The 57671-nt window shown below is 32.1% G+C and carries 48 protein-coding genes (2 of these 48 cut by a window edge); 21 read left to right on the top strand and 27 right to left on the bottom strand.

What is annotated here, in order from left to right:
- The 4 genes from pdhA to porU all read right to left on the bottom strand — a co-directional run.
- Nucleotides 1–509, bottom strand: partial view of a pyruvate dehydrogenase (acetyl-transferring) E1 component subunit alpha gene (gene pdhA / locus LPB87_RS16395; RefSeq protein WP_129540740.1) — the 5' portion only. 490 nt of this gene lie to the left of the window's left edge; only the first 509 of its 999 coding nucleotides appear in the window; it begins with the start codon at nt 507–509; its stop codon lies off the left edge, out of view.
- 156 nt (nt 510–665) lie between these two features.
- A complete protein-coding gene (cdd, locus tag LPB87_RS16390; protein WP_129540741.1) occupies nt 666–1148 on the bottom strand; it encodes a cytidine deaminase in 483 nt (160 codons plus the stop codon).
- 77 nt (nt 1149–1225) lie between these two features.
- Nucleotides 1226–2395, bottom strand: a complete 1170-nt coding sequence (gene porV / locus LPB87_RS16385; protein ID WP_129540742.1) for a type IX secretion system outer membrane channel protein PorV — start codon at nt 2393–2395, stop codon at nt 1226–1228.
- Nucleotides 2396–2430: 35 nt separating this feature from the next.
- Complete coding sequence (porU, locus tag LPB87_RS16380; protein WP_230728585.1) at nt 2431–6273, bottom strand: type IX secretion system sortase PorU; 3843 nt, start codon at nt 6271–6273, stop codon at nt 2431–2433.
- Nucleotides 6274–6495: 222 nt separating this feature from the next.
- Here porU and gldJ point away from each other — a divergent pair, with 222 nt between their 5' ends.
- Both gldJ and murF read left to right on the top strand, forming a co-directional pair.
- The gene (gene gldJ / locus LPB87_RS16375; RefSeq protein ID WP_129540744.1) at nt 6496–8181 is read left to right on the top strand and encodes a gliding motility lipoprotein GldJ; all 1686 of its coding nucleotides are present in this window, start codon (nt 6496–6498) and stop codon (nt 8179–8181) included.
- Between the two features lie 65 nt (nt 8182–8246).
- On the top strand, nt 8247–9530 hold the full coding sequence (murF, locus tag LPB87_RS16370) for a UDP-N-acetylmuramoyl-tripeptide--D-alanyl-D-alanine ligase (protein ID WP_129540745.1): 1284 nt from the start codon (nt 8247–8249) through the stop codon (nt 9528–9530).
- A gap of 51 nt (nt 9531–9581) precedes the next feature.
- On the opposite strand, the gene LPB87_RS16365 is transcribed toward murF, so the two are convergent.
- On the bottom strand, nt 9582–12452 hold the full coding sequence (locus LPB87_RS16365; RefSeq protein ID WP_230728584.1) for a triple tyrosine motif-containing protein: 2871 nt from the start codon (nt 12450–12452) through the stop codon (nt 9582–9584).
- Nucleotides 12453–12801: 349 nt separating this feature from the next.
- On the opposite strand from LPB87_RS16365, the gene LPB87_RS16360 reads away from it, so the two are divergent.
- The 8 genes from LPB87_RS16360 (at nt 12802) to LPB87_RS16325 (ending at nt 26574) form a co-directional block, all read left to right on the top strand.
- On the top strand, nt 12802–15960 hold the full coding sequence (locus LPB87_RS16360) for a TonB-dependent receptor (protein WP_230728583.1): 3159 nt from the start codon (nt 12802–12804) through the stop codon (nt 15958–15960).
- Between the two features lie 13 nt (nt 15961–15973).
- Nucleotides 15974–17494, top strand: coding sequence for a RagB/SusD family nutrient uptake outer membrane protein (locus LPB87_RS16355; protein ID WP_230728582.1), 1521 nt, complete (start codon nt 15974–15976; stop codon nt 17492–17494).
- Nucleotides 17495–17505: 11 nt separating this feature from the next.
- Nucleotides 17506–18390 carry a hypothetical protein gene (locus tag LPB87_RS16350; protein WP_230728581.1) on the top strand — a complete coding sequence of 295 codons (885 nt, stop codon included), beginning with the start codon at nt 17506–17508 and terminating at the stop codon, nt 18388–18390.
- A gap of 146 nt (nt 18391–18536) precedes the next feature.
- Entirely contained in the window at nt 18537–19991 is a 1455-nt protein-coding gene (locus LPB87_RS16345; protein ID WP_230728580.1) for a glycoside hydrolase family 30 protein, read from the top strand.
- Nucleotides 19992–20006: 15 nt separating this feature from the next.
- Nucleotides 20007–21476, top strand: a complete 1470-nt coding sequence (locus LPB87_RS16340) for a glycoside hydrolase family 30 beta sandwich domain-containing protein (RefSeq protein WP_230728579.1) — start codon at nt 20007–20009, stop codon at nt 21474–21476.
- Nucleotides 21477–21528: 52 nt separating this feature from the next.
- Nucleotides 21529–23271, top strand: coding sequence for a cellulase family glycosylhydrolase (locus LPB87_RS16335; RefSeq protein ID WP_230728578.1), 1743 nt, complete (start codon nt 21529–21531; stop codon nt 23269–23271).
- 126 nt (nt 23272–23397) lie between these two features.
- On the top strand, nt 23398–24234 hold the full coding sequence (locus tag LPB87_RS16330; protein WP_230728577.1) for an endonuclease/exonuclease/phosphatase family protein: 837 nt from the start codon (nt 23398–23400) through the stop codon (nt 24232–24234).
- A gap of 114 nt (nt 24235–24348) precedes the next feature.
- Nucleotides 24349–26574: a glycoside hydrolase family 3 N-terminal domain-containing protein gene (locus LPB87_RS16325; RefSeq protein ID WP_230728576.1), complete on the top strand. Its 2226-nt coding sequence runs from the start codon at nt 24349–24351 to the stop codon at nt 26572–26574.
- Between the two features lie 50 nt (nt 26575–26624).
- Here LPB87_RS16325 and LPB87_RS16320 read toward each other — a convergent pair whose 3' ends face one another.
- The 14 genes from LPB87_RS16320 to ahcY form a co-directional block, all read right to left on the bottom strand.
- Entirely contained in the window at nt 26625–28646 is a 2022-nt protein-coding gene (locus LPB87_RS16320) for a DUF3857 domain-containing protein (RefSeq protein ID WP_230728575.1), read from the bottom strand.
- A gap of 115 nt (nt 28647–28761) precedes the next feature.
- Nucleotides 28762–29370: an alpha-ketoglutarate-dependent dioxygenase AlkB gene (locus LPB87_RS16315; RefSeq protein WP_129540755.1), complete on the bottom strand. Its 609-nt coding sequence runs from the start codon at nt 29368–29370 to the stop codon at nt 28762–28764.
- Complete coding sequence (locus LPB87_RS16310; RefSeq protein WP_230728574.1) at nt 29357–29602, bottom strand: Ada metal-binding domain-containing protein; 246 nt, start codon at nt 29600–29602, stop codon at nt 29357–29359. Before LPB87_RS16310 ends, LPB87_RS16315 begins: the two co-directional genes overlap by 14 nt.
- A gap of 280 nt (nt 29603–29882) precedes the next feature.
- Nucleotides 29883–30737, bottom strand: coding sequence for a methylated-DNA--[protein]-cysteine S-methyltransferase (locus tag LPB87_RS16305; RefSeq protein WP_230728573.1), 855 nt, complete (start codon nt 30735–30737; stop codon nt 29883–29885).
- A gap of 202 nt (nt 30738–30939) precedes the next feature.
- On the bottom strand, nt 30940–31404 hold the full coding sequence (locus tag LPB87_RS16300; RefSeq protein ID WP_230728572.1) for a GNAT family N-acetyltransferase: 465 nt from the start codon (nt 31402–31404) through the stop codon (nt 30940–30942).
- A gap of 16 nt (nt 31405–31420) precedes the next feature.
- On the bottom strand, nt 31421–31753 hold the full coding sequence (locus LPB87_RS16295; RefSeq protein ID WP_230728571.1) for an SMR family transporter: 333 nt from the start codon (nt 31751–31753) through the stop codon (nt 31421–31423).
- 60 nt (nt 31754–31813) lie between these two features.
- Nucleotides 31814–32419, bottom strand: a complete 606-nt coding sequence (locus LPB87_RS16290; protein ID WP_230728570.1) for a hypothetical protein — start codon at nt 32417–32419, stop codon at nt 31814–31816.
- A 2-nt stretch (nt 32420–32421) separates the two neighbouring features.
- Complete coding sequence (locus LPB87_RS16285) at nt 32422–33036, bottom strand: SMI1/KNR4 family protein (RefSeq protein ID WP_230728569.1); 615 nt, start codon at nt 33034–33036, stop codon at nt 32422–32424.
- Nucleotides 33017–33475 carry a hypothetical protein gene (locus LPB87_RS16280; protein ID WP_230728568.1) on the bottom strand — a complete coding sequence of 153 codons (459 nt, stop codon included), beginning with the start codon at nt 33473–33475 and terminating at the stop codon, nt 33017–33019. The genes LPB87_RS16285 and LPB87_RS16280 overlap by 20 nt, the downstream gene beginning before the upstream one ends.
- A 32-nt stretch (nt 33476–33507) precedes the next feature.
- A complete protein-coding gene (locus LPB87_RS16275) occupies nt 33508–34605 on the bottom strand; it encodes a WG repeat-containing protein (RefSeq protein WP_230728567.1) in 1098 nt (365 codons plus the stop codon).
- A 10-nt stretch (nt 34606–34615) separates the two neighbouring features.
- Complete coding sequence (locus LPB87_RS16270) at nt 34616–35251, bottom strand: hypothetical protein (protein ID WP_230728566.1); 636 nt, start codon at nt 35249–35251, stop codon at nt 34616–34618.
- A gap of 6 nt (nt 35252–35257) precedes the next feature.
- Nucleotides 35258–35542, bottom strand: coding sequence for a hypothetical protein (locus tag LPB87_RS16265; RefSeq protein WP_230728565.1), 285 nt, complete (start codon nt 35540–35542; stop codon nt 35258–35260).
- A gap of 411 nt (nt 35543–35953) precedes the next feature.
- Nucleotides 35954–38272, bottom strand: coding sequence for a patatin-like phospholipase family protein (locus tag LPB87_RS16260; RefSeq protein ID WP_230728564.1), 2319 nt, complete (start codon nt 38270–38272; stop codon nt 35954–35956).
- A gap of 181 nt (nt 38273–38453) precedes the next feature.
- The gene (ahcY, locus tag LPB87_RS16255) at nt 38454–39770 is read right to left on the bottom strand and encodes an adenosylhomocysteinase (protein ID WP_129540764.1); all 1317 of its coding nucleotides are present in this window, start codon (nt 39768–39770) and stop codon (nt 38454–38456) included.
- A 326-nt stretch (nt 39771–40096) separates the two neighbouring features.
- Between ahcY and LPB87_RS16250 the strand changes: the two genes are divergently transcribed.
- On the top strand, nt 40097–40729 hold the full coding sequence (locus LPB87_RS16250; RefSeq protein WP_230728563.1) for a 4'-phosphopantetheinyl transferase superfamily protein: 633 nt from the start codon (nt 40097–40099) through the stop codon (nt 40727–40729).
- Nucleotides 40730–40949: 220 nt separating this feature from the next.
- Here LPB87_RS16250 and LPB87_RS16245 read toward each other — a convergent pair whose 3' ends face one another.
- From LPB87_RS16245 to LPB87_RS16235, 3 genes are all read right to left on the bottom strand, one after another.
- Nucleotides 40950–41339 carry a group III truncated hemoglobin gene (locus tag LPB87_RS16245; protein WP_230728562.1) on the bottom strand — a complete coding sequence of 130 codons (390 nt, stop codon included), beginning with the start codon at nt 41337–41339 and terminating at the stop codon, nt 40950–40952.
- A 2-nt stretch (nt 41340–41341) separates the two neighbouring features.
- Nucleotides 41342–41623, bottom strand: coding sequence for a hypothetical protein (locus LPB87_RS16240; protein ID WP_129541148.1), 282 nt, complete (start codon nt 41621–41623; stop codon nt 41342–41344).
- Between the two features lie 75 nt (nt 41624–41698).
- Nucleotides 41699–42295 (bottom strand): Crp/Fnr family transcriptional regulator, encoded by a 597-nt coding sequence (locus LPB87_RS16235; RefSeq protein ID WP_129540767.1) that lies wholly within the window; start codon nt 42293–42295, stop codon nt 41699–41701.
- 95 nt (nt 42296–42390) lie between these two features.
- Between LPB87_RS16235 and LPB87_RS16230 the strand changes: the two genes are divergently transcribed.
- The 5 genes from LPB87_RS16230 (at nt 42391) to LPB87_RS16210 (ending at nt 48700) form a co-directional block, all read left to right on the top strand.
- Nucleotides 42391–43119 carry a geranylgeranylglyceryl/heptaprenylglyceryl phosphate synthase gene (locus tag LPB87_RS16230; protein WP_129540768.1) on the top strand — a complete coding sequence of 243 codons (729 nt, stop codon included), beginning with the start codon at nt 42391–42393 and terminating at the stop codon, nt 43117–43119.
- 33 nt (nt 43120–43152) lie between these two features.
- On the top strand, nt 43153–43776 hold the full coding sequence (pnuC, locus tag LPB87_RS16225) for a nicotinamide riboside transporter PnuC (protein ID WP_230728561.1): 624 nt from the start codon (nt 43153–43155) through the stop codon (nt 43774–43776).
- A complete protein-coding gene (locus LPB87_RS16220) occupies nt 43737–45845 on the top strand; it encodes a DUF4301 family protein (RefSeq protein WP_230728560.1) in 2109 nt (702 codons plus the stop codon). The genes pnuC and LPB87_RS16220 overlap by 40 nt, the downstream gene beginning before the upstream one ends.
- Nucleotides 45845–46249, top strand: a complete 405-nt coding sequence (gene arfB, locus LPB87_RS16215; RefSeq protein ID WP_129540771.1) for an alternative ribosome rescue aminoacyl-tRNA hydrolase ArfB — start codon at nt 45845–45847, stop codon at nt 46247–46249. The genes LPB87_RS16220 and arfB overlap by 1 nt, the downstream gene beginning before the upstream one ends.
- Before the next feature lie 258 nt (nt 46250–46507).
- Nucleotides 46508–48700 (top strand): TonB-dependent receptor, encoded by a 2193-nt coding sequence (locus tag LPB87_RS16210; RefSeq protein ID WP_230728559.1) that lies wholly within the window; start codon nt 46508–46510, stop codon nt 48698–48700.
- 59 nt (nt 48701–48759) lie between these two features.
- On the opposite strand, the gene LPB87_RS16205 is transcribed toward LPB87_RS16210, so the two are convergent.
- Nucleotides 48760–49176, bottom strand: coding sequence for a hypothetical protein (locus LPB87_RS16205; RefSeq protein ID WP_129540773.1), 417 nt, complete (start codon nt 49174–49176; stop codon nt 48760–48762).
- A gap of 155 nt (nt 49177–49331) precedes the next feature.
- Between LPB87_RS16205 and greA the strand changes: the two genes are divergently transcribed.
- Both greA and LPB87_RS16195 read left to right on the top strand, forming a co-directional pair.
- Nucleotides 49332–49808, top strand: a complete 477-nt coding sequence (greA, locus tag LPB87_RS16200) for a transcription elongation factor GreA (RefSeq protein ID WP_129540774.1) — start codon at nt 49332–49334, stop codon at nt 49806–49808.
- Nucleotides 49809–49885: 77 nt separating this feature from the next.
- Nucleotides 49886–50275, top strand: a complete 390-nt coding sequence (locus LPB87_RS16195) for an HIT family protein (protein WP_129540775.1) — start codon at nt 49886–49888, stop codon at nt 50273–50275.
- 69 nt (nt 50276–50344) lie between these two features.
- Here the strand turns inward: LPB87_RS16195 and LPB87_RS16190 are convergent, their stop codons facing one another.
- The gene (locus LPB87_RS16190) at nt 50345–51499 is read right to left on the bottom strand and encodes a HAMP domain-containing sensor histidine kinase (protein ID WP_230728558.1); all 1155 of its coding nucleotides are present in this window, start codon (nt 51497–51499) and stop codon (nt 50345–50347) included.
- Between the two features lie 156 nt (nt 51500–51655).
- Between LPB87_RS16190 and LPB87_RS16185 the strand changes: the two genes are divergently transcribed.
- The 3 genes from LPB87_RS16185 to aat all read left to right on the top strand — a co-directional run bounded on the left by LPB87_RS16185 (nt 51656) and on the right by aat (nt 53640).
- On the top strand, nt 51656–52540 hold the full coding sequence (locus LPB87_RS16185; protein ID WP_230728557.1) for a flavin reductase family protein: 885 nt from the start codon (nt 51656–51658) through the stop codon (nt 52538–52540).
- 23 nt (nt 52541–52563) lie between these two features.
- Entirely contained in the window at nt 52564–52932 is a 369-nt protein-coding gene (locus LPB87_RS16180) for a DUF3127 domain-containing protein (RefSeq protein WP_129540778.1), read from the top strand.
- Nucleotides 52933–53007: 75 nt separating this feature from the next.
- The gene (gene aat / locus LPB87_RS16175) at nt 53008–53640 is read left to right on the top strand and encodes a leucyl/phenylalanyl-tRNA--protein transferase (RefSeq protein ID WP_230728556.1); all 633 of its coding nucleotides are present in this window, start codon (nt 53008–53010) and stop codon (nt 53638–53640) included.
- 47 nt (nt 53641–53687) lie between these two features.
- Here aat and LPB87_RS16170 read toward each other — a convergent pair whose 3' ends face one another.
- The 3 genes from LPB87_RS16170 to LPB87_RS16160 all read right to left on the bottom strand — a co-directional run.
- On the bottom strand, nt 53688–55580 hold the full coding sequence (locus tag LPB87_RS16170) for a DUF3857 domain-containing protein (RefSeq protein ID WP_230728555.1): 1893 nt from the start codon (nt 55578–55580) through the stop codon (nt 53688–53690).
- Nucleotides 55577–57463, bottom strand: a complete 1887-nt coding sequence (locus LPB87_RS16165) for a transglutaminase domain-containing protein (protein WP_230728554.1) — start codon at nt 57461–57463, stop codon at nt 55577–55579. The genes LPB87_RS16170 and LPB87_RS16165 overlap by 4 nt, the downstream gene beginning before the upstream one ends.
- A 107-nt stretch (nt 57464–57570) precedes the next feature.
- Nucleotides 57571–57671, bottom strand: the 3' end of a protein-coding gene (locus LPB87_RS16160; protein ID WP_129540782.1) for a HesA/MoeB/ThiF family protein. Its footprint extends 610 nt past the window's final position; the window shows 101 of its 711 coding nt (coding positions 611–711); its start codon lies off the right edge, out of view; its stop codon occupies nt 57571–57573.

Below are 57671 nucleotides of genomic sequence, written 5' to 3'. Positions count from 1 at the left end.
ACTACTGGAAGTTTCCATAACATAGCCATGTTAAAAGCTTCATGTAAAGAACCTTGTCTTGCTGCACCATCACCAAAATAAGTCATGGTTACACCACCTGTTTCAAAATATTTATCTGCAAAAGCTAAACCAGCTCCTACAGGAATTTGTCCACCTACAATTCCGTGACCTCCGTAAAAACGGTGTTCTTTTGAGAAAATGTGCATAGATCCACCCATTCCTTTAGATGTTCCTGTTGCTTTTCCTAAAAGTTCAGCCATTACACGTTTTGGGTCAACACCCATACCAATTGGTTGTACGTGATTTCTGTAAGCAGTTATCATTTTATCTTTTGTCAAATCCATGACATGCAATGCACCAGCAAGTACTGCTTCTTGACCATTGTATAGGTGAAGAAATCCTCTTACTTTCTGTTGGATGTACAATGCTGCTAGTTTGTCTTCAAACTTTCTCCAAAGTAGCATGTCTTCATACCACTTTAAATATACCTCTTTTGTAACTTCTTTCATCTGAATTCTTTCTTTTGCTAAAGTGTTTCTGTTATCAATTGTTGCCTATAGCGCAAAATAGTTTCCTCCCACAAATTTGCGCCCGAATGGGTCGGGATGCAAAAATAAGACATTCCTACTTAGAACTAAAATTTAAAAGCTAATATTTGGCTTTTTTTACAAGAACTTTTTATCAAACATAAAAGGAAGTAAGTTTTTTAGTGATGCCGATTGATAAATTGCACCTATTTCGCCCATGAAATAAATTTCTATAGGGGTGTCTTGTTTTATTTCATATTCTGCAATTGATTGTCTGCAGGATCCGCAAGGAGGAATAGGGGCTATTGTCTGATTGGTATCTGAAGCAGCTGAAATTGCAATTTTTAAAATTTTAGCTTCTGGATAAATAGCTCCTGCATGAAAAATAGCTACTCGTTCAGCACAAAGACCTGAAGGATAAGCCGCGTTTTCTTGATTTGAACCTAAAACAATTTTACCATTATCTAAAAGTAAGGCTGCACCAACTCTAAATCTAGAATATGGAGCATAGGCTTTTTTGCGAATAGCGATTGCTTCGTTCATTAAGTCTTGAATGTCTTTTGAAAGTTCTTCGATAGATTCAAAAACTGAAAATTGTGTTGTAATAGATATTTCTTTCATTATATATTTAGGAAAAAAAATCCAAATTTCAATAAGCTGAAATTTGGATTGTTATAATTGTTTTTTATTATTCGCGATTAATATACTTCGTATTTGTCCCCAAAGTTAAACGTTAGAGAGAAACGAAGTGTGTTTTCTAATGGATTTTTTACGTTTGAAGTAGAAAATAGGTATGAAACATCTACTTTAACAACGTTGTATTTGAAACCTGCTCCTAAAGAAAAGAATTTTCTAGCTCCTTTTTCTGGGCTTTCATGAAAATAACCTGCGCGAAATGCAAATGAATCCTGATACATGTATTCTGCACCAATGCTATAGGTGATTTCTTTTAATTCTTCACTAAAACCGCCTGGTGCGTCTCCAAATGATTTAAATATTCCTGATGCCCATCCTATGGATCGATAATCTTCTCTATTTTGATTTCTTTCATCTGGAGTAATTGTGCCATCACCATTTAAATCTGGGTTTTGTGGTGTTGGAACTAATAACTTGCTAAACTCTACACCTAATCCGATTTTATTGTAATCATCTAAGATAAAGTCAAATCCTCCACCTACTTTTAAGTTAGCTGGTAAGAAATTAGCATTGATTTCGTCGTTGTCGTATTTAATTTTTGGTCCGATGTTCTGGATGTTGAAACCACCTCTCCATCTACCGTTAAAATCGCTATAAGCAATTTCTTCAGATTGATAGAAACCAGCAACGTCTACTGCAAATGAGCTTGCAGGTGATGCGTCTATGTTTTCTGATGCGATTTTTAGATTGGAACGAATGTATCTTCCGGCTACTGCCATTGAGAATTTTTCGCTCAGTTTTAAGCTGTAAGATCCATCAAGAGCAAATTCATTTGGAGAAACGATTCTTTCTTGTTCTAATGGGTTATCTGTTTCTCGTAATGCAATATCGCCAAAACCGAAATAACGGAAACTCGCAGCAAATGCATTACGGTCATTTATTTTGTTGAAATAGGTGATTTGTCCTAAGGAGACATCATTTACTAAATCGGTAAGATACGGAGTGTAGCTAACAGAAAATCCTTGTTTGTCTTCTGAGAAGGCATATTTTGCGGGATTCCATTGTTGAGAAAAAGCATCTACAGAAGTGGCGACTCCTTGGTCGGCCATACCAGCTGCTCTAGCGTCGGCAGCTACTAATAAAAAAGGTACTGCGGTTGTGATTGTTCTTTCTTGTGCTTTTGCTAAAACACCTATAAAAAGACAGGTTAAAATGAGGGTAGTTTTTTTCATCTAGGTTTTTAATAGTAAACAAATATAATATTTAATTAAAGTATGACAAGTTTTTCGAATTTTTCTGCTTTTTTATTTGTTGTGTTCGATTTGACTGTTAGTTTATAGATGTAAACTCCTTTACCAATTCGATCTCCAAAATCGTCTCTTCCGTTCCAAGTTATATCTCTAGACAAAAAGCCTTCGGTGGTAATAATTTGGTTTTTTGTCCAAACAATTTTTCCAGTAATTGTCATTACTTGTACCTGAACTTCTAAAGGTTCGTATGGTTTGTTGTGTGAAAACCAAAACTCAGTATAGGTTGTGAACGGATTCGGATAATTTAAAACATGCGTTAATGTAATTGTGTCATCTCCTGATACTACAAACTGAATTTCGGCAGTTACTGGGTTGTTGTAAACATCCCATGCTGTTACCGAAACGGTGTGTAATCCTGGTGCTAAATTACGGAATGGAAAACGTAATGTTCCATGTGTGTAATCATCTAATTTCGTTTGGTAGTAATCGTTTAATATATAAGGATTACTGACGTCTCCATCTAAAATTGCAACTATATCATGTCCGATTCCACTTGCAGTATTTATCCCATTTTCATCTTCAAGATTCGCAAGTAAAAAAGGAGATTCATTTGTAACCCCTCCCGATACAAATGTTTCATCATTCATATATAACTGCACTTTTGGACTATTATTGTCCTTGGGTGCATTTTCATTTATTCCTCCTATTTTTATTGTGGTATCATAGCCAGTTTGATTCTCAAGAAGCTGTTGTTTTTTTGAATAAAAGCTGATTTTTCCATTACCTAACGGAATTCGGATGTCTCTAGGTACTACGAAGCTAAATTCGAATAAACCATTGGTGATTGAGGCGCTTCCTCTAAAGATAGTTTCTCCTAGGGTGTTGAATTGCATTGGTGGGCTAAATCCGTTGTTGTTAAGAGTTGAAGCTTTGATTATTTTATCAAATATAGCAGTTGTTAGTTCTCCGTTGTAATTTGTTAATAAATTATTGTTTTCATCTGTTATTTCGCCTGATAATTTGATTTTTGAAAGGGATTTAAAATCATCAATTGGTTGAGAAATAATGACATCGTTTACTTTTGTTAGTTTTATTTTAGGTTTAGGAATTGCAAGCATTAAGGCTGGATCGCCAATATATACAATGACATTGCTGGATGAACTTGGATTGCTATTTTTAGATATACGTAATGATTCTGAAATGGTGGTGTATTGATTTGATCCGTATGATAATAAGTTTTTAGATAAGATGTCATTAAAGTTTTCAGCGCTAAATTGTCCAATTGATCTTGTGGTAGTAAGCATAGCAATGGCTCCACCTTTTGGATTCCAATAGGTGTATTCTCCTGCGGTTGGTCTCGTAGGGTCGTCAAATCTGGAGAATTCGCAGGTGATTGTTATAAATAAAGGATATTTGTATTGATTGTTTAGATTTTGTCCATCTGATTTCCCCCAAATTCGCTCGCCTGCTAATCCATCTTCACCACCATGTCCTAGGTAGTTGAAAACAAGAGCTCCTTTTTCGAATGCATTAAATAAGTCGGTTCTTGCTTTAGGATATCTTGCTCCTCCAGATGAGGCTTCTTCGACATAAGAGTCTAAAAGTATTTTATCTACATTAAAAAAAGGTTTTTCGGTAGTGATAATATCTGCTAATTTATTTTGGCGACTTTGTAGTGTGGCATCCGAAGCTTTGTCGGAGTCATCTGCGACTAATACAAAATTGTTTTTCCAGTTCCCAAATGATTTTATATCGTGGTATTCAAGTACTTTGTTTACCATTTCGCTTGCTTGTCTGGAGTCATTAATAAGCATTCTTCCTACTGCGATATCTATTCCTCCAAAGAAAGAAGTTGTGTTTCCTTCGTTGTTATCCATTAATCCGTAAAAATCATCAGATGCAAATGAGGCTTCTCCAGAAGTATTGCTTTTTAGTGAAAGATATATAGGTACAATATTTCCGTTATTGTTGATTCTGTCTTTGTAGTCATAAGAAGCATCACCAAAAAGGTTAACATATTTAATTCTTTTTTCGGCAGAAGAGGCATTGTCATAAATGTATTTAATGCAATTTCGTATGGCGGCTATATCTTGTTTTCCTGATGAGAATTCTTGATAGATCGATTCTGTTGTGATTACTTTTACATTTAAATTAGAATGAGATCTATGAAAAGCGGCTAGTTTTTCGGCTTGATTGGATAAAAAGGAAGGGGTGATAATTGCGTAATCAATGTCTTGAAAAGCATTTTGGTTATTCTTTAATAATGTTCCCTTTAAGTTTTGATTTGGAATTTTAGTCTTGTTTTCTTTAAGCGGAATGTAGTAATCTGAAGGGTCTAAGGTTGTATATTTTCTTACTTCACCTAGTTGTGCTTTAAAGTTGATTGTACTTTGGTTCTGGTTTTGAATAGTTGTTACATTATATATGTCTGTAACATCCCAGATTTGAGTAATTCCAGTTGTGTTTGTTAAGTTGTAACTTGCAATTCCTAGGCTTGAATCGGCGAGATCATATTGAAAAAGAAACTGTTTTCCATAACCTTGTAATTTTCTTTTTGCAACTAGGCTAATTCTATCTAAGTATCCTTTTGAACCTGGGATTCCGCCGTTGTTGTAGCTGAGTTTTATTTTTATGTTTTCGGCTCCAGAAAATGTTTTGTTTGAATGTATAGAATCGGTGTAGAATTTAATTTCAGAATTTGTATTTAGTGGACTAAAATTAGTGTTTTCTATTTCTTGTTGGTTTGCCGAAATTTTAAAAGAGGTGTTTGTAAAGGAAGCAGATGCTGTTTTAACTTGTATTTTGACAGGGGTTGAAGTATCAATATTTGGAAAGTTAAAATCAAATTCTTGTTCGTTGTTAATATCAAATGCTTCACCGTACCATTCACGTCCTAAATGTGCAATATTTACAAGGTCTTTTTCGTGGTGTTTGTGGTCATCAAATGTTGAGATGTTTATTGTGCTACTTCCTGATGGGGATTGCATTTGTGAGATTCTTTTTCCGTCTCCTCCTTGAGTAGTGATATAATAGTATGATTTATTGTCGTATAAATTATTAGAAGTTCTGCTTTCGTTGTTCCAGGTATCTACGCCTTCTGCATAAAATAAAATATAGTCATCATTATCAAAGCTTCCGTCGTTTTCGCCTATAATTTGAATTGCATTTTCAGTTAGATCGTTTGGATAATAGGTTGCGTTAGATAAAGGAAGCATTCTTCCGCCGTTGCCATATATTTTTATTTTTTTAGGATTAGTTTTAGTTAAGTCTGAACTTATGCTTTGTAAGAAGCTTTTGGATATTTTGTATACACCTGATTTTTCAATGTAAAATCGATACCAATCGCCAGTTGCTAATATTGAATTAGAGATGGCTGTATTTCTTCGAGTAAACGATGTTCTTGAAGAAGTGTTATTCTGAGAATTAGTTATTATATTATAGGTAAAGGATTTTACTCTTTTGTATCCGTTTCCATCATTGATTATTGGAGATAACGTAAGTAAAGCTTGATTAATTCCTCTTGCAGAAGAAATGATTATTGATTCATTGGTTTTTTTGGGTATGTTTTTTTGGGTTAAATCACCAAGTTGGTTTTCTGAAATTGTTTCGTAGATTATATTTGATAATTGAACGGTGCTGTTTTCAGAATAATTAGATTGTGTAAGGTTTAAAGTATATAAAATTGTCTTCGTATCGGAGTTTAAATGATAGCTATTGCCCGAAAACAAAGGGGCATTTACTTTAAATTCACCAAAATACATGTCTTTTTTGTCAAGCCAGTCTAAAATAACATCATCTTTTGTTTGGGCAAAAGAGTTGATATATAGTAAGATAAAAAAAGTAAGTAGTGTTTTTTTCATTGTCTATTTTAACGAAAATATTATTGTTATATTATGGTAAGTAAAAATATAGTATTTAGTGTAATAGTAAATAATAAAAAGTATATTTTTGCGTTCGAATAATGTGGGATGATTTGGCAAGAATCAGATACATGAAATATTTATAATTGTTTTTATAATTGATGTTGCAAATTAATTTTAATTATTATATTGCAACACCTAAATTATTACCTACTAAAGAGTATGAAAGTAAACAAAATTATGGCCTTACAGTTGATGTTATCTATGACATTGGTTCTGGGAATGGCTAGCTGTAGTAAAAAATCTAGCTCAAGTGCATCAAGAGCTACGGGTTGGGACGTTAATAGTATTAATGGAACAGCACAAAACGTTTCTAATAAAAAACAACAAGCAGGTCCGGGATTAGTTTTTGTAGAGGGAGGAACATTTACCATGGGTAAAGTTCAAGATGATGTTATGCATGATTGGAATAATACACCAACACAACAACACGTTCAGTCTTTTTATATGGATGAGACTGAGGTAACTAATATGATGTACTTAGAATATCTTGAATGGTTGAAAAAAGTATTTCCACCTACAGAAGATAATTATAAGCATATTTATGAAGGAGCTTCACCAGATACTTTAGTTTGGAGAAATCGTTTAGGTTATAATGAAACAATGACTAATAACTACTTAAGACATCCTGCATACGCAAACTACCCAGTAGTTGGTGTAAACTGGATTCAAGCAGTTGAATTTAGTAAATGGAGAACAAATCGTGTAAACGAAGCTGTTCTTGAGAAAAAAGGATATCTTAAAAAAGGCGCTAAAACAAATGATGTTAACGCTGAAAGTAACTTTAATACAGAAACATATTTAATTTCGCCAACATCTACATTTGGAGGAAATGACGAAATTGTTTTAAAAGAAGGAAAAAAAGTAAAAAGAGCTAAAAAAGGGGAAACTGCAGAAGAACCTAAAAATGTTTACGCACAGCGTTCTTCTGGAATTATCTTGCCAGAATATAGATTGCCTACAGAGGCTGAGTGGGAATACGCTGCAGCAGCTGATGTTGGACAAAGAGAATACAATATATATAAAGGACAAAAGAAATATCCTTGGTCTGGAGATTATACTCGTTCTGCAAAAAGAGCAACAAGAGGAGATCAATTGGCTAACTTTAAACAAGGAAATGGAGATTACGGTGGTATAGCTGGATGGTCTGATGACGGTGCAGATATTACAAATGAAGTTAAAAAATATCCTGCAAATGATTTTGGATTGTATGATATGGCTGGAAACGTAGCTGAATGGGTTGCCGATGTTTACAGACCTCTTATTGATAATGAAGCAAATGACTTCAACTATTTTAGAGGTAACCTTTATGCTAAGAATAAAATTGGTAAAGATGGTAAAGTAGAAATCGTTACTAAAGAAACTATCAAATACGATACATTAAGTAATGGTAAAATTGTTGCAAGAAATTTCCCTGGAGATATTGCACAAGTACCAGTTGATGAGCAAGAAACTTATTTAAGACAAAACTTCTCTACAAGTGATAATATCAACTATAGAGATGGAGATAAACAATCAACTAAGTATTATGATTTTGGTGGATCTGGTGAGGAAACTGCAGCAGAAAAAGCAAAACAAGCTATGTATAATTCTCCTAAACATAATGTAACAACAGATAGTTTAGGTAACATGGTTAGAAAATATGATAAGTCTAGCAAAAGAACAACTTTAGTAAATGATAATGTTAGAGTTTATAAGGGAGGTTCTTGGAGAGATAGAGCATATTGGTTAGATCCAGCTCAGAGAAGATATTTCCCTCAAGATATGGCAACTGATTATATTGGTTTCAGATGTGCAATGTCAAGAGTAGGACCTAAATCTGAAAAAAGAAAATCACCTAGAAATTAAGAAATTTAATAATAGTAATAAAAGCCCTTTGATTAGGGCTTTTATTGTTTTAAATCTGTTTTAAAATGGATATTGCTCACATTCATAATTTGTTTTTACAATGCCAGTCTGTTTCGACTGATACTCGCAAAATAGAGTTAAATTCAATGTTTTTTGCTATAAAAGGAGATAATTTTGATGCAAATACATTCGCAGAAGAGGCCTTGCAAAAAGGAGCCTTGTTTGTAATAATTGATAATGCATCTTACTTTATCGACCAAAGAACGATTTTGGTTGAGAATAGTTTGATTGCTTTGCAAGAGTTGGCAAAATTTCACCGAGCTTATTTGCAATTACCGATTATTGCCTTAACAGGAAGTAATGGCAAAACAACTACCAAAGAGCTAATAAATGTTGTACTTTCTAAGAAGTACAAAACAAAAGCAACAATTGGAAATCTGAACAACCATATTGGAGTTCCATTAACATTATTGTCGTTTACTAAAGATACCGAAATTGGTATTGTTGAAATGGGTGCTAATCATAAAAAGGAAATTGAATTTTTATGTGAATTGGCACAACCAGATTTTGGATATGTGACTAATTTTGGAAAAGCGCACCTTGAAGGATTTGGCGGAATAGAAGGAGTGATAGAAGGTAAGAGTGAGTTGTATCAATATCTTTCTGCAAATAATAAAATTGCTTTTGTTAATCTTGATGATTCAATTCAAGTAGAGAAAACTACAACTATTAATAATTTTACATTTGGTTATAAAAAAGCCAATGCAGATGTTGTTATAAGTACGATTACAGCTAATCCTTTTGTTGTTTTAGGTTTCGGTGAGCAAACTATTACTTCGCATTTGATAGGGCTTTATAATGCTAATAATATAAGTGCTGCGGTAGCAATTGGGAAATACTTTAAGATAGAAGATTCGATTATAAAAGAAGCTTTAGAAAGTTATATTCCTGAAAACAATCGTTCACAATTATTGATTAAGGGAACAAACGAAATTATTCTAGATGCGTATAATGCAAACCCAAGCAGTATGGCTGTCGCTATCGAAAATTTTATTCAATTAAAGAAGCAAAATAAAATTATGATTCTGGGTGATATGTTTGAGCTTGGTTCTGAAAGTGAGCTTGAACATAAAATTATTGTAACTTCATTATTAGATGAAAATAAGACGAATTGTTATTTTATAGGCCCTTCTTTTTATAAGCATAAAATTGAAAATGAGAATTTACACTTCTTTGATTCGTTTGATTCATTCGTAGCTTATTTGGGCACTATAACTTTTAATGAGCAGACCATTCTTATTAAAGGTTCTCGAGGGATGGCTTTAGAAAGAACATTGAATTATATTTAAAATGTTATAGAAACAACAAAAAAATCCATCTGTACAGATGGATTTTTTTGTTTAAATACTCATTAAAAAACCAATAAGATTTTCCTTCTTGTTCAGTTCCAGTTTTTTTCTTAATCGATAGCGGGCTAGCTCAACTCCTCCATTCGAAATATTCATGATCTCAGCAATTTCTTTGGTTGACATATTCATTAATAGATAGGTTGCTAAATCTAGTTCTCTAGGTGAAATTTTAGGGCATTTTTCTTTTAGGCGTTTTAAGAATTCAAAATGTACATTTTTTATATGCTTTTCTAAATCTTTCCAACTCTTATCTGTATTTACTTCCTTGGTAATGCTTTTATTGAGTTTGTTGAATTGAAACTTTGTTGATTCGTCAAATGTTTCCGTATCAATTTCTTTTAGTTTATGTATAATTCCGTTTAGGATCTTATTTTTCTTTACAACTTGTAGTGAGTTGTTAACTAGTTCTTTGTCTTTTGTGAGTATTTTTATTTGTAGCTTGTCATTCTTTAATTTCTCAATTTCTTTTTCTAGTTGGTATTGTTCTTGTCTTATTTTTGACTCCTTTTCTAAATAAAGTCTGCGTTGTTCTATCGTTTCATAGTATTTATTTTTTCTGATTTTCATTTTGATTCGATAAGAAATGAAATAGATGCCTACTAGTATTAGTATAAAGTAAGTAATATAAGCGAAGGGATGTCTGTACCATGGAGGTGAAATAGTAAATGGAATGATGTCAACTTCAGATTGTATTCCGTAGCTATTTCTCACTTTTACTTTCATGTTGTAATTGCCTTCTCTCAAGTTGGTATATTCTTTTACAGATATTGTTGACCAATTACTCCACTTTTCATCAAAAGGCTCTAATTGATAAGAGTATTCTACGTTTTCAAGGCTCTCGTACGTGGGAGATGAGAAAGTAAATTTTACATGATTTGAAGCGTATGGAATTGATTGTTTTTCATTTATTTTTGTTTGATTTCCATATATCAGAGTATCGTTTGCATAAGTAAAGGTTCGAATGAAAACGTTTGGTTTTGTTACGGTGTTATTTATTAATTGAGAATCATAATGCGCTAATCCATTCGTTAATCCAATAAAAATATTTTCTGGGTCAATAGTGTTAACGGAAAGATAGTTGGTTACTAGATTGCCTGTTAGGTTTGAAAATGGAGCAACAACATTTTTATAATTTCCATCTGCTAACTTAACGAGCTCTCCTAAAGATTCATTGAATACATACCAAAGATTGCCTTTTGAATCTTCAGAAAGAGAATTAATAGTCGGAATGTCTTTAAAAATAGCAGTCATTTTTTTATCCTTAAAAAACGCTTCTTGTTCTTTGGAGTATTTATAGAACTGATTATTTGTTTGAAAATAAAGATTCTTATTTATTTTTTGAATACTTCCAATACCTTTTTCTTGGGGTAAATTATGGATTACTTTTATAGATTTGAATCTCTTTAAATCCTCGGACAATTCCATTTGATATAAAAACTCATCTTTTTTTAGCCATAAATAATTAACATCAAGTTCGAATAAAATAGAAGATTTGTTGAATCCCTGAATTTGATTTCTAAATTCTAAACCATTTGCTGTTTTTTCAAATAATGCAAATCCATTATAATTAGATCCTATGATATAATTGGGGCGATTAGGAATTTTTTTGAATCCAAAACAACCATTTTTGTCTAATGTTTTTACTGCTTTGTTTCCTTTTATAATTATTGATCCTCTATTGTTGGCACATATTAATTCATTATCAATAACCTGAATGTTCCATGTTTGTGTGTTTGTACCTTCTACAAGTGAAAAAGCATCTTCTTTAAAAGCGGTGTTCCATGTATGGTAAAAAACACCTTGGTTTGTTGCTACATACAAGTAACCATCATGAATTACGGATGCATATACAGTACTAATATCGTAACTGAATCCAAAGTAAGTAAATGGAGAGCTTTCATTTATAAATGCAATACCATTATCAAGTCCTAACCAAAGATTGTTCTTGTTGTCTATGTAAGAGGTAAGTACAGTATTGTTTTGGAGGCCTTTTTTTCGGTCTATATGCTGAATTATTTTTCCGTTTAAATCGGATATGATAATGCCATTTAAAACCGAATTTAAGACAATGAATTTATCTTTTATGGTAACTCCGCCTAATGAACTATTTTTTCTTATAAATGTATTTGCTTCTGTTTCCCATGGATATATATTTTCGTTACTGTAAATAAAGAGGCCTTTTTCTAGAGTTGCAATTAAAATTTTGTTGTTAGGCATTTTAAACATTGCCCATACCTCCATATTGTTTAATGCTGTTGTGCCTTTTAGAGGATAGAGTTTCTCATTCTTATATTCTAATAATCCGAGTGCTTTGTCTTGAATGTAAATGGTGTTATTTAGCTGAAAAGAAAACTGAAAGCGTTTAGGGGCTTGAATTGTCTTGATTTTGTTGTCTTTGAAGATGTAAATTCTAGAAAACGACTGGAAAATGACCTCCTCTTTGGTAATATGAATTTTCCAAACAAAATCATTTTCCTGATTATTAGTTGATTTAAGTAGTTTGGATAAAGAGGTGTATTTTAATTTTCCTTTTGGATCAGCTTGAAAATAGCCAAACTCTTTATAGCCACCAACATATATTCTCTCAGAAGGGTGAACTTTTACAGATCGTACTGATGTAAAATAGGGTAAGAGGTGCAAAGTCCATGATGCTCCATCAAATTGAATAAGTCCGCTATTGTTAGCAAAATATAAATTTCCATTCTTATCCTGATCAATTTCCCAGTTTTGAGTAGCACCTTTGTATTCTGTTCGTTTGTAGTTTTGAATATCTGGAACCCCAATATTTTTAACTTGTGCTAATGATATAATTGTAAAGAATAAAAAAGAAGCTATTAGGAGTCTAAATTTTGTAAAATTCATAATTATATTGTAATAGAATTGAAGGTTTATTTGGCTTTTAAACTATTTTAAAACTCTTAAAATTTTAGATTTAATGCCATTTTATTTTCGAAAATATAGCATGCTAAAGCTAAAGTAATTGATTTATACTGACTGTAGTGTTTATTTAAATTTTATATTTTTTTTAAATAGCATAATTGTTATTGTAAATGATTGATTTATAGTTTATTGTTTGTTTTTTGATGTGTTTTTGTCTAGTTCGTTTTTTAGTTTTGATGTGTTTTTGTAGTAATAGATAATTGAGTATACTTAAAAAAACTCCCTATTATTGTTTCAAATTACTAATTAATTAACCAAAATTTTTAGAAAAATGAAATTAATAAAACTGCTTATTTTTTGTTTTTCATCTATTCTATTCTCAGTTTATGCTCAAGCGCAAGACGTTACCGTAAACGGAATAGTTAATGATGAAAATGGTATGCCAGTACCAGGAGCATCTGTTGTAATAAAAGGAACAGGAAAGGGAACGTCTTCTGATTTTGACGGGAAGTTTCAGCTTAAAGCACCTTCTAATGGGGCATTGACAATCACTTTTATAGGTTATACTACTATTAATGAACCAATAAATGGTAGAAATAGGATAATTGTTCAATTGCGTTCAGAATCACAAGCTTTAAATGAAGTTGTTGTTATAGGATATGGAACACAAAAGAAAAGTGTAGTAACAGGAGCAATCTCTAAGGTAAGAAGCCAAGATATTGAAAATTTACCGATATCAAGAGTTGAGCAAACTTTACAAGGAAGGGTTTCTGGGGTTACTATTGCTGCGAGTTCTGGGCAACCTGGAGCATCCTCTAATATTCGTGTGCGTGGTATAACTACACTTGGAAACAATAATCCATTATGGGTTGTTGATGGAGTAGTGGTAGATGCTGGTGGAATTGGTTATTTAAATCAATCCGATATCGCATCTATAGAAGTATTAAAAGATGCCGCTTCTCAGGCTATCTATGGTGCAAGAGCAGCAGCTGGAGTAATTATTGTTACTACCAAAAAGGGGAAATCTGGTAAGATGAGTGTTAGCTATAATGGTTATACTGGTTTCTCTTCAGCAGCAAGAAAATTAGATCTTTTAAATGCTACTGAGTATGCAACGTTAAGAAATGAGAAGTATGCAAACGGGTATGTTAAAAAAGATCCAACTGATACTTTTGCATTGCCTTTTCCAAATCCTAATGCGTTAGGTGCAGGGACAGATTGGCAATCGGTTATTTTTAATGATAGTGCAGCACGTATTGGTCAGGAGTTAAGTCTATCTGGAGGAAATGATGTTTCTACTTTTTATGCGTCTTTTGGTCTTTTGGAGCAGGAAGGTATAGTAACAACGGATATTTCTAAATACAATAGAAAGAACATTCGTTTAAACTCAACTCACAAAATATCCAAGTCGATTACTTTTGGTCAAACATTAGGTTTTTCGAGAGAGAAAACAACAGGATTAGGAAATACAAATAGTTTATACGGCGGGCCCTTGGCATCAGCGATCAATTTAGATCCAATTACTCCTGCAATCGTGACTGATCCTAATATGGTTGCTTTACCACCATATTCTGTTGGTATTTCCGATGGTAAAGGAATTATAAGAGATCCTAATGGGAATCCTTATGGAGTTTCGACAATAGTTACCCGAGAGATGTCTAATCCATTGGCTTATACACAAACTAGACTAGGGAATTATGATTGGGCAGATAATTTTGTTGGAAATGCCTATATGGAAGTTGAGCTAATAAAAGGCTTAAAATTCAGAACTACATTAGGAGGTAAATTAGCCTATTGGGGGTTTGAGAATTTTACACCTGTTGCTTATTTAAATTCAGATAATATTACAAAACTGAATAATCTTTCAAGAAATACAAACAAAGGTTTTGGATGGAATATTGAGAATGTAGCTTCTTATACAAAAAGCATAGCAAATCATAATTTCAGTGTATTGGTAGGTCAAGGTGCCTATGTTGATAATAGAAATAGCGGCACAACTATTACTTATACTAATTTGCCGATTGATAGCTATAAAGATGCTTCTTTTAACTTTAATCTTCCAAAGGATCAGATAAATGCTACTGCTACTACAGGAAATGAGCATAGAGTAACTTCTATATTCTCTAGGTTAACTTACGATTTTAAAGAGAAATACCTGTTAACAGGAATCATCCGTAGAGATGGGTCTTCAAGATTTGGATCAAATAATAAATATGGTACATTTCCTTCATTCTCTTTAGGATGGGTTCCAACAAAAGAAACTTTTTGGGTTGAAAATAAGGTTGTAAATCAATTAAAATTTAGAGGTGGTTATGGAGTAACTGGTAATGATAATATTGGAGATTTTAAATATTTAGCAACAGTAGGAGATGGCCGTAATTATGCTATAGGAACATCGGGATCTGTAACTATAGGTAATAGTCCTAATGCACCATCAAATCCAGATCTTAAATGGGAGGAAACAAGCCAGACAAATATAGGTTTAGAAGCGACTTTCTTCAATGATTTCAATTTAACTTTTGACTGGTATATTAAAAAAACTACAGGAATTCTACAGGAAATTTCATTACCAGGTTATGTTGGTTCAGGGAATCCAACAGGAAATGTTGCTGATATGGAAAATAGAGGTATCGATCTAGAATTAGGATATCGTAAAAAAATAGGACAACTTAATGTGTCTTTAAATGCTAATGTATCTTATCTAAAAAATGAAGTGACCTATCTGGGACGTGGAATTGATTTTCTTCCATCAGGTGAGCAATATCAAGCGGCTACTTATGATATTACAAGAACACAGGTTGGACAACCTTATGGATCTTTCTATGGATTTAAAACAGCAGGTATTTTTCAAAATCAAAATGAAGTTAATGCCTATAAAAATGTAGCTGGAGGACTAATTCAGCCAGATGCTAAACCTGGAGATTTTCGTTGGACAGATATAGATGGAGATGGTAAAATTACTGCAGATGACAGAACATTTATTGGCAGTCCAATACCAAAATATACTTTTGGATTTACAATTAATTTAGATTACAAAAACTTTGATTTATTAATTTTTACACAAGGAGCTGCAGGAAATAAAATTTTCCAAGGATTACGTAGGCTAGATATTGAAAATTCTAATTATCAAACGAAAGCTTTAGGCCGTTGGACAGGAGAAGGTACATCAAATACTTTCCCAAGATTAACGTCAGATGATAAAAACAAAAACTTTAATAATCCTTCTGATTTCTATCTTGAAAAAGGAGATTACGTAAGATTGAAAACAATTCAGCTGGGGTATTCATTACCAACTAAAGTTATCGGACAAATAGGTTTAGAAAAAACCAGAGTGTATTTAACGGGGGAGAACCTATTCACTTTTACTAAGTATACTGGATTTGATCCGGAAATTGGAGCTAATAATGCTGATGGAAATGTTATGGGAATCGATAGAGGGTTTTATCCTCAAGCACGAACTATAATGTTAGGGGTTAATTTACAATTTTAATAAAACAAGAATCATGAAACTAAAAAATATAAAATATTCACTACTTGCTTGTGGAGCACTTTTTACTGTCTTGTCCTGCAGTGAGGATTTTTTAACTGTAGAACCAAAAGGAACTGAGCTAGAGGCTAACTATTATAAAAATGAGACGCAGGCATATGCGGGATTGGTAGCTGTTTACGATATACTTGGTAAGCAGTCTAAAGGATTTGAAAATATGATATGCATGTTAAATGCAGGTTCAGATGATTTCTACGCTGGAGGTGGTGGTGCCACAGATGGTGCAGGAATACATGGTTTTTCAGATTATTCGATTACCCAATCGACAATTCCTCGTAGTTTTTGGGATGATTTTTATCGAGGAATTTTTAGAGCAAATGTATTGCTTCAAAAGTTACCAGCTGTACCTATGGATGAAGCTAAGAAAGCGAGGTTTACCTCAGAAACAAAGGCTTTACGCGCTTATTATTATTTTGAATTGATTCGTACTTTCAGAAATGTTCCCTTGATTTTAGAGCCAATACCAACTGCTGATATTTTTAAAGTAGTTCAGGCAACTCCAGAGGTAATATATGCACAGATAGAGAAAGATTTGAAAGAATCACTTTCGGGATTACCGATTATAATTACAAACAAGACAGACGAAGCAGGTCGTTTATCGCAAGGCGCAGCTAAAGCATTGTTAGGTAAAGTTTATTTATACCAAGGGAAAAATGCATTAGCGGCAGCAGAATTTTTTGATGTAAATGGTACTCCTGGAGGAACAAGTATGTACGGATACAAACTGGTAGACAATTTTGCAGATTTATGGAAGATAAGTAACAAATTTAATTCAGAAGCCATAATAGAAATTTCTCATACTGATAAAAGTAATGCCGATTGGGACTTTTGGGGTGGTGGTAAAGATGAGGGGAACTCCGTTTGTATTATGATTGGGCCTAGAGGGTACAACAGATTGGTAAATTCAACTGCACCAGATTATGTAGCGGGATGGAGTTTTAATACAGTAACTCAGAGATTGTATGATGTATTAAAAGGTGATCCTCGTTTTGATGCTACTATTCTTGATATGAAAGCACTGAAAGCGGCTAAACAAGCAGATTGGGCTCCTAATTATGAAGATACAGGATATTTTTTGAAAAAATTCATGCCTTTAAAATCTGATATTTCTACTGGAGGAGGTTCAGCAGATTTAAATTATAAACAAGATGTATATGCGATTCGTTTAGCAGATACTTATTTAATGGAAGCAGAAGCATTGGGGGCTACAGGAATAAGAGCACAAGCTTTACTAGATGCTGTGAGAGCACGTGTAGGTTTAGGATCAGTTCCAGTTTCTATGGATGCGATTATGTTAGAAAGAAGAAAAGAATTAGCAGGAGAAGGACACCGTTGGTTCGATTTAGTAAGAACAGGTAGAGCTGCTGCTGCATTAGCTTTTAAAGGATTTATACCAGGCAAAAATGAAATTTGGCCAATTCCTATTAAAGAATTAGAAAATACTGAAATTGTTCAAAATCCTAATTATAACAATTAAATAAAAATCATATGAGTTTAAATATAATTTTTAAAAAGGGCATATACCTACTATTTGTTTTAGTAACATTAGGTTCACTAACAAGTTGTGAGCCAGATACAGCAGGAATGGGGAATGGATTATCTGATCTAAACGTAGATCCTTCATTTACAATTACACCAGTAGCAGGAAAAGTAAATGTGTATTTATTAGAATCTGGAAAAAAAGATGTTCTAAATTCCTATTGGAAAGTAGGTAAAACAGAATATTTTGGAAAAATGGTACTTGAAATTTCTTTACCAGATGCAGGAAAATATACAGTAGAACATACTGCTGTAGGTCGCGGTGGAACGACTAATATTGCTACCAAAGAAATTGTCGTAGCGACTTCAGATCCAGAGAAAGGAAATCTAGTAAAAGGAGGTAATTTTTCTAATGCTGCAGATCAGGTACAATGGACAATTTTAAATCTTAATACGAAAGGAGAAGCCTTTTGGTCTTTTGCAAATAACAGCGCAACAATTCATTCTTCAGGAGGATGGGCTCAGGAAGCAATCTATCAAGCGATAGATGTTGTAAAAGATAAAGAATATACAATTGATATGTTAGTTTCTAGTTCAAGTGGATCTAGTGATACCTGGTTTGAAGTATATGCAGGAAAATCGATGCCAGTTTCGGGTGTTGAATATAAAGATAATAAAGTGATGGGATTAAGCACATGGGATGGTTGTGCAAAAACTGCTTTTTCAGGAATGTTATCTATTGTAGGATGTACTAAAAATAGTGTAACAGGAACAGTAAGTAATGTCGTGAAATTTACTGAAACAGGTAAAATCTATTTGTTAATTCGTAGCGGTGGAAGTGTTTTTACTCCAAGTGGAATTACTGTGACTGATATTGAGTTAAGAGGAAAATAATTAAGAATTGAATTGGTTTTAAGTTAGGTAGTAGAATAGCCCATATTCTTTATGACTATGGGCTATTTTTAAATCATTTAGATATTAAAAGTTTATTTTATTGACATTGAAAATGCCATTAGAATTTGCGTATTAAAAATTAAATAATGAAAAAAAACAGCTATAAGATTTTTTGCTTATTGATTACGTTGACAGCATTTTCGCAACAACAAAAAAATAAGCAAGAGTTTACAACAAAAGGGAAAAAAATCACAGTTTATACAACAGCAGACAATTCAAAATTAAGAATAACACCAACAGCTAGCTTAGTTTTTTCAGCATCGAAACAGCCTTTGGAAACCGAAATAGCCGTTTTTGTAGAACCTAAAAAGACTTTTCAGACTTTTATGGGAATTGGAGGTGCTATTACTGACGCAAGTGCTGAGGTTTTTGCCAAATTGTCGAAAGAAAAACAAGTTGAATTTTTAAAAGCGTATTACGATACTCAAAATGGGATAGGCTATTCACTGCTAAGAACAACAATACATAGTTCTGATTTTAGTAGCGAAAGTTACACTTATGTAGAAGAAGGAGATAAAGATTTAAAAACGTTTAATATTAATCATGATAGGCAATACCGTATACCAATGATTAAAGAGGCTATGAAAACAGCTAATAATAATTTGGTTTTATATGTGGCACCCTGGAGTCCGCCAGCATTTATGAAAAGCAATAAAGACATGTTAAAAGGAGGAACTTTATTGCCCGAATACAATCAGGCTTGGGCAAATTATTATGTGAAATTTATACAAGCATACGAAAAAGAGGGAATGCCTATTTGGGGAACATCGGTTCAGAATGAGCCAATGGCAACGCAAACATGGGAATCGTGTATTTATTCGGCAGAAGCAGAGAGAGATTTTATTAAAAATTTTCTAGGTCCAACAATGAAAAAAGCAGGCTTAGGCGATAAAAAAATTATTGCTTGGGACCATAATCGTGATTTAATGAACCAAAGAGCTAATGTGATTTATTCAGATCCCGAAGCCTCAAAATATGTTTGGGGAATGGGATTTCATTGGTATGAAACATGGACAGGCGGAGCACCAATGTTTGATAATGTAAAACAAGTTAATCAAGATTATCCTGATAAAAAGCTAATGTTTACTGAAGGTTGCGTCGAAAAATTTGACGCTACGAAGTATCAATTTTGGCCAAATGCCGAAAGATATGGAATCGCTATGATTAATGATTTTAATAACGGTACAGTGGGATGGACAGACTGGAATGTTCTTTTGGATCAAAATGGAGGACCAAATCATGTAGGAAACTTTTGCTTTGCCCCAATACATGCAAATACAACTACAGGAGAATTAATTTATACACCATCCTATTATTATATCGGGCATTTCTCAAAATTTATTCGCCCGAATGCAAAAAGAGTAAGTACAGCAGTAAGCAGAAGCTCTTTACTAAGCACATCATTTCTTAACACAGATGGTAAAATGGTTACGGTTGTAATGAATCAAACGGATTTAAGCGTGACTTATAATTTAATTATAGCGTCAGAAAAAACGATTGTTACAATTCCAGCTCGTGCGATACAAACTTTAGTTTACTAAAAATAGAAGATAAAGATGAATCAATATTTAAATAAAATTATAAAAGCTATATTATTGGTTGCAATAGTGGTATTGCAGGTAAAATGCTCTTCATCTAGTGATACTACACCAAATTCACCGCCAGCTATAATAGATCCACCAGTTACCGTAACAAACGATGTTGATTTTTGGCTAACCAAAGGAGACCAATCCGTATTACTTACTAAACAAAACGGAGTTCTTGGATTTAGCACCACAGCAAATTCATATACAAATATAGAGATAAACGAATCTCAGAAATACCAAACGATCGATGGTTTCGGTTATACATTAACAGGGGGGAGTGCTACCGTAATTAATCAATTAACGACTCAGAAAAAAAAGGATTTATTGCAAGAATTGTTTGGCTCGACCGAAACTTCTATTTCAATAAATTATATAAGAATAAGCATTGGAGCATCAGATTTAAATGTTGCGCCTTTTACGTATAATGATTTGCCAAAAGGAGATACAGATCTTGATTTGATCAAGTTTAGTCTAGATCCTGATAAGAATGGGGTAATAGCACTTTTGAAAGAAATTTTAGCAATTAATCCAAATATTAAAATTTTAGCAACCCCTTGGTCAGCACCACTTTGGATGAAAGACAAAGATAGTTTTGTTGGAGGAAGTCTAAAAACACAATATTATGATGTGTATGCAAAATATTTTGTGAAATACATTCAGCAAATGAAAAACGAAGGGATTATAATTGATGCAGTAACTCCACAAAATGAACCATTGCATGACGGTAATAACCCAAGTATGCATATGACAGCTATAGAGCAAGCCAATTTTATAAAAAATAATTTAGGTTCCGCTTTTAAGAATGCTAATATCACAACTAAGATTATTGCTTACGATCATAATTGCGATAATATACAATATGCAATGACAATTCTTGGAGACCCTATTGCTAGCCCTTTTGTAGATGGATCAGCATTTCATTTATATGCTGGAAATATAAATGCTCTTTCAACAGTTCATAATGCTTTCCCAAATAAAAATCTATACTTCACAGAACAGTTTACCTCATCAACAGGAGAATTTAAAGGAGATTTAAAATGGCATCTTAAAAATGTAATTATTGGGTCAATGCGTAATTGGAGTAAAAATGCATTAGAATGGAATTTAGCAAACGACGGATCTTTTGCACCACATACACAAGGAGGTTGCGCCACCTGCAAAGGAGCATTAACAGTTAATTCCAGTGACTCTTTTAATCGAAACGTGGCGTATTATATTATAGCTCATGCTTCAAAATTTGTTCCAGTAGGTTCAGTAAGAATCTCGAGTAATATAAGTGGGAATTTGCAAAACGTAGCTTTTGTCACTCCAGCAGGTAAAAAAGTTTTAATCGTAGAAAACGATGGAGATACCAGCGAAATATTCAATATAAAATTTAACGGAAAGTGGGTTACAACATCATTGGACGGAGGTTCAGTTGGGACTTATACTTGGAAATAATAGTAGTTAATAATAAGCATCATTTAGAGATTGAATAAATAAAAACAGCTATATGAAAAAAATAATATTCCCATTATTAGTATTGTTTTCATTGACATCGTATGGACAAGGATTTTTGCGACAAAACGGGAAAAACATTGTAGATGGACAAGGAAATAATATAGTGTTAAGAGGATTAGGATTAGGCGGATGGATGGTTCAGGAAGGGTACATGATTCAGACCGAGCTATTTGCAAGTCCGCAATATGTAATAAAACAAAAAATAACTGATTTGATAGGAATTGAAAAAACGGAAGAGTTTTACAAGGCATATCGAGCCAATGGGATCACTAAAAGAGATATAGATTCGTTAGCCAAATGGGGTTTCAACTCTATACGTTTACCAATGCATTATAATTTATATACACCACCAATTGAAGCAGAGAAAAATGGTGAGATCACTTGGATAGAAGAGGGTTTTACAATGACTGATAACCTATTAAAATGGTGTGCAGAAAATAAAGTATATCTTATTTTAGATCTTCACGCCGCACCTGGAGGACAAGGTAAAGATGCCGCAATTTCAGATTATGATGATACAAAACCATCACTTTGGGAAAGTGAAGCCAATCGTAAAAAAATGACCAAATTATGGCGAAAACTAGCTTTACGTTATAAAGATAATCCTTGGATTGGAGGGTATGATATTATAAATGAACCCAATTGGAATTTTACTGGAACAAATAAAAATGGTTGCGATGAAACTTCAAATGCGCCTTTGCGTGAACTTCAGGTCTCTATTACAAAAGCAATTCGGGAAGTTGATAAAAACCACATGATTATTATTGAAGGAAATTGTTGGGGGAATAATTACAACGGAATGTTTCCGCTTTGGGATGATAATATGGTTTTGAGTTTTCATAAATATTGGAATTATAATACGACTGCATCAATTCAGAAAATGTTGGATTATAGAGAACAATATAATGTACCGATCTGGATGGGAGAAGGTGGCGAAAATTCGAATGTTTGGTTTAAAGATGCTATTTCTTTATTTGAATCAAATAATATAGGATGGGCATTTTGGCCAATGAAGAAAATTGAAAATATTGCAGGAATTGCTTCAGTTACCAAAACGCCAGAATATGAAAAACTACGTCTATATTGGAAAGATGGAGGAGAGAAACCAAGTCCGGATTTTGCCGAGAAAGCATTAATGCAATTAGCCGAAAATTTTAAATTAGAGAATACCACAATAAAGACAGACGTACTTGACGCAATGTTCCGTCAAGTACGTACAAATGACACTAAAAGTTATAAAAAACATGTTTTACCAGGGAAGATATTTGCAAGCGAATATGATTTGGGAACAAATGGATTCGCTTACTCTGATAAAGATTTTGTGAATTATCGCGTAGAAACAGGAACATTTGAAGAATGGAATAAAGGAAAAGCTATGCGAAATGACGGAGTAGATATTTTACCTTGTAAAGATGATTCTTCAAATGGATATCAGGTATCTTTTATCGAGAATGAGGAGTGGTTGCAATTTACAGTAATAACAAAAGGAGCACAAACATTTGATGTTGCTATTCGATATTCTAGTGAAAAAGAAGAAGGAAAATTACATTTGGAAAACGAAACGGGTAAAATTTCTGAAATAAAAACTCTTCCAATAACAGGAAATAATGCTACTTGGAAAACAATTATGCTTTCAGGAGTAAAATTGAAAAAGGGAGAAAATAAGATAAAAGTTGTTTTTGATAAGGGCGGATTCAATTTGAATTACTTAGATTTTACGGTAGCTAAGAAGTAAAATGTTTTAAAAAAAAGTAAAGTAAAATATATAAAAGAATTTGTAATTAATATTTTTGCTAGATTAGTTTCCCCATGAGATGCTTCAGATTAAACAGGAGCTATAATGGATTAAAAAACCTTAATTATGAAAAGAATAAACAAGTTAGTTGCTCTACTATTATTTTTGTCCTTTTGTGGGACTTATGGGCAAAATTTAAAAATAATGACATATAATATCCGTTTAGATGTTGCCTCAGACGGAGAAAATGCATGGCCTAATCGTAAAGATTTTTTTACGTCACAAATACAATTTTATGCTCCAGATGTATTTGGAGTACAAGAAGCAATGCCAAACCAAGTTAACGATATTGCAACTGCATTACCAAGTTACAATCATGTAGGTATTGCTCGAGAAGGAGATGGTAAAGGCGAATCATCTTCTATATTCTATAAAAAAGATAGATTTTTAGTGCAACAATCCAATACATTTTGGCTTTCAGAAACTCCAGATGTAATCTCCAAAGGATGGGATGCAGCTTACAATAGAGTTTGTACATATGCACTTTTTAAGGACTTAAAAACTAAAAAAATATTTTGGGTTTTTAATACTCATCTTGACCATATTGGGGAAGAGGCAAGAACCAAAGGTCTAGAGCTTATTTTGTCTAAAATAGAAAAAGTAAATACTAAAGGATATCCTGTGTTTCTCATGGGAGATTTTAATTCAGAACCTACTGAAGAGCGTATTATTTCCTTGAAAAGAAGAATGAATGATACTCGTGAAATATCCGAAGAAAAACCTTTTGGACCATCAGGAACCTTTAATGATTTTAAGCATGATCAACCAGTTACACTATTACTAGATTATATTTTTATTTCTAAAAACAGCAATCTAAAAATAAAAAAGCATGCGGTTTTAAGTGATTCAATAGATTTAAAATACCCATCGGATCATTTCCCAGTGCTAATTGAAATTAATTAAGCCATGCTTTTATAAGTTTTAAACTATTGAAGGTTTTGGATTTTCATCAAATAATTGAAGTGTTGAAAACTATCAATGAATTATAAAAATCAATATCAAATTAATATTTGTTTTATGAAAAGAATTACAACATTGACTTGCTTGATGCTATCAATTTTTGCAATAGCACAGCAGGAAACAATCGATCAGAAAGTAAATGCGTTGTTAAACAAAATGACGTTGGAGGAGAAAATAGGGCAGCTTAATCAATATACAGGTAATAATGCAGCAACTGGGCCTATTACTATAAACCAAAACAAACAAGCCGAAATTAAAGATGGTTTAGTGGGGTCAATGCTTAATGTTGTGGGAACAAAATATACTCGTCAATATCAAGAACTGGCAATGCAATCCCGCCTTAAAATACCATTATTATATGGTCAGGATGTAATACATGGTTTTAAAACTACATTTCCAATTCCGTTAGGAGAAGCTGCAAGTTGGGATTTGGCAGCAATAGAACTTTCGGCTAGAGTTGCTGCAACAGAAGCCGCTGCAAGTGGAATTCATTGGACATTTGCTCCAATGGTCGATATTGGTCGTGATCCTCGATGGGGGCGTGTAATGGAAGGAGCAGGAGAGGATAGCTATTTAGGATCAAGAATAGCATATGCAAGAGTAAAAGGTTTTCAAGGTGATAAGTTAGGAAGTCTAAATTCGGTGATGGCATGTGTAAAACATTTTGCAGCATATGGAGCTGCTATTGGTGGTAGAGATTATAACTCTGTAGATATGAGTGAGCGAATGTTATGGGAAACCTATTTACCTCCTTTTAAAGCGGCACTTGATGCAGGAGCAGCAACATTTATGAATTCATTTAATGACATTAATGGAATTCCTGCAACAGGAAATGTACACTTACAAAGAGATATTTTAAAAGGAAAATGGAACTTTCAAGGATTCGTAGTTTCAGATTGGGGTTCCATTGGAGAAATGGTAGCGCATGGCTATTCTAAAGATCTTAAAGAAGCTGCACTGGCCGCAATTACTGCAGGTAGCGATATGGACATGGAAAGTAATGCTTACAGATATAACTTAGCTGCATTGGTTAAAGAAAATAAAGTTTCGATTGACTTGATTGACGATGCAGTAAAAAGAATCCTGCGTAAGAAATTTGAGTTAGGATTATTTGATGATCCATATAAATATTCTAATCCAAATAGAGAGAAAAAAGAATTAAACAATCCGGAACACCGTAAGGCAGCTCGTGAGGTTGCAATGAAGAGTATTGTTTTATTAAAGAATGAAAATGAGACTTTACCACTTTCTAAAAACACAAAAACAATTGCATTTATTGGACCAATGGTAAAAGAATATAAAGCCAATATGGGATTTTGGGCAGTTGAATTACCAGAAGTTGATTATACTAAATGGGTAGTTTCGCAATGGGATGGTTTACAAAATAAAGTAGGTAAGAATACTAAATTATTATATGCTAAAGGTTGCGAGGTAGAAGGAGATAACAAAGATGGTTTTGCAGAGGCAATTGCTACAGCTAAACAGGCTGATGTAGTAATTTTAAGTATTGGAGAGCGACATGATATGAGCGGAGAAGCCAAAAGCAGAAGCAATATTAATTTACCAGGAGTTCAGGAAGAATTAGTAAAAGCAATTCAGGTAACAGGAAAACCAGTTATCGTTTTGGTAAATGCAGGAAGACCTCTTGTTTTTAATTGGACAGCCGATAATGTGCCTGCTATTCTTTATACTTGGTGGTTGGGTAGCGAAGCAGGAAATGCTATTGCGGATGTTTTATTTGGAGATTACAATCCCTCAGGAAAATTGCCAATGACATTCCCAAGAGAAGTTGGACAAATACCGATCTATTACAATCATTATAGTACCGGAAGACCACCCCAAGATGAAAATGCAAAAGAGTATGTTTCCTCTTATACAGACTTGAAAAACAGTCCTAAATTTCCTTTCGGATATGGATTAAGTTATACTAAATTCGATTATTCGGATTTAAAATTGTCTACGACAAAAATGAAAAGTAATGAGGAAATTCAAGTTTCTTTTCAGTTGAAGAACACAGGAAAAGTAGTTGGAGAAGAAGTAGTCCAATTGTATTTAAAAGATAAATTTGGATCAGTTGTACGACCTGTTTTAGAGCTTAAAGATTTTCAAAAAGTAAAATTAAATGCAGGAGAAACTAAAACAATTCAGTTTACAATTGATAATGAAAAATTATCTTTTTATAATGATAAAATAGAGTGGGGTTCGGAGCCAGGCGATTTTGAATTGATGATAGGTTCATCATCTGCAGCTATTCGTTTGAAATCAGCTTTTGAATTGCAATAAAAATTTATCTAAATAAAAAAAGGGGTTTTAAAGCCCCTTTTTTATAAATTTTATTTAAATATTTTTTTGAAATTAAATTTCAACGTATTCATAAGCCCTTCTTCTATAATATCAATTCCAAGGCCAGTATTACTATCGGCAATAGTATGATGAGCAGATCTGAATTCTTCAAAATCTTTTTCAGGAATTTCTAAGTTAACTAATGGTTTGAAATCTATATATGCAGTTCCTCCATTTTTAGTAATTTTTTTACGGCTTACATAATCAAAGTAAGGATTGTTGATTGTACATTCCTGGATGGTGTATTTTTCCTGAGTATCTATTTTTTGATCGGTATAAACATTGATTTCATATTTTTCGTTATCAAAGTTATGCCAAAACGGAAAGTCCTTGTGCATAAAATCTCTTGCATTTTCTTTAACCATATTTCGGTCAAAGTACATCATAAAACGATTCTTTTGGTCATCTATAAAATACGGATTCTCGATAGTAGCATTGTATTGAATGGTGAATTCATTTAGTTTTTTGTCATCACTTATAATTTCAATAGCGGCATCTGTGAATATATTTCTAATATCAGTTCCGTTTCTATCATTATTATAGTTCAGAGTATAAAACAAGAAGTTATTCCAACTGTCGATCACTTCTCTTTTATTTGTGTTTTTAAAATATCTACGCATGCTGTTGGCACGGTTTCCTTTGTAAGTAGTTGTTAGTTTTAATTCTCCAGTAGTATTTTTAGCATTGAATTCTACTTTCTCATTTATACAGTAATAAGGAAATTTATATGGCTTTCTTACTTGTAATTCCTGATTGGGTTTAATCTCTAAATAATGTCTAAAAAAGATAAACCCACGATTCTCAATTAAGCCAAATTCATCACGAATAGTAGCATCAATAAAATAGGTTTCATCTTTGTAATTAATTTTAACAATTACATGATTGAAAGTAAGTAATGAAGGAGAATAATATTTAATGTAATAATCAGTATTAAAATTGACTAAAACTATTGAAGAATCCACATCAATATAATCTAAAATTACTTTTAATAAAACAGATTTTGCTTTGCAGTCACCTTGTTTATTCTGATAGGTTATAGCTGGTTCTTGTGGTTTATGACCGTTCATTTCATCAGCATTATAAACATAATAAACATGATTCTGCACATAATCTATTGCAAATTGTAACTGTTCATCTTTAGTTGTTATAGCATCTAGTTTCTCAACCAGATTAGGAGCAAAGTCTGCTAAAGAAGCTTTATTATAAATTTCTTCATATATAGGATAAATATAATTAGATAAATCTACCCAATTGCTGTGAGTGGCAAAATCTATGAAAGGAGATAGTTCTCTGTTTATATCAACAGTATTTATATAATTTTCTTTTTCTACTGCAAATCGTTCTCCCTTTTTTAAATAATTAATTTCAGGTTCTAATACATTACCATTTTCATCTCTGAAAAAAGTTTTTTTGTAGACAATAGTTTTTTCACGATCATTTATAAAAGTAAATTTATAATTCCCATATGCCCAATAAGTATCTGGACTAATCCAAACATATTTAGAAAACTCCTTGCGTAAAAAATCACGTTCAGTAAAAATCTTCACTCTGGAATCTTCCATAATCAAGACATCGTATAGGCGTAGATCTTTTATTGTAATATTAATTTTTTTATTACTGTTCAAAATACCTCCGCTACTTTGGTTTTCACTATCCAGAACTTTAATTTTGGTATCAGAAATTTTGTCAATTAAAACACCTTCACGTAAAACACTTATTCTATGTATAATGTAGGTTTCGTTTTCTTCTACGACAATGTCTGTTACAGATGCTCTTTCTAGATTAGCAGGCTCATTAAGAGTATAGGCTAAACAGGCATATTCACTGCTTTCATTATCATTTGTATAATATATTTTATCTAAAAAAAAGCAATAATCTCGTCCTTCATCTGTTTGTTTGTTAGAAAAATCGGATTCCTTTATATGTTCAATAAGTTGATTATCATTAATATTGCTTGCCCAATGCTCAGGTTTTTGAATTTTGTAGTGTTCTAATTCAATTAGGTTTTCCATATTAGTATCCATTATCTAAGTAAAATCTTATTTTTAATAATTACAAAAATATGAAATTTATAGGTATTTACTTCTTTTTACTGCATAGGATATTTGTTTTGGTTGATTTTTATTTTTACTCAACGATAGTTCTAAAAGTCAGGTTTACTCTAGGTTTAGATATTGTTTTAGTTGGAGGCAATCGATGTAACCAATGAGATTGTGTAGTGTCTTTCATGACCAATAGACTTCCATGCTCTAAAATTAAAGAAATTGTTTCTTTGGTATCTTTATGCTTAAAAGCAAACTTCCGTTCAGCCCCAAAACTTACCGAAGCAATAGCTCCATTTTTCTTTAAATCTTTTTCAGCATCGCTATGCCAGGCCATTCCTTCGTCGCCAGTGTGATATAAATTAAGCAAGCAGGAATTAAATGTTTCTCCAGTTTTTTTCTCGATGAAAGCTTTTAGTTCTAATAATTCAGGAGTCCACGAAAGTGCTTTTTTTGTGGTATTAGAGTAGGAGTATTCAAAAGGAGAATCTCCATACCAAGCCACTTTTCTTTTAGTAATTATTAATTTTCCAAAAATAATAGCCTCATCATTTTTCCATTCGATAGCGTTCAATAGGGTATCACGATAGAAGTCAGCTTTTTCTCTAGAGAATAATTTTCCATAGTAATTAACTATACCATCTTTGGGTAATAAATTAGTTTCTTCGTTTATTTCAGGATTAAATAAGTCCATTTTTCCAGTTTTGATATTTGGTTTTCATACAATGTCCACAAGGTCTAAAACCATTTTTATTGGCTTCAATTTCAGATAAAAAGAAAACTCTATTTTCACGTTTCATTCTTTTACCCGAAGCACATTTTAAAGTTCCGTAAATTTTTAATTTTTGGTTTCCACCAAAGCAAATTTCGCCTTTTTTAATTTTATTCCGTAAATCTAAATCTAAAATTTTATTGTGCTCAATCATACATGTTATTATATTTTTATTCTGTAGAGAAGAATCGCAGTGCGTCTACACAAAGATTTCTCTATTTTTTGCCAAAGATTAAAAGATTAGAATGATTTAAAATCTGCTAGATCTGCTAGATCTGCGTGAAAAAAACATGTATTTTATTTTACCGCAATTTTTATCCTGTAGAGAAACACTGAAGTGCGTCTACGTAAAGATTGTTGACAAAGATTCTTTGTGGAAATAGGTAATGTTAGATGCACTGCAGTGCATCTCTACAGATGTATGTTGTCTAACTTTATATTACAGGATTTACCTGTACGCCCTCCCAACCTATAATAGCTGTTTTTCGGGTATTTCCCCACATATAACCGCCAAAGGTTCCTGATGATTGAATCACACGGTGACATGGAATTAAAAAAGCTACAGGGTTACTTCCAATAGCAGTTCCTACTGCACGAGAAGCATTAGGTTTGTCTATTTGTTGTGCAATCGAACCGTACGTTGAAAGTTGCCCCATTGGAATCTTAAGCAATGTTTCCCAAACTTTTAATTGAAAATCGGTACCTTTTAAATGCAGTTTTATCTCGGATAATTTACTCCAATCATTCTGAAAAATAAATAAAGCATTTTGTTGTACTAAATCTAGTTTTCGAGCGAACATTGCATTTGGGAATTTTTGTTGCAAATGATTAAATCCTGTTACTTCATCTTCGGCGAAAGCCATATAACAAACCCCTTTATTCGTTGAAGCAACAATAATATTCCCAAACGGACTTTCAGCAAAACTGTAATTGATAGCTAAGTTTTTACCACCGTTTTTATATTCAGCAGGAGTCATTCCTTCGATGTTTACAAATAGATCATGCAAACGACTTGTTCCAGAAAGGCCAGTATCAAAAGCAGCATCAAATAAAGTGGCCTGATTGTTTTCTTTGAGGATTTTCTTGGCATGTTCTACACTAATATATTGCAAGAATTTCTTCGGACTTGTTCCTGCCCATTCGGTAAATAAACGCTGAAAGTGAAACGGGCTTAAATGTACTTTTTCGGCAACCTCATCTAAGTTGGGTTGTTCCTTGAAGTTAGCTTTGATATAATCTATTGCATCGGCAATGCGATTATAATTGATGTTTTCCTGTGTCTTCTTCATTTCATTCAATTTTATAATACAAATATCGACAAGGTTTTACAGTCATAAAATCCGAAACTTGCGGAAGTTTTGTTTCTTTAGTTCTTTTTGTTTCAAGTTTTGCTAAACGAAAAACCTATTCTTCAATTCGGCTCAAAAAAACCTTCGTTTTGTCAAGCTGAGTGGGGTCGAAGCCTTTATTAGAGAAACCTGAAACCCTTTTCTACTCTAGGTTTTTTTCCATTTTATAATTAATAAGCTCTATACCGAATCTTATGTTTCGCTGCTCGGCTTTTACAATAAAACCTTTTTTTTCGAAGAATGGTCTAGCGGTTATGCTTACGTCAGATGTTATTACTTTTGAATTTGCTTTTTTTGCTTCGAGCTGTAATTCAGTTAAGAGCCTATCAGCTATTCCTTGTCGCTGAAAATCTTTATGAATATAAAAGAAATCAATATAGTTTCCGTCTTTCAAAGTTCCAAAGCCAACAATTTGGTCTTCTATAATAGCCAATAAAACAAATTGTGTATTGATAGCGACAACCCAGCGTTCCGTATTTTTAACTCCCGAAATCCAAACATCAATTTGGGCTGAATTATAATCGTTTTTACAAACATTTTTGATAGTTTCGATATACAATTCTTGCATTTCTTTTAAGTCAGAAATAGTAGCATTTTTAAAAGTCATTCCTAAAAAATTAAAATTAATGAGCTGTAGTTTTAGAAAAAACATTAATTACAATAACCCCAATTAGTATCAAGGCTAATCCAATAATGGCAGGTAAATCAGGAATTTGTTTAAAAAAGACAGCGCCAATTATGGTAATTAAAACGATACCAACTCCAGACCAAATTGCATAAGCGATTCCTATTGGAATAGTTCTAATGGCAAAACTCAGAAAATAAAATGCTCCAAAATATCCTACAATCGTAATAATACTTGGAATTAATTTAGAGAATTCTTCAGATTTTTTTAGTGCAGAGGTTGCGATGATTTCAAATACTATAGCAATGGCTAAGAATAAAAAGTTTTTCATACTCACGTTTTTACAAAGTTAATCTTTGTATTTAAGGGAGAAGAAGAATTGTTTTATTTTTTATTCAGTTACAAACACATTAATATCATCAATTGTATCTTGAATTCTTCCGCAAATAGTATCGTCGTGTTTTTTGCTTTCAAATGCTTTTAGAACTTTTTCTTTATCTATAACTCCATGTATTCTGGCAATATGACCAATACAAGTGACAGCCAATCCTTTTATATCAGTATTTTCATTTTCGAGTAATTCGATACATAAATCCTGTACCCATTCCCAATTTTGATTATGAAATGTTATTTCTAATAATGTATTTATAACTAGAGTTGAATCTTTAGATTTTAATTTTTTCTCGATTTCATCACTCTCATGTTGAATTCCGTTTGCATCAATTCGGCAACACCATTTTGAAATTTCAAATAAACCAGAATGATTTCTCTCTACGATTCCACTTGCAATTAAGTTATCTTTAAGACCATTTGATTGTTCATCATCCATATAAATGTCAATTAACATTCCTTCACTCAATTTAACTTCAATACCATCAGAATTTAATTTTGTATCATTTTGAGATAATAAAACCAAATCAAAATCAATCATTTCATTAAAGTCAACATAGATTCTTGATTTTTTGATAACCTCCTGATAGTTTCTTTTTGTGGTCATTCTTATTTAGTTTTAAGACCTAATTCTTTAATTTTATTCTCAAGTGTTCGTTTTTTCAACAAATAATCTTTTGGTGCGATAATGTTTCTATTAGCATTCAGCTCTTTAAGTTGTTTATGAAGTTCAATTAGCTGTTTATCCTCTTCAGTAAGCTCTATTTCAGGATAAAGAATATCTAGTTCATCTTCAATATTAATTGTTTTGCTAAGCACTTCATTTAATGTCTTTCCAATAATAATAGAACTTTCGTATTCCAAAACACCTGCACTTATAGCTACAAGACTAATGTTTGCGGGATTTCTAAAGTCGTAGGCGTAAAATATTCCACCACCATTAAAAGCAATAGGCATAAGATGAGGTGTGTATTTATCAAATTGATATTCATAATAAAAATCACTTATTTCGTATAAAGAGAAATAGCCAAATTCTCTGTCTCCATTAATTATTCCGCCTCCATTAGAGTACTGTAATAATTCTTGTAATTCAGTCGGTAAGAAAAATTCAACAGGAAGTTTTTTATTCCAAATCTGCTCTGGGTTTGTTTCTGTAAATCCTTTTTGTTTATCAAAAAAAGTATAGTTGTCGTACCACATAGTTTTAAGATTTATTAATTTCATTTAAATCTACTTTTACACGAAGTTCTCCTGAATCTTGGTCAACATAACAATATGGAATGTTAGGGCCCAAGCCACGAAAAGGGCCGTCTTTGTGATTAGGAAAAGCTGAATATCTTCCGCAGCATTCTAATGTTATATAGCTAAAATCAGAATCACAACTACTAACTTGAACATTAATCCATTGTGGGACTTTACCATTTCGCCATAAATAATCAATTGCAGTTTTTTCTGTTGCTGGATTGATTAAACTTGATTCCTCAATCATATCATCAGGATAAATTTCTTCATCCTCTTCTAATTCATTCCCATCATATGAACAATTGGTTTTAATTATGAATTTATAATTGAGCGGTAATTTGTTTACTACCATTTCCTGTGTAAAAACAATAAGACCATCAAGGGCTTTTTTTAAACTGATTTTAAAATCTTCTTTTGTCATAATTTATATTCTGAGAAGAAATAATTCAAAAACTATTTAAGTTTTCCTTTACGTATAGAAACACTTATTAATTGATATCCATTCTGGGTTCTTAAAAATTCAAAATGATCCTGCGTAGAATCTTTTTTATTACGGTGATTAATAATAATATTTTTCATTGGATATTTCCAGTCTTTGGATTCATTACAATTATTAAAGTACTGATTGTATTTGTCTGCTTCGTAGATAAATTGATTTAGGCCATCTGTCGTTACAAAGTAATCACAAGTAGGATTGCTAAGTTCTAGCAATTTATCTTTTATGAGTTTGTAGTTTTTATTAATGAATTTAGTTTTTTGTTCATTTATCCAGCCATTTGGTTCTTTCCAATAGAAAACTTCTTCATAGGAATGTTTTAGTAAATTCTCTTTGGATAAATCTGTGAGTAAATTGTTTTTTAGCCACAATTTAAATTCTTTGTCATAATTTATAAACGAATAATATTGCCCGTCTACACCAAGAAAGTTTTCTCTTATTGGGTCTGAATTTGGTTCTTTTGTTTTTTGTAAGGAGTAAAAATTTAATTCATCGTTGTATTCAAAATTCTCAATTAATATTTTATTATTCGTATCAATAAGATGTTCTTTACCTCCGCTCCAGCTAAAATGATTACAGCCTTCTCCATGGGTGTCATTAATCTTCTCAGCACCTTTCAGTACGATAATCATTCCGTTTCGTAACTTCGTTAGATTGTTGTATTCTGCAGGAATTGCAATTTCGCCCTCACTATTAAACATTCCCATCTTATCCGTTTTAGGATCATTAAACCGAATAAAACCTTCGTTCTCACAATCAGGACCATTGTCGAATATATATAAACTATCTCGACCAACTATTTTACCAGATTTTGTTAGATAATAATTTTTCCAACTTTGATTTTCTTCTTCTTCAGAAACGGCAATGATATCATCAAATTTATTGGCAATTGTCATTCCCATAAATTTAGGTTCTATTTTTACAGCACCGTTTTTATCTTTAAACCCGACAAGAGTAGTGTCCTTATTCCAGAAGGAAACCCATGTGTTTTTGTTTTGTGCGGATAACGTACAGCTTATAAAGAGAAATATATAAAGTAGGAAAATGCGTTTCATTGCTGTTAGTCTATTTAAAATCGTATTTGTAATTTATTTCTTTTAAATCTTCTTCTAGTAATTCCCAATCTTCAATTTCATCTACAATAGACAAAACCATTTCTTTGGTTAATGTTTTACCTTGATAAATTTCGGTTACGGTTTTTAACGGAATTCCTGTTTCTTTATAAGATTCATCAAAGTACTCACTTGCCCAATTGATGTATGTTTGCGGATTGCCGTCAAAAATAGCGAGTAAGTCTTCCGAATTATCGTTGAAATCTTTAATTTCTCCAACTTCCCAATTTTTGGTTTCATTTGTCCATAAACAAAATGTTGTGCCGTTTGTGGCAACTGGTTCATCAAAAATAAATTGATTGTAAATTTCAGGTAGATTCTTAGTCAAATCACTTTTTTGATTATACTGAAATTCGTGTGCAAAACCACTAATTACACAATGATTTTCAAGAAATAGAATGTCCATTAAATCACCAGCCCCATCTCTCATACCAAAGTATTCTTCATCTTCTGCCCATTTAGAGTTGTATAAATAATAGCGATATTCCCATTCTTGACACATAATAGCATCTAATACAGAAATTGCTTTGCAGATATGTTGTAATGAATTTTTATTGGGTAATAGTTTAAAGTCTTTTGTAGTAATCATGTTCGTTTATATTTTATCAGTTTCGAACTGAATTTCTTTAGCTTCGTCATAACAATCGGAGCATAGTATTTTAAAATCGGCTAGGGTTTCAAATGCTTCATTCCATTCTTCTCCATTATCGAGTAGCCATTGTTCGCATGATCCGCACCAAGCAATTTGCGGAAGATCTTCTTCGGCTTCTGAATAGAAAAAACCAACTTTTTCTTTTTGGTCTATTGCCATTGCAAGATGAATACAGGTAAAAGACATATCTTTTGATCCATGCTGTTCACATATAACTTTTTCAATCATATTCTAATCGTAATTAATCTAGTCGGATTTATTTACATTATAAGTGGCTGAGGTTTTAAAATAGTCAAGTTCATTATGTTGAGATCATCAACTAATTCCAGATTTAATTTTAAAGCATTTTTTATCCTATTATAATGTTTCATAGCTAATATATAAATATAATCTAGGAATTACCTCTTGAATGTAAAAAGAAAGGCCTTAAATTAATTTGAGCTTTTTATTTGCGTGAGGGATAGGAGCAAGCTACCAAAGTAGCGCGGATAGCCCGACAGTATTAAATTAAAGAGCCAATGAACGTAATCCTCATCGGCTCTTTAATTTAATGGTGGCACGCCCAAATATTTTAGATTTCTGTCCTGATAGCTATCGGGATTAGATGTAGAAAAAGATATTCGATTTTATGATATTCTTTTAAGGATTGAGTGATAATCCGACACTAAAAAACAATCGCACTTTGTCAATAGTATTTATCCAGGAAGTATCAAAATGAATAGGACCTAAAATTGACTGATAAGAAATAGCGGCCCCTCCAGATATTACAAGACTAGGGTCAAAGCTATCATTCCATTTTCCTTTTGGACTAAATGCGTTGTCAATGTATTTATTAAAAGATTCAAATCCAACAGTAGCGATATTAAAATGGGGAGTTAGGTAAATTTTTCCCATAAGGTTTATCTGAGAAGCTATTTTTAAGCCCATAAATTGTGAAACATTGAGCTCGTCTTCATGCAGGCCTGGAAATGAGAAACGATTACTACCAGAACTTGGTATAATTCCTCCTAAGAAATATTTTGAAGCATAACCAAAATCCGAAAAAGGGATTTGATTGTCTTTAAGTCTATCCTCAAAAATAAAATAAGAATCAAAGCTTATGATTCCGGTAATTTTCTTTTTTAAGAGGAGTCTTTTTTCAAAGCTGAAACCAAATTTTGTATAACCATTAGTAGCACCAGATATGCTTGTTTGTTCGGGATCGTTAAAAGAGGTATAGACATCTGTTAACAATGATCGGGTTACATTAGCTTTTATAATTGTTCCATTTTCAGCAAAGAAGACTTTATCCATATCATTGTAGGAATAATGCATGTTTAATTCTATACTGTTTAAAGAATAATTCTTAATATCGATTGAGTTAGGGTTGTATTCTCTTTCGTATTTTGGTTTTAAATGGGAATATTGATAATGTAAACCATATCCAAAATAACTTTTCAGTGAATTTAAATTTCTGTTGATCTCATTATTGAATTCTAAAGAATTATGGAGTACATTATCTGAAGCCTTACCGTTTAAATAAATCTCTTGTCTTAAAAAGGCTCCATAAAGTTCAGATGACCACCACCAATCTCGGTTTTTTCCAAAGTTTTTCTGAAAATTGATTCGTGCTTTTGGTTGTTCTGCAATATCGACTGTTACAAGAAGACGAGATGCTCTGGCAAGAACATTTCTTGCGGTGTAATTAAAAATGATTCCAACGCCACGGTAAGTGTCGTAATGTACTGAAGTATTCAGTTGGTTTTTAGCACGTTCATGTCCAAATATAGTAACGCCTAGTTTGTTATCATCTTTGATGAAATAGCTATACGTAATCTCGTCAAAAAGATTAGTACCCATTGCTCTGTTAATGCCTGCTATTAAATCTTTGGTGGTATATTTCACATGTGTTTTGAGATTTATTCTTCCTAAAACCAAAGCAAGATTCTCCGGGCTTATTCTTTTATAAACAATAGTATCAAGAACAAATTCTGCAGGAATGTTAGGTAATTCGTGAGTTCGTTGTGTGTACCCTTTTAATTTTTCAGATAACGTAATTAAAGCTGGAAGATTTTCTGTTGTTGCAACCTTGCCATCTTTGTAAATCTCTTCGCTATCAGAAAAATCAGCCGTAGAGAAACGTAAGTTTGGTAGGTGATCTACTAAGATATTGCAAAGTTTTCGGTTTGCAGGGTTCTTAATATTACTCGGAAACATACTGGTTTGAGTCAATATAGTTACAAGATTATTCAGTTTGTCTATTGGTTGCATTCCGCCTCCTACATCGCTTCCAATAATAATGTCCGCTCCCATTTGTTTGGCGACATCTGTTGGGAAATTATTTAATACTCCTCCGTCTACTAATACCGTTTTTCCGTATGTCATAGGCTTGAAAATACCTGGCAATGACATACTCGCTCTCATGGCGTAAGCTAAACTCCCCTTGCTTAGAATAACTTCTTTCCCTTCGGCCAAATCGGTAGCCATGGCTCTAAAGGGTATGGGAAGGCTGTCAAAATCTTTAATATTATAGACCGGATAGGTTAATTCAGAGAGGTATTCTCTTAAATTTTGATCATTTAAAAGTGAGCCAACGCTATTTAGTTTTTTATCTTTAATTCCTATTCCAACTAAATATCTCTGGAATTCTCTTTTTTCCTCTACGCTAGCAGATGCTAACGATTGGCCTCCGCCAAGTAGTTTATCCCAATTAATATCTCGGGTTAATTTTTCGATACTATCACCAGAATATCCCATCGAATACAAACCTCCAATAATGCTTCCCATACTATTTCCAACAATAAGATCAGGAACGATGTGTAAAGAGTCTAGTTTTTGTAGAAGCGGAATGTGTGCAATTCCTTTTGCGCCACCACCACTTAAGACCAAAACGACTTTGGGTTTCTTTTCCTGAGCAAAAATAATTTGCGGGAGAGCAAGTAAAAATAAGAAGACGAATAAATAAGAAGTTTTTTTCAAGAGTACAACGTTTATGTATTTGAGAAATTGAGACCTATTTTATAAAGGTATAATTTTTTTATAAGAAATGTTTTTGTGTATAAAAATAAACGATTTACTTATTTTAAGAATAAGGCCTAAAGTAAAAACCCTCGCATTGCTGCAAGGGTTTCAAATATGTAATAGATAAATCTAAAATTTACTAGTATCTGTAGTATTCTGGTTTAAATGGACCTTCAACTGGAACACCAATATAAGCAGCTTGATCGTCACGTAAAGTTTCCAATTCTACTCCTAATTTGGCTAAGTGTAAAGCAGCAACTTTTTCATCTAAATGTTTAGGTAACATGTAAACGTCATTGTTATAAGCAGCGCTGTTATTCCATAATTCCATTTGAGCTAAAGTTTGGTTTGTAAATGAGTTACTCATTACAAAACTTGGGTGACCTGTAGCACAACCAAGATTAACTAAACGACCTTCAGCAAGAATGATAATATCTTTTCCTGCAATAGTATATTTGTCAACTTGTGGTTTGATTTCGATTTTAGATGCACCGTGGTTTTTGTTTAACCAAGCCATATCAATTTCGTTATCAAAGTGACCAATGTTACAAACAACAGTTTTATCTTTCATTTGCTCAAAGTGCTCACCAAGAACGATATCTTTATTTCCTGTAGTAGTAATGATGATATCAGCATTAGCAATTACAGTATTTAATTTTTTAACTTCATAACCGTCCATTGCAGCTTGTAAAGCACAAATTGGGTCAATTTCAGTAACAGTTACAATAGATCCTGCACCTCTAAAAGAAGCAGCAGTTCCTTTTCCAACATCACCGTATCCACAAACGATAACTCTTTTTCCAGCTAACATTAAGTCAGTTGCACGACGTACAGCATCTACAGCAGATTCTTTACATCCGTATTTGTTATCAAATTTAGATTTAGTAACAGAATCATTAATGTTAATTGCAGGCATTGGTAAAGTTCCCGCTTTTACTCTTTCGTAAAGTCTGTGAACACCAGTTGTAGTTTCTTCAGATAAACCTTTGATTCCAGGAACCAATTCTGGGAAACGGTCAATAACCATATTAGTTAAATCTCCACCATCATCAAGAATCATGTTCAATGGTTTTCTATCTTCACCAAAGAATAAAGTTTGCTCAATACACCAGTCAAATGATTGCTCATCAAGACCTTTCCAAGCATAAACCTGAATTCCAGCAGCAGCAATAGCAGCAGCAGCTTGATCTTGAGTAGAGAAAATGTTACAAGAAGACCAAGTAACCTCAGCACCAAGAGCAATTAAAGTTTCGATTAAAACTGCAGTTTGGATAGTCATATGCAGACATCCTGCAATACGAGCACCTTTAAGAGGTTGCTCATTTTTATATTCAGCACGAAGCGCCATTAAACCTGGCATCTCAGCTTCAGCTAGTTCAATTTCTTTTCTTCCCCAAGCCGCTAGAGAAATGTCTTTTACTTTGAAAGCCACAAAAGGCGTAGTTGTAGTACTCATTTATAGTATATTTGTAATTGTAATTTTTTTGCAAATTTACGCAATAACTTTATAATTTAACTAATTTCTAAAAGATTTGTGAAATGTTTAATTGCTTAATCTTTTGAACATTAGCTAAATGATTTTTATTCGAAGCTATTTACTGCTGTTCACTATATCTATTGCGGCGAACCCCGCCACAATAGGATGCCGTTGCCATGAGGGCTAGAAGGATCAGATTTATTTAAATAGACTTTTATCGCTTAAGTGGTTTAAAAACATAATGTACATTTTAGTGTTTTTAATACCATGTATAATTTATAATTAACAATTCATAATTAAAACGAATGCCTTTACATCAAACAATACAATTTAACCCCACAACACAAATTTTAGTTTGGAAGATAACCGAGTCTTTCGAAGAGTTGCTTGATAAAGTAGTTTTAAAAGAAAAAACGCAACTGAGGTTAAACGGAATGAAATCTCAAATGCATCAGCGTGCTTTTTTAAGTGTACGTATGCTGATTCAGGAAATGGGTTTTACAGATCATGATTTACATTACGACGAATTCGGAAAGCCCTATTTAAGTTGTCATAATTATATTTCAATTACACATTCTCATAATTTTGCAGCAATCATAATCAGTGAAGAAACGGTAGGAATCGACATGGAATTGCAACGTGAAAAAATCCTCCGAATTGCCGATAAATTTGTCGATAAGGAATTCGAATATTTAAAACCAGATATATTAGAAGAATACATAAAAAAACTCACTGTGATTTGGGGAGCAAAAGAAGCTATTTTTAAAATTCGAAATGAAAAAGGGATCAGTTTTAAAGATCATATTCGTGTGAATCCTTTCTCTTTGAATGAAAACAAAACCCAAGCTAGTCTTCATTTTGATGATTTAGTAAAGAATTTTAATGTGTATTACCAAGAAATTGAAGATTTTACTTTAGTGTATGCGTTTGAGAAATAGTTTTTGTGGCAGTTTTCAATTGCAGTGTGAAACTTGAAACAAAAATAAACAGTCGCAGTTCTTAGTCACAATACTAAACTTGAAACATTAAACTTGAAACAAAAAAAACGGTAACAGTTTTTAGTCACAATAATAAACTTGAAACTTGAAACAAAAATTAACAGTTACAACTTATAATAAAATTTAGTGCCCCTTCTTATTTCCTTCGCGTAACAATTCCCTATCCCTTCGGGCGATTTTCAAACATACTTAAATAAAGAAACGTACTCATTTTTCGGGCTCTTCGTTTAAGCGTATCTACATGTTCTCCTTCAAAAAGTTCGTCTAGTGTTTCAAACCAAATATTTAGCCAAATCCCAAATTCATGCGATGAGATCTTATGGTTAAAATAAGCATCAACTTTATTATGAGCCTCAATAGGATTTCCTTTGTATTTTTTGCCACCAAATATATTGGTTTCCCAAAAATCAATTAGCTTATCTAAGTGTTCATCCCAATCCTTAATCATATCATTAAAATAAAAGCCAATTTCAGTATTGGCTCTTATTTTTGTATAGAAAGTGTTTACCAGAAGCGAAATGTCTTCTCTGTTTTCTATTTGTTTTTTCATAACTAAATGTTATTTATAATAATGAACAAGATACTAAAAAAGACGCTTGTTATAATTAGGTTGAAAACCGTTTTATGGCTCATTTGTGCTAAAATAGAAGTATTAGCTATAATATTAGTAAATACAATTATACCTAGCTGGATCATTTGTGTTACCGATGTTCCATTAGCAAGAATAAACATTGCCGCAACAGCACCAAGACAGCTTTGTCCAATTATTGCCATAGTTGCAGAACCGATGTAACTTTTATTAAAATTTTCGAATGTTGAGTTATAAAGTGTCATGATGTATAATTTTATAATAGCAAAATTACGTTCATCACTCCCTTCGTATTTATGATTCAAATCATAAAGAAATAATTAGCGATATACTTTTCTGTTTATGATTTTTAATTCGCCTTTTTTCTCCAGTGATTTTATAGCACGTATAACAGTTTCAACTCGAAGTCCAGATAAATCTCCAATTTGTTGCCTCGTAAAATTGATGAGGTAGCCATTAGCATCTTTTTTGAAATTAAAATTGGCAATCGCATAATCTATTAATCGTAACACACGATGCTCGGGTTCATGAGTAGATATTTCAGCTGCCATTACTGATTTGTAATACAACCGTTGCGCTAAGTTTTGGATAATTTTAATGCTTATTGCGGGATTCTCATTCAATAATCTCATGAAACTTTCCTTAGGAACACATAGTATTTCGGCATCTTCTACAACAACTGCACTAGCAGGATATTTTTGATTTAAGAATAAAGGTGGTTCACCAAAAGATTGATTCTTATAAAAGATTCCTTGAATGAATTCCCGACCGTCATCGTTATAATTGTTCATTTTTACTTCACCCGAAAGAATTTGATAGTAATGCGTAGGCAATTTTCCTTCTTTAAAAATAGAAGTTGCCTTTGCATAAGATTTTTGTGTTGCATCATATTTCTCAAGCAATTCGATAGTAATCATAAATTTGTTTCTCTCTTTAGTGAAAGTGAATACACAAATATAATTGATTCAAAATAGTTCTCCTGCATTAAAAAACTTTTACTTTTACACTCGTTATGGAACAAAAAGTACAAGACATATACAAACAAATACGATTAGCTAAAGCTGAGAATCGAAAATTACTAGCGATTCTTTTGGATCCAGATAAAATAAACTGGCAAAACTTGAATAATTTGATACTAAAAATAAACCAATCTCCAGCTACACATATTTTTGTAGGAGGGAGTTTAGTAGAAAGTACCATTTTAGAAGATTTAGTTTTTCAATTAAAATTAAAGACGAGTTTGCCAATCGTAATTTTCCCAGGAGACCCATCGCAAATTTCAGGGCAAGCCGATGCAATTTTGTTTTTGTCGTTATTGTCAGGTCGAAATCCAGATTATTTGATAGAATATCAGGTTCAAGCAGCACCGATTTTAAAAAAAATGAATTTGGAAATTATTCCAACAGGATATCTTTTAATAGAAAGTGGCAATGAAACGGCAGCGGCAAGAGTAAGTAAAACCAAGCCAATGGATAGAACAAACCTAGATTTGGTATTAGCTACTGCACAAGCAGGGGAGATGTTAGGGAATAAATTGATTTATTTGGAAGCAGGAAGTGGAGCAAAACAGACAGTTCCATTAGAAATGATTCAGCTGATTTCTCAAAATGTACATATTCCTATAATTGTTGGAGGTGGAATTGTAGCTTTGTCACAAATTCAGAAAGCTTATGAAATGGGAGCCGATGTAGTTGTCATAGGGACAGCTTTTGAAAATGATATTCATTTTTTTGAATCATAAGTAAAGTATTATAAATGAAAATAAACAAACTCAATGATTGATTTTTTTCTTAATGCGTATAAAAATGTTCCACTTTGGCACATCGGACTCGAATTTCTTGTTTTTGTATTTGGGATATTAAGTGTTTGGTTTGCTAAAAAAGAGAATATCTGGGTATATCCTACAGGATTAATTGCTACAATTATTTCTGTTTATTTGCTTTATATTGCAGGCTATTTAGGAGACATGATGATTAATGGGTATTTCTCGATTATGAGTATTTATGGCTGGTATAATTGGTCAAAAGGAACTGGTCAGGAAGATAATTTGCCTATTACGCGTACCAATAATAAAGAAAAGTTAATAGGAGTTATCTTGTTTTGTGTTACTGTTTTTGTAGTTTTCGGAATCTATAAATTTTTTGATTACGAGCTACATAAAGATAACTATGTCGATATTCTAGCTTCAGGGATATTTTTTACTGGAATGTGGTATATGGCAAAGAAAAAGATAGAGAATTGGACACTTTGGATTATTGGCGACATTATTGTAGTGCCTTTATATGCATATCGTGGATTAGGAATGTTATCGTTCCAATATTTAATTTTTACAATTTTGGCTATTTCAGCTTATTTAGAATGGAAGAAAATCTTAAACAACAAGATACAAGAATATTAAAATTTGCTTTGTTTGGTCCAGAGAGTACCGGTAAAACAACTTTAGCTAAGCAACTTGCTTCGTATTATGAAACAGAGTGGGTGCCTGAGTTTGCACGTGATTATCTTCAGGAGAAATGGGAAGAAAATCAGCATATTTGTGTAGAAGAAGATATGATGCCAATTGCTTATGGACAAACCAAATTAGAAAACGATAAATTAGCTTTAGCAAATAAATTTTTATTTTGTGATACAAATCTTATGGTGACTAAGGTGTTCTCAGAGATGTATTATGATTATTGTAATCCATTGTTAAATGAAGCTGCATTAGAGCACGAATATGATTTGTTTTTTCTTACTGATATCGATGTGCCTTGGGAGAAAGATGATATAAGAGATAGTCCGAAAGAAAGAGAATCAGTTTTTTCAGTTTTTAAAGAAACATTAATAGAAACTAAAAAACCATATATAACCCTTTCGGGAAATAAAAAATTGCGCTTGGCTAAAGCAGTAGAAATAATTAACAACTTAGTACTTGCTAAAGAATTAGGTTTTTCTTCTGCCGATTTTGTGCAAATTTATGAGCATGGCATCTCTTTTGAAAAGATAAAGGAACAATTGCAGATTTTTAAAAATGGAATTAACAAAAGCAATTTAATAAGCCCAGCTACAGTTTCAAATGGAATTTTGAGTTTGTCAGAAGCAGATTTTGAAGTAAAAGCTACTTTGTTTGATGCGAGTAAATCAAAATTAAAATTAAAAAAGTTTGTTCCTGCATCGGGTGCAGCAAGTAGAATGTTTAAGTTTTTGAATACTTTCTTAAATGATTTCAATATCGAAAAAGAAAGTATTAATGCCTACATCAACAGAAAAAAAGAAAGTCAATTGTCTCTTTTTATTATTGGAATGGATAAATTTCCTTTTTTCGAAATTGTAGATAAAAAATTAAAAGAGGTATACTCGGATTTTGATTCTCTAAGTGTAGATTATAAAAATTATTATTTTATAAAAATGCTATTGGCTTCGGATTATTTTGACTTTGCAAATAAGCCAAAAGCAGTTTTACAATTTCATCAATATAAAACACATATTGCAAATCCCATAGAAGAGCATTTGCACGAATGTGCTCATTATGGTAGCTCAAATTCTGTGTCAAATTTACATTTTACAGTCTCAGAAATACATCAAAGTCAATTTGAAGAATGTGTTGATGCAGTTAAAGAAAAATTAGAGGAAGAGTCAGGAACAAAAATAAATATTAGTTATTCTTATCAAAATAAAAGTACAGATTCAATTACTGTTAATTTAGATAATAAACCAGTTAGGACTGAAGAAGGGAAATTGATCTTTAGACCAGGTGGACATGGTGCCTTAATTGAAAATTTAAATAATCTTGATGCAGATATTATTTTTATTAAGAATATCGACAACGTAATTCAAAATCATATTGAGGAAATTTCTTTGTATAAAAAAGGATTAGCAGGCATATTAATAGAATTGCAGAATAAGATTTTTGGTTACTTGAAGGAAATCGAAAATCAGAAAATTACAGCAGATAAGATAGTTGAGGTTATGCAGTTTTTAAAGGAAAATCTTAATTTAGAAATAGATTTTGAAGATCTAACTTTAGAGAGTAAAATAGATAAAATAAAAGAAGCATTAGATAGACCAATTCGCGTATGTGGAATGGTTAAGAATGAAGGAGAACCGGGAGGAGGACCATTTTGGGTTCAGGATGAAGAAGGAGTAGTATCGCTTCAAATTGTTGAAACATCTCAAGTGGATTTAACAGATAAAAATCAAATTGCAATTCTAGCTAATGCAACTCATTTTAATCCAGTTGATTTGGTTTGTGGAACGAAAAATTATAAAAACGAAAAATTTGATTTAAAGCAATTTGTTAATAAAAAATCAGGTTTTATTGTAGAGAAAAGTATAGGTACAAATACTGTAAAAGGATATGAATTACCAGGGTTATGGAACGGAGCAATGGCAAATTGGCTAACCGTTTTTGTAGCGGTTCCAATAATTACTTTTAACCCTGTGAAAACAGTGAATGACTTACTAAAACCAGCACACCAACCACAATAATGGAAATAGGAAAAATTGTTACAGAACTATCTTATAAGGCTGTTCGCAGTAGTGGTGCGGGTGGTCAGAATGTGAATAAAGTGTCCTCAAAGGTAGTTTTGACTTTTGATTTAAGAAATTCACAAGCATTATCAGACGAAGAAAAGACACTTTTAGAAATAAAACTGGCGACAAGACTGACATTAGATGTAATTTTAATTTTAACCTGCGATGAGGATAGAAGTCAATTAAAAAATAAAAGTATTGTAACAAAACGCTTCTTAGAATTGATTAAAAATGCATTAATAATTCAGAAACCTCGGAAAGCTACAAAGATTCCTAAATCTGTAATTCGTAAGCGAATTAAGGATAAAAAAAATGTTTCAGAGATTAAGCAATCTCGTAAAAAGCCAAAATTAGATTAATGTTTTTTTGATTTTAATTAATTTAAAAAATCAAACAGGCAAACAGGTAGAAAATCTAAAAATCTTTTCTACTTTTGCCACGTCTCAAAGGGGTGCTCTAAATAACGAGCTGAGATCATACCCAAAGAACCTGAGCAAGTAATGTTGCTAAGGGAAAAAATGACAATTGTTGGCGTACATGCTGTATTTTGTCATGGAACAATCATTTATTAATTTAACAAAAGAATAATTCCCCCTTTTATTCGTAATTTTTTACGGATGAAAACTATTTTTCAAAAAGGTACTTTTATAGGTACAAAGGTTCAAAGGTTCAAAGGTTCAGAGTTGAGCCGAAAACCTATTTTCTATTCTCTATTCTCTATCTTCTATTCTCTATTTTCTTTTGCACAAGTACAAGATACTACCAAAGTCAATAAGCTTGATGATGTGTTGGTTTCTGCGGTTCGTGTTACTACAAAAACACCTGTTTCCTTTAGTAATATGGATAAAAAAGAAATCAAATTCAGAAATTTAGGTCAAGATATTCCAATTTTAATGAACTATTTGCCCTCAGTAGTTACTACTTCTGATGCAGGAAATGGTATGGGATATACCGGAATTAGAGTGCGTGGTAGCGATGCAACGAGAGTTAATGTTACGATTAACGGGATTCCGTACAATGATTCCGAAAGCCAAGGTACATTTTGGGTTAATATGCCCGATTTTGCTTCTTCTGTAGAGAGTTTGCAATTACAGCGAGGCGTTGGGACTTCTACAAATGGTTCAGGAGCTTTTGGAGCCAGCTTAAATATGCTGACTGACAATTACGCTTCAAAAGGGAATGGTGAAATTTCAAATTCTTTTGGTAGTTTCAATTCTCATAAACATAATGTAAAGTTTAGCACTGGTCTATTAAATGATCATTTTGAAATCGCAGGACGTTTGTCTGTAATAAAATCGGATGGTTATGTGGATAGAGCAAGTTCAGATCTAAAATCTTATTTTCTACAAGGAACTTATGTAGGTAAAAAGACTTTAATTAAAGCATTGGTATTTGGAGGGAATCAAAGAACATATCAATCTTGGAACGGAATTGATGCTGAAAAACTAAATACAGATAGAACGTATAATTCTGCGGGAAAGTACAAAGATGAAGCTGGTAATATTCGTTATTATGATAATGAAACTGATAATTATAAACAAGACCATTACCAGTTGCATTGGAATGAATCTCTTACTGATAAATGGAGTACTAATTTAGCATTTCATTATACAAAAGGATTAGGCTATTATGAGAATTATAAATACGATACACCTGTTGAAGGTTATGGAGGAATTGAGCCTACTAAAATGGTTGAAAATGATAAAGGAGAATTAGTTCCAGGAACAGATTTAATTCGTCAGAAATGGTTAGATAATGATTTTTACGGAACCACTTTTTCGGCAAAATATAAAGAGGAGAAGTTAGATGTTATTTTGGGTGGAGGCTGGAATAAGTACGAAGGAGATCATTTCGGAAAAGTAATCTGGGCGCGAAATATGGGAAAGGTTGAGTTAGGAGATCATTATTATGATGATTATTCCGCTAAGACTGATGGAAATATTTTTGCGAAAGCCAATTATCAAGTTACAGAAAAATTAAGTTTTTACGGAGATTTACAATACAGACGAGTTACTTATAAAGCCAATAGTAATGAAACGGGTGTAGTAGATGATACTTTTAATTTCTTTAATCCTAAAGCGGGCTTGAATTATGAGCTCAATGAAAATAGTACTTTGTATTTTTCGTATGCAAGAGCTAATCGAGAGCCAAATAGAACCGATTACGAAGGCGGAAATGTCAAGCCAGAGAAATTGAATGATTTTGAATTAGGTTGGAGATTCAATTCAGAGAAATTCCAATTGAGTTCGAATGTTTATTATATGGGATACAAAGATCAATTGATTCTAACAGGAAGATTAGATGATGTTGGTGCGCCAATACGCTCTAATACTGATAAAAGTTATCGTTTAGGATTAGAGGTCGATGCGATGATTAAATTGTCTGAAAAATTCTTACTTCGACCTAACTTTACATTAAGCAGTAATAAAAATGTTGATTTAGCTGTTGAGGGACAAAATTATGGAACAACAGATATTGCTTATTCTCCGTCTGTAATTGCAGGGAATATTATTGTTTATAGCCCGATTAAGAGTTTGCATATTTCATTATTGCAGAAATTTGTTGGAGAACAATACATGAACAATATAGAATTGCGAGAAGCTAAACTAGCCGATTATTTTGTAAACGATTTTAATATTTCTTATGAAATAAAGCCAAAATCTATTTTCAAATCAATTCTGATTACAGGGTTGGTGAATAATATTCTGGACAAAAAATATGTTTCAAATGGAGCTATGTGGGATATTTATCCGTCGTATTATCCTCAGGCTGGAATTAACTTCTTAGCAGGATTAACTTTGAAATTTTAAAGAAAATTTTAAGAAAAATAAAAAATCCTGAAAGTTTAAACTTTCAGGATTTTTTATTTTTAGTTGTAGATACGCAATACATTTCCAGCGGCATCGACACGATATTGTTTCATAGGATATTCTAAATCACCTAATCCTGTAAATAGATTGTACTTGCTTTTATCGCAAGAGCAAATTGCCATAATGCCATCAATAGTCATAGGTTTGCAACTTGCTAAGGCTTGATTAGGACATGCAGCATCAAAAGCATTATACGTTCCTTCACCTGTTCTCATTATAATTATACCTTTTGCACCATAGTTAGGAATGTAAACAGGACTACTAGTGAATTTTAAGTTACTGTACAAAGGTAAATTTGTATCTATAGTAAGATTTACAGAATAATTCGGAATATTTGGGTTCTTACTTCTCTCACGACTATTGCTGCAAGATACAAGTAAGACAATAAATAGGGGTAAAAACCAGATTTTTTTCATTATTGTAAAAAGAATTAGTGAAACAAAAATAATTTAATTAGATTTGAAATCTATATGATTAACATATAATTATGTACTATTAAAAATAATAGTATATTTGTAATAAGAAATCCCGTCCCGATGGGATTTTTTCTATTTATATAAACGATGAAGTTATGAGTAAAGTATCTTATTATACAGCAGAAGGATTAAAAAAGTTAAAAGATGAATTGGAGCACTTAAAAAGTGTAATGCGTCCAAAAGCATCTCAAGATATAGCCGAAGCAAGAGATAAAGGTGATTTATCTGAAAACGCCGAATATGATGCGGCAAAAGAAGCCCAAGGCTTACTTGAAATGAGAATTTCTAAGCTAGAAGAGGTGTATTCAAACGCTAGATTAATCGATGAGTCGCAATTAGACGTTTCTAAAGCATTGGTGCTTTCTAATGTGAAAATCAAAAACCAAAGCAACGGTATGGAAATGACCTATACTCTTGTTGCAGAAAGTGAAGCAGATTTAAAAACAGGAAAAATATCAGTTACTTCTCCAATAGGAAAAGGGTTACTAGGAAAATCTGTAGGCGAAGTTGCTGAAATCACTGTTCCGAATGGTGTTTTGAAATTTGAAATATTAGAAATCACAAGAGATTAAATTTTTTTTAAAGTTTAACCGTTAATTTATTTAATCGGTTAAACGGAAAAACGATTAAACAATTAAACAATTAAACAATGTCAACAATATTTACCAAAATAGTAAACGGAGAAATTCCAAGTTATAAAATTACTGAAGATGCTAATTTTTTGGCATTTTTAGATGTAAATCCAAATGCTAAAGGACATACACTTTGTATTCCGAAGCAGGAAATCAATAAGATTTTTGATATGGATGATGAATTATATCTTGGGTTAATGCAGTTTTCTAAGAAAGTTGCTATTGCTTTAGAGAAAACAGTTCCATGTAAAAGAGTTGGAATGGCAGTAGTAGGACTTGAAGTTCCTCATGCACATGTGCATTTAATTCCGCTTAACGAAATGGATGAAATGCGTTTCCACAATAAAGTATCACTTACTAAAGAAGAGTTTGAAGATTTGGCCAAAAGTATTCAGGCAAATTTGTAACCTAAGATTAGTAAGTTTTTAATAAAATAAAACCACAAATTCAATAAAAGAGTTTGTGGTTTTTTCTTTTTATGAAGGAGCGTTTACTTTGTAATTCAGTTGAATGATTGTTCCTTTGCCTACTTCAGATTGTAGAACTTTTATTTTTCCGCTATGATATTCTTCGACAATTCTTTTTGTTAATGAAAGTCCTAATCCCCAACCTCTTTTTTTAGTTGTAAAACCAGGTTCAAATATAGTTTTAAATTGGTTTTTAGGAATTCCGATTCCAGTATCTGAAACATTTATTTTTACTATATTTCCGTCTTGTTCAATTTTCAATGTCAAATTACCTTTTCCTTTCATAGCATCAATAGCATTTTTCACCAAGTTTTCGATAGTCCAACTATGAAGAATTGGATTAATCATAACCATAATTGGAGTTTTTGGCATCTGAGATGAGAAATTAACTTGTTTTGAAAAACGAGATTGCAGATAATCGTATGTGTTTAATGTTTCCTCTACGATATCCTTGTTTTCAAGTACAGGAGTAGAACCAATCTTCGAGAAACGATCCGTAATAGTTTGTAATCGTTCAATATCTTTCTCAATCTCAGAAGTAATCGATTCATCAATATTTTCAGTCTTCAATAATTCGACCCAACCAATCAATGAAGATAGGGGAGTTCCTATTTGATGTGCCGTTTCTTTTGCCATTCCTGCCCAGAGTTTATTTTGGGTAGCCATTTTTGTACTTTTGTAAAAATTGTATACCAAACCTGCAAATAAGAAAATAATCAATAACAAAGCAACTGGATAATACTTGAGTTTATTCAATAATTCCGAATTGCCATAATAAAGTTCCTGATGTTTTCCTGGAGCATATTCGATTACAATTGCTTCGTTTTCCCGTTTCAATTTGTTTAAAATCGATATTGCTCCCTTTTTATCTTTTATGATAGATTCATCAATATTTATGGCACTTATAATACTATCTTTTTCGGTTAAAATAATAGGAATTGAAGTGTTGTTACTAAATATCTGAAGGGGTAATTCAACATCGCTATTCTCATCAGCGTTAATCAAAGTTTTTTGAGCATTTGCCCAAAGATTCATTTTTAGCCGTTCTTCATTTTTAAAAATCTGAAAAAAGGTATAAGTGTTCCAAAGGATTAAGGAAATAATCAAAAAGGAAGCGCAAATAATGATCCAGCGGGTTGTATTTCTTCTTTCTGAAAAAAACATAAATTAAATTTTGAGGTATAAATATAACGAAATAAACACACTATATATTTTGTATGCAGACAAAGATTTTTATTTTTAAAATGAATAGACTTCTTTTGAAACTTAAACGATTTATGTACTTTTGTTGTCTTCTAAAACGATTAGAAAAATAAAAGTATGATTAGTATTGATCCAAAGGAAATTCCGACAGCAAAATTACAAGGCTATTTACAAAGTGCGGTTGGACCGAGGCCTATTGCTTTTGCAAGTACTATAGATAAAGACGGAAAACCGAATTTATCACCATTTAGTTTTTTTAATGTTTTTAGTGCCAATCCACCAATTTTAGTTTTTTCACCCTCTCGAAGAGTACGTGATAATTCTATAAAACATACTTTAATAAATGCTGAAGCAACACGTGAGGTCGTTATTAATGTAGTTAATTATGATATTGTGCAACAAACATCGTTAGCAAGTACAGAATATGGCGATGGAGTTAATGAATTTATAAAATCGGGATTAACACAGATTCCGTCAGACATAGTAAAGCCGTATAGAGTTAAAGAGTCTCCTGTACAGTTTGAATGTAAAGTAACTCAAATTATTCCGTTAGGAACAGAAGGAGGAGCAGGAAATCTAATTCTTTGTGAAGTAGTTAAAATTCATATTCACGAGGAGATATTAGATGAAAATGGAGCAATAGATCAACATAAAATTGACTTGGTTTCTCGCTTAGGAAGTAATTGGTATTCAAGATCAAATCAAGGACTTTTTGAAGTCGAAAAACCGCTTACAACCCTGGGAATAGGAGTAGATGCTGTACCTGATTTTGTAAAAGCAAGTTCTGTTTTTGATGGGAATGACTTAGGTAAATTAGGGAATATTGAAGCCTTGCCTACAACAGAAGAAGTTAGTATATTTGTGAAAGAAAACTTTTCTGTGAAAGGTGTGTTGAGTTCAGATGATGAGGTTAAAGTGCACCAAGAAGCTAAAAAGTATCTAAATGAAAACGATGTAATATCTGCTTGGAAAGTACTTTTAGCTAAAAAAATAAAAAAATAAATAACAATTAAATAAAAACGGAGATGGAAGTTACAGGAAAAGTAAAAGTTGTTAATCCAGAACAACAAGTTAGTGCATCATTCAAGAAAAGAGAACTTGTAGTTACTACAGAAGAGCAATATCCTCAACACATCATGATCGAATTTACTCAAGATAAATGCGATTTGTTGAGTAATTATAAAACAGGAGATCCAGTAAAAGTTTCAATTAACTTAAGAGGAAGAGAATGGGTTAATCCACAAGGAGAAACTAGATATTTTAATAGTATTCAAGGATGGAGAATCGAAAGATTAGATGCTGCTCCAGCTCAAACACCTCCAATGCCTGCTGCAGAAGCTTTTGCTCCAGCAACAAACTTAAACGAAGACGAACCAGATGATTTACCATTTTAATCAATAGGTTTTGATTTTATAATAAGCAAACCCGGCAATTTTTAAAATTTGTCGGGTTTTATATTTTATTTAGAGATGTATCATTTATCTGAAGTTTTATTTTTTCCACCAGTTTCAGAAGCCAATTATGATGGGGTTTTGGCAATTGGAGGAGATTTATCTACTGAGCGATTGCAATTGGCTTATTGTAGCGGAATTTTTCCTTGGTTTAATGAAGGTGAGCCTATAGTTTGGTGGTCACCTGACCCTAGAATGGTTTTGTTTTTGGATGAATTAATCGTATCCAAAAGTATGCGTAATATTCTTAACAGAAATAGTTTTAAGGTCACGTTCAATCAAAATTTTAGAGATGTAATTTCGAATTGCCAGAAGATTAAACGTGATGGTCAAAATGGAACATGGATTTCTAATAACATGATCGAAGCCTATTGTAAACTTCATGAAATGGGCTTTGCAAAATCGGTTGAGGTATGGGAAAATGATGAATTGGTAGGTGGCTTATACGGAGTAGATTTAGGACATGTTTTTTGTGGAGAAAGTATGTTCTCGAAAGTATCAAATGCATCCAAAGTTGCTTTTATTGCCTTAGTGACTCAATTAAAAAAGGAGAATTATAAACTTTTGGATTGTCAGGTTTATAATCCACATTTAGAAAGTTTAGGTTGTCGTGAAATTGAGCGTGAAGTCTTTATGGAAATTTTAAAATAATGGAAGGATTTAGCATTGAAAATCAGATTATATTTTTAAAATAGTATTTAATTGACTTTAGTCAAAAGCAATGAAGCATTATTAAAATCATACAAAGCGTTGACTAAATCTCGATATTCAGTATATTTTTCTTTCTCTAAATAAGTAAAATTATAAAATTCTTCGACTGTTATTTTTACAGTATTTCCTTCGACTTTTGCGCTAGATTTAAACAAACCGATAACTTCCTTGTTATCGTTTGTAATCTCTTTGTTAAAAGTCAAATTAGCAACATTTTTGACGCTAAAACCTGCTGGGATATTTAAATTGATATAGTTTATATTTTTCTTTGGATAAGATAATACGATTGGGTTTGTTCTATTGATTTCCTGATATAAACTGGCTTGCTTTCCTAAAACTTTTCCAATTGTAATTAAGTTATTTTTTCCTGCATTTTCTATCCATGATTCTTTTACTTTTACATCACTGTTGATAGTAAAAGGTTTTTCAGGAGTATAATTATTTTTATATTCTTTATTCTCAAAATTATATTTCTGGACTTCGACATCAATATCACTAAAAATATTGTTTTTAACAAAATCATTGATTTTATCTTGAGGAATATATTTGACAATATATCTAAAATAAGAAGCAAGATAGCCAGTAAATGTACTTTTTTTATTCACTAAAACCGTTTCCATATCATCGTCAATCGTAATACTACTAGTTATTTCTGTAATATTATCATCCATTAAAACATTTTCGATTTTCTTGAACTCATATGTAACCTGCTTACGAGGTTCTTGATTAAAATAAACAGCATCATTGTTGACAGAAAGAGCACTTGGCTGTCCATAAGGCATCCAGAATTGAAAAGGCGCGAGATATTTTTTTGTTTCGGGAATGTAGATTAAAATTTCCGATAGAGCTTCAGGAATAACATTTTCTTTATCAAATTTGTCGTCAAATTTATCTGTCGAAGCTGCAAATTGATATTTAATTTTAAGATAATCTAAAACATCTTTATAAAAATATAAAACCATATTTGATGTCATCTTTTTGGTTTCGATCACTTTCTTATAATTATACTGTTTGTCAATTTCAATATTCTCTTTTAAAAATGTATCTATGATTTTTATTTTTTCATCAGTTGTAATTGCTGAGTCATTTAATTTTAAATCTTCTACGAAACCTTTAATCATTGATTTAGCATTTACACCATCTGCAAAACTATAAAGAGAATTATAATAGCTGATATAATTATATGCTTTGGATGTGTTAATGAAATAATAAACTTTTGCAAGATTAGCCATATTTGTAGCATTTCTTTCAAACTTATAAGCAGGTAAATTAGATGCTGTGTAAATTGTAGTTTTATCTATACTTTGATTTTTCATTCCATTATAGGCCGCTGTGTATGTATATGCCTGCCCAATTTTATTGATTTGAAATTTAGCGTCAAGAACAGGAATGTCTCTTTGAAAATATTCTGAACCACTAAAATCTGGATAATCTTTTATTACATAATAGTATTCAATAATGTCACCTTTTTCAACACCTTCAAAAGCAAATTGCTTTTCGCTGGTTCCTTGCTTTTCTACAATTCTCTCTTTCGGAAGTTCTTCAATTTTTCCATTAGGTTTAATAACACGGACTCTTAAATCTCTGTAATCTCTTACATAACGATTGTTTATTGCTACTTTATTATATTCACTAATTCCTGTTTCAGATAAAATTTTTATAGCTTGATGTTTTACAATAAAAGCTTTGTAGGCATAGCCTCCCACTTTGTTTTCATAAAGTCTATAGTCTTTTAAAACAACTGCTGGATACGTAGCAAATTCAGCAGGAATTTCTTGAAATTTAGGGACCTCATCCCATTTGTAGTTTTTTACCTCTTCTTCTTGAGCGAATGAAATTTGTGCAAGTAATATGGTGATGAAGAAAATTAGTTTTTTCATTTTTTTATGAGAATAATATTTTGATTGTATTGTTTCGTAATGTTTTTGATAGCAATGTTCCATGTTTCAAAATTGTTTTTCTCAATTAGTAATGTATCCATTGTCATTTCTTGATTTATTATAATCGTATTATTAACTTTTTTGTAGGTTATACTTGCTGTAAAAAAGGCATTAGTGAAATTAAAATTTTCAGGTAAAAAATCTATAGTATATCCTTGTGGGATAACAAATTCATACTCGAAATTATATGATTTTTTGAAGTCATTTTCAAGAGGAGTTTTTCTTTTCTCAACATTAATTCTTGCATCTGAATAAGGGAAGAATAAGATTGGTTTAAAAAGTAGTTGATTGTCTGTTTTTTTAATCCATTTGTCTAATTCAAATTGATATCGGATTTCAAGTGGGATTTGAGATAAATCATCATTTTTAATATCAACATTTGATGTTTGAATATTCTGGATAAAACGTGCAAAATAACCTTTTAACATTTCATTTTTATCAGTTGAAGCTTTATATGTACTAATAAATTGCGTTTTCAAAAAACCATTTAAATTAAAATTTGCTTGACCAATTAATGAATTCGAATTAAATTCTATCTTTAGCTTGCCGTTCGTTTTATTTTGATCAGAAGGGATAACTGGAACGGTGGTAATTTTGTATTTTAAATCGTCTATTTTTGTTAAGGCTTCTTTTCCTTGTATGAATGGAGTTACATTTGGAAATAAAGAGTATTGGCCAGTTGCATCCAAGAACAAGTCTTGGTTGTTAATTCGGGCAACTGTAATCATATGATTGTCTACAATTGGGCTTGGAACATTTTTATAGGTATAATTATTATGGCGAGTTCCAATCCATGCTATATTAGACTCTATACCGGCGTAACGAAGCATTTCATTTAGTAAGTTGGCCATATCCTTACAATCGCCATACTTTTTTTGCAATACAGAAGCTGCTTCTCGCGGAATGTATCCTCCCATTCCGTCTTCAAAAGCAACATAGTTTATTTTACTTTGAACATAATCAAAAATTACTTTAGCTTTGTCAAAATCTTTTGTTAGACCAGTAATCAGTTCTGCTGTTTTTTCTTTTACCTGAGTTTGGTCTTGTTTGTTGATGTCTTTAATTGTTTGTGCGTAGAAACGATAAAGATTATCTATAGTTCCAACAACATTCTGAGTGCCTGAATTATTTTTGTAGTTTTTAATATAAAAAATCAAATGTGGGCTGTAATATGAAAAATTGGGAGAACTACTTTCTTTTTCTTCTTTTTCGATGTTTACCATTTGCCATGAGTAAATTGTAAAATCACCATTAATTTCTTTTGTAAATTCTATGTTTTCATTACTAGTATTACCCTGAATGATGTAGCCAATTTCTATGTCTTTTGAAACTTTTAGAATAACTCTTGATGATTTGCAATCGAGGTAATCTTTGAAATAATAGCTTTCTAAAAACTGAGGTTTTTGATATTCTTTTTTGTATAAAGAATAGGTTTGTGAGCCCTCTTCAATATTTGGAAAAGTGTAATATCTGAATTTCATGTCATGAACAAATATGTTGCCTATTTCACGATCTTCAGTTCCAATATACGAAACTTTATGCTTTTTATTGTTTGGAGAAATACTATAAGCTTCAATGTCAAAAACTTTTTCAAAAGAGTCTGCATAGTTTATTCTGTTTCCTAAAATAGATTTGTCATCTTTATCACCAACCCATCTTTTTTCAGCTGAAGAAAGAATAATTGAAGGAAGATTATTTTTTACAGTAATATTATAGGAAGATTGTTTTTCTGCTATATATGATTTTTGCTTTGTACTTTGGGCTGTACCTGAAAAAAAAACTAAAAAAAAGAAAGGAAAGAAAGATTGTAATTTTTTAATCATTTAGGAATACAATTTGTGGCTTTTAAATAAATTTAACGACAATATTAGTAAATTAAATTAATTTAAAGAGTAATAACCAATAAGTTTTCTTAATTGATTTTTCCTGCTTAAAAATTCAGTTTAGTAAAGTCCCAGTTTAGTGTATTATAAAGGATTAATTCGTTATTTAAAGTTGGTAAATTTAGAATTAATTTTAATGTTTCGTGTG

Source organism: Flavobacterium sp. EDS, assembly GCF_020991525.1.
Taxonomy (GTDB): Bacteria; Bacteroidota; Bacteroidia; order Flavobacteriales; family Flavobacteriaceae; genus Flavobacterium.
Note: the sequence above shows the minus strand (reverse complement) of the source record. Positions and strands in the feature narration are given on the sequence as shown.

Excerpts from the sequence above, each read along its gene's own strand:
- LPB87_RS16295 (WP_230728571.1), bottom strand. The coding sequence starts at position 31,753 with ATGAAAAACTTTTTATTCTTAGCCATTGCTATAGTATTTGAAATCATC.
- LPB87_RS16290 (WP_230728570.1), bottom strand. The coding sequence starts at position 32,419 with ATGACCACAAAAAGAAACTATCAGGAGGTTATCAAAAAATCAAGAATC.
- LPB87_RS16275 (WP_230728567.1), bottom strand. The coding sequence starts at position 34,605 with ATGAAACGCATTTTCCTACTTTATATATTTCTCTTTATAAGCTGTACG.
- LPB87_RS16265 (WP_230728565.1), bottom strand. The coding sequence starts at position 35,542 with ATGATTGAAAAAGTTATATGTGAACAGCATGGATCAAAAGATATGTCT.
- greA (WP_129540774.1), top strand. The coding sequence starts at position 49,332 with ATGAGTAAAGTATCTTATTATACAGCAGAAGGATTAAAAAAGTTAAAA.
- pnuC (WP_230728561.1), top strand. The coding sequence starts at position 43,153 with ATGATTGATTTTTTTCTTAATGCGTATAAAAATGTTCCACTTTGGCAC.
- LPB87_RS16285 (WP_230728569.1), bottom strand. The coding sequence starts at position 33,036 with ATGAAATTAATAAATCTTAAAACTATGTGGTACGACAACTATACTTTT.
- porV (WP_129540742.1), bottom strand. The coding sequence starts at position 2,395 with ATGAAAAAAACTACCCTCATTTTAACCTGTCTTTTTATAGGTGTTTTA.
- LPB87_RS16230 (WP_129540768.1), top strand. The coding sequence starts at position 42,391 with ATGGAACAAAAAGTACAAGACATATACAAACAAATACGATTAGCTAAA.
- LPB87_RS16245 (WP_230728562.1), bottom strand. The coding sequence starts at position 41,339 with ATGAAAAAACAAATAGAAAACAGAGAAGACATTTCGCTTCTGGTAAAC.
- gldJ (WP_129540744.1), top strand. The coding sequence starts at position 6,496 with ATGAAAGTAAACAAAATTATGGCCTTACAGTTGATGTTATCTATGACA.
- cdd (WP_129540741.1), bottom strand. The coding sequence starts at position 1,148 with ATGAAAGAAATATCTATTACAACACAATTTTCAGTTTTTGAATCTATC.
- LPB87_RS16365 (WP_230728584.1), bottom strand. The coding sequence starts at position 12,452 with ATGAATTTTACAAAATTTAGACTCCTAATAGCTTCTTTTTTATTCTTT.
- LPB87_RS16220 (WP_230728560.1), top strand. The coding sequence starts at position 43,737 with ATGGAAGAAAATCTTAAACAACAAGATACAAGAATATTAAAATTTGCT.
- LPB87_RS16270 (WP_230728566.1), bottom strand. The coding sequence starts at position 35,251 with ATGATTACTACAAAAGACTTTAAACTATTACCCAATAAAAATTCATTA.
- LPB87_RS16210 (WP_230728559.1), top strand. The coding sequence starts at position 46,508 with ATGAAAACTATTTTTCAAAAAGGTACTTTTATAGGTACAAAGGTTCAA.
- LPB87_RS16325 (WP_230728576.1), top strand. The coding sequence starts at position 24,349 with ATGAAAAGAATTACAACATTGACTTGCTTGATGCTATCAATTTTTGCA.
- arfB (WP_129540771.1), top strand. The coding sequence starts at position 45,845 with ATGGAAATAGGAAAAATTGTTACAGAACTATCTTATAAGGCTGTTCGC.
- aat (WP_230728556.1), top strand. The coding sequence starts at position 53,008 with ATGTATCATTTATCTGAAGTTTTATTTTTTCCACCAGTTTCAGAAGCC.
- LPB87_RS16320 (WP_230728575.1), bottom strand. The coding sequence starts at position 28,646 with ATGGAAAACCTAATTGAATTAGAACACTACAAAATTCAAAAACCTGAG.
- LPB87_RS16250 (WP_230728563.1), top strand. The coding sequence starts at position 40,097 with ATGCCTTTACATCAAACAATACAATTTAACCCCACAACACAAATTTTA.
- LPB87_RS16170 (WP_230728555.1), bottom strand. The coding sequence starts at position 55,580 with ATGAAAAAACTAATTTTCTTCATCACCATATTACTTGCACAAATTTCA.
- LPB87_RS16185 (WP_230728557.1), top strand. The coding sequence starts at position 51,656 with ATGATTAGTATTGATCCAAAGGAAATTCCGACAGCAAAATTACAAGGC.
- LPB87_RS16340 (WP_230728579.1), top strand. The coding sequence starts at position 20,007 with ATGAATCAATATTTAAATAAAATTATAAAAGCTATATTATTGGTTGCA.
- LPB87_RS16165 (WP_230728554.1), bottom strand. The coding sequence starts at position 57,463 with ATGATTAAAAAATTACAATCTTTCTTTCCTTTCTTTTTTTTAGTTTTT.
- LPB87_RS16345 (WP_230728580.1), top strand. The coding sequence starts at position 18,537 with ATGAAAAAAAACAGCTATAAGATTTTTTGCTTATTGATTACGTTGACA.
- LPB87_RS16315 (WP_129540755.1), bottom strand. The coding sequence starts at position 29,370 with ATGGACTTATTTAATCCTGAAATAAACGAAGAAACTAATTTATTACCC.
- LPB87_RS16235 (WP_129540767.1), bottom strand. The coding sequence starts at position 42,295 with ATGATTACTATCGAATTGCTTGAGAAATATGATGCAACACAAAAATCT.
- porU (WP_230728585.1), bottom strand. The coding sequence starts at position 6,273 with ATGAAAAAAACACTACTTACTTTTTTTATCTTACTATATATCAACTCT.
- LPB87_RS16335 (WP_230728578.1), top strand. The coding sequence starts at position 21,529 with ATGAAAAAAATAATATTCCCATTATTAGTATTGTTTTCATTGACATCG.
- LPB87_RS16205 (WP_129540773.1), bottom strand. The coding sequence starts at position 49,176 with ATGAAAAAAATCTGGTTTTTACCCCTATTTATTGTCTTACTTGTATCT.
- LPB87_RS16305 (WP_230728573.1), bottom strand. The coding sequence starts at position 30,737 with ATGAAGAAGACACAGGAAAACATCAATTATAATCGCATTGCCGATGCA.
- ahcY (WP_129540764.1), bottom strand. The coding sequence starts at position 39,770 with ATGAGTACTACAACTACGCCTTTTGTGGCTTTCAAAGTAAAAGACATT.
- murF (WP_129540745.1), top strand. The coding sequence starts at position 8,247 with ATGGATATTGCTCACATTCATAATTTGTTTTTACAATGCCAGTCTGTT.
- LPB87_RS16350 (WP_230728581.1), top strand. The coding sequence starts at position 17,506 with ATGAGTTTAAATATAATTTTTAAAAAGGGCATATACCTACTATTTGTT.
- LPB87_RS16280 (WP_230728568.1), bottom strand. The coding sequence starts at position 33,475 with ATGACAAAAGAAGATTTTAAAATCAGTTTAAAAAAAGCCCTTGATGGT.
- LPB87_RS16195 (WP_129540775.1), top strand. The coding sequence starts at position 49,886 with ATGTCAACAATATTTACCAAAATAGTAAACGGAGAAATTCCAAGTTAT.
- LPB87_RS16355 (WP_230728582.1), top strand. The coding sequence starts at position 15,974 with ATGAAACTAAAAAATATAAAATATTCACTACTTGCTTGTGGAGCACTT.
- LPB87_RS16330 (WP_230728577.1), top strand. The coding sequence starts at position 23,398 with ATGAAAAGAATAAACAAGTTAGTTGCTCTACTATTATTTTTGTCCTTT.
- LPB87_RS16180 (WP_129540778.1), top strand. The coding sequence starts at position 52,564 with ATGGAAGTTACAGGAAAAGTAAAAGTTGTTAATCCAGAACAACAAGTT.
- LPB87_RS16240 (WP_129541148.1), bottom strand. The coding sequence starts at position 41,623 with ATGACACTTTATAACTCAACATTCGAAAATTTTAATAAAAGTTACATC.
- LPB87_RS16360 (WP_230728583.1), top strand. The coding sequence starts at position 12,802 with ATGAAATTAATAAAACTGCTTATTTTTTGTTTTTCATCTATTCTATTC.
- LPB87_RS16190 (WP_230728558.1), bottom strand. The coding sequence starts at position 51,499 with ATGTTTTTTTCAGAAAGAAGAAATACAACCCGCTGGATCATTATTTGC.
- LPB87_RS16310 (WP_230728574.1), bottom strand. The coding sequence starts at position 29,602 with ATGATTGAGCACAATAAAATTTTAGATTTAGATTTACGGAATAAAATT.
- LPB87_RS16300 (WP_230728572.1), bottom strand. The coding sequence starts at position 31,404 with ATGACTTTTAAAAATGCTACTATTTCTGACTTAAAAGAAATGCAAGAA.